The sequence below is a fragment of the Nocardia acididurans genome (assembly GCF_016741815.1).
GTDB classification, from domain to species: domain Bacteria; phylum Actinomycetota; class Actinomycetes; order Mycobacteriales; family Mycobacteriaceae; genus Nocardia; species Nocardia acididurans.
Genome location: NZ_JAERRJ010000025.1, coordinates 1 through 50,037 on the forward strand (window position 1 = coordinate 1; position 50,037 = coordinate 50,037).

The 50,037-nt window shown below is 67.5% G+C and carries 50 protein-coding genes; 20 read left to right on the forward strand and 30 right to left on the reverse strand.

Features of this window, described 5'->3' with window-relative positions:
• Positions 1–437 (forward strand): hypothetical protein (locus JK358_RS37605; protein ID WP_201958327.1); only part of this gene is annotated, 437 nt, incomplete at its 5' end.
• Between the two features lie 263 nt (positions 438–700).
• Here the strand turns inward: JK358_RS37605 and JK358_RS37610 are convergent.
• From JK358_RS37610 to JK358_RS37630, 5 genes are all read right to left on the reverse strand, one after another.
• Positions 701–976, reverse strand: a complete 276-nt coding sequence (locus JK358_RS37610) for a hypothetical protein (protein ID WP_201958329.1) — start codon at positions 974–976, stop codon at positions 701–703.
• A 172-nt stretch (positions 977–1,148) separates the two neighbouring features.
• The gene (locus tag JK358_RS37615) at positions 1,149–1,733 is read right to left on the reverse strand and encodes a DUF2867 domain-containing protein (protein ID WP_201958331.1); all 585 of its coding nucleotides are present in this window, start codon (positions 1,731–1,733) and stop codon (positions 1,149–1,151) included.
• Positions 1,734–2,356: 623 nt separating this feature from the next.
• A complete protein-coding gene (locus JK358_RS37620) occupies positions 2,357–2,827 on the reverse strand; it encodes a nitroreductase/quinone reductase family protein (RefSeq protein ID WP_201958339.1) in 471 nt (156 codons plus the stop codon).
• 24 nt (positions 2,828–2,851) lie between these two features.
• On the reverse strand, positions 2,852–3,835 hold the full coding sequence (locus JK358_RS37625; protein ID WP_201958341.1) for an aldo/keto reductase: 984 nt from the start codon (positions 3,833–3,835) through the stop codon (positions 2,852–2,854).
• A gap of 82 nt (positions 3,836–3,917) precedes the next feature.
• Complete coding sequence (locus tag JK358_RS37630) at positions 3,918–4,574, reverse strand: TetR/AcrR family transcriptional regulator (protein WP_201958343.1); 657 nt, start codon at positions 4,572–4,574, stop codon at positions 3,918–3,920.
• Between the two features lie 79 nt (positions 4,575–4,653).
• Between JK358_RS37630 and JK358_RS37635 the strand changes: the two genes are divergently transcribed.
• Complete coding sequence (locus tag JK358_RS37635; RefSeq protein ID WP_201958345.1) at positions 4,654–5,466, forward strand: hypothetical protein; 813 nt, start codon at positions 4,654–4,656, stop codon at positions 5,464–5,466.
• 1 nt (position 5,467) lies between these two features.
• Here the strand turns inward: JK358_RS37635 and JK358_RS37640 are convergent, their stop codons facing one another.
• From JK358_RS37640 to JK358_RS37670, 7 genes are all read right to left on the reverse strand, one after another.
• The gene (locus tag JK358_RS37640) at positions 5,468–5,671 is read right to left on the reverse strand and encodes a DUF397 domain-containing protein (protein ID WP_201958347.1); all 204 of its coding nucleotides are present in this window, start codon (positions 5,669–5,671) and stop codon (positions 5,468–5,470) included.
• Positions 5,668–6,552 carry a helix-turn-helix domain-containing protein gene (locus JK358_RS37645; protein ID WP_201958348.1) on the reverse strand — a complete coding sequence of 295 codons (885 nt, stop codon included), beginning with the start codon at positions 6,550–6,552 and terminating at the stop codon, positions 5,668–5,670. Before JK358_RS37645 ends, JK358_RS37640 begins: the two co-directional genes overlap by 4 nt.
• Before the next feature lie 678 nt (positions 6,553–7,230).
• Entirely contained in the window at positions 7,231–10,566 is a 3,336-nt protein-coding gene (locus JK358_RS37650) for a DUF4132 domain-containing protein (protein WP_201958350.1), read from the reverse strand.
• 387 nt (positions 10,567–10,953) lie between these two features.
• Positions 10,954–12,168, reverse strand: a complete 1,215-nt coding sequence (gene speD / locus JK358_RS37655) for an adenosylmethionine decarboxylase (RefSeq protein ID WP_201958352.1) — start codon at positions 12,166–12,168, stop codon at positions 10,954–10,956.
• 8 nt (positions 12,169–12,176) lie between these two features.
• Positions 12,177–13,277, reverse strand: coding sequence for a type III PLP-dependent enzyme (locus JK358_RS37660; protein WP_201958354.1), 1,101 nt, complete (start codon positions 13,275–13,277; stop codon positions 12,177–12,179).
• Positions 13,278–13,460: 183 nt separating this feature from the next.
• Entirely contained in the window at positions 13,461–15,971 is a 2,511-nt protein-coding gene (locus JK358_RS37665) for a DEAD/DEAH box helicase (protein ID WP_201958355.1), read from the reverse strand.
• Positions 15,972–15,998: 27 nt separating this feature from the next.
• Positions 15,999–16,952: a proteasome assembly chaperone family protein gene (locus tag JK358_RS37670; protein ID WP_201958356.1), complete on the reverse strand. Its 954-nt coding sequence runs from the start codon at positions 16,950–16,952 to the stop codon at positions 15,999–16,001.
• Positions 16,953–17,249: 297 nt separating this feature from the next.
• On the opposite strand from JK358_RS37670, the gene JK358_RS37675 reads away from it, so the two are divergent.
• Complete coding sequence (locus tag JK358_RS37675; protein ID WP_201958357.1) at positions 17,250–17,921, forward strand: DUF5642 family protein; 672 nt, start codon at positions 17,250–17,252, stop codon at positions 17,919–17,921.
• A gap of 22 nt (positions 17,922–17,943) precedes the next feature.
• On the opposite strand, the gene JK358_RS37680 is transcribed toward JK358_RS37675, so the two are convergent.
• A complete protein-coding gene (locus JK358_RS37680; protein ID WP_201958358.1) occupies positions 17,944–18,474 on the reverse strand; it encodes a hypothetical protein in 531 nt (176 codons plus the stop codon).
• A gap of 323 nt (positions 18,475–18,797) precedes the next feature.
• On the opposite strand from JK358_RS37680, the gene JK358_RS37685 reads away from it, so the two are divergent.
• Positions 18,798–19,181: a hypothetical protein gene (locus JK358_RS37685; RefSeq protein ID WP_201958359.1), complete on the forward strand. Its 384-nt coding sequence runs from the start codon at positions 18,798–18,800 to the stop codon at positions 19,179–19,181.
• A gap of 9 nt (positions 19,182–19,190) precedes the next feature.
• On the opposite strand, the gene JK358_RS37690 is transcribed toward JK358_RS37685, so the two are convergent.
• Positions 19,191–20,132 carry a helix-turn-helix transcriptional regulator gene (locus tag JK358_RS37690; RefSeq protein ID WP_201958367.1) on the reverse strand — a complete coding sequence of 314 codons (942 nt, stop codon included), beginning with the start codon at positions 20,130–20,132 and terminating at the stop codon, positions 19,191–19,193.
• A gap of 91 nt (positions 20,133–20,223) precedes the next feature.
• Here JK358_RS37690 and JK358_RS37695 point away from each other — a divergent pair, with 91 nt between their 5' ends.
• Positions 20,224–20,649, forward strand: a complete 426-nt coding sequence (locus JK358_RS37695; protein ID WP_201958373.1) for a VOC family protein — start codon at positions 20,224–20,226, stop codon at positions 20,647–20,649.
• A 57-nt stretch (positions 20,650–20,706) separates the two neighbouring features.
• Here the strand turns inward: JK358_RS37695 and JK358_RS37700 are convergent, their stop codons facing one another.
• Entirely contained in the window at positions 20,707–21,129 is a 423-nt protein-coding gene (locus JK358_RS37700) for a hypothetical protein (protein WP_201958375.1), read from the reverse strand.
• Between the two features lie 264 nt (positions 21,130–21,393).
• Between JK358_RS37700 and JK358_RS37705 the strand changes: the two genes are divergently transcribed.
• Positions 21,394–22,509, forward strand: a complete 1,116-nt coding sequence (locus JK358_RS37705; protein WP_201958378.1) for a DUF4192 domain-containing protein — start codon at positions 21,394–21,396, stop codon at positions 22,507–22,509.
• A 116-nt stretch (positions 22,510–22,625) separates the two neighbouring features.
• Here JK358_RS37705 and galE read toward each other — a convergent pair whose 3' ends face one another.
• Together galE and JK358_RS37715 are read right to left on the reverse strand one after the other, a co-directional pair.
• The gene (gene galE, locus JK358_RS37710) at positions 22,626–23,606 is read right to left on the reverse strand and encodes a UDP-glucose 4-epimerase GalE (RefSeq protein ID WP_201958386.1); all 981 of its coding nucleotides are present in this window, start codon (positions 23,604–23,606) and stop codon (positions 22,626–22,628) included.
• A gap of 3 nt (positions 23,607–23,609) precedes the next feature.
• Complete coding sequence (locus tag JK358_RS37715; protein WP_201958388.1) at positions 23,610–24,296, reverse strand: iron-dependent transcriptional repressor DtxR; 687 nt, start codon at positions 24,294–24,296, stop codon at positions 23,610–23,612.
• A gap of 276 nt (positions 24,297–24,572) precedes the next feature.
• Between JK358_RS37715 and JK358_RS37720 the strand changes: the two genes are divergently transcribed.
• Positions 24,573–25,811, forward strand: coding sequence for an acetoin utilization protein AcuC (locus JK358_RS37720; RefSeq protein ID WP_201958390.1), 1,239 nt, complete (start codon positions 24,573–24,575; stop codon positions 25,809–25,811).
• A gap of 154 nt (positions 25,812–25,965) precedes the next feature.
• The gene (locus JK358_RS37725) at positions 25,966–28,644 is read left to right on the forward strand and encodes a bifunctional acetate--CoA ligase family protein/GNAT family N-acetyltransferase (RefSeq protein ID WP_372440809.1); all 2,679 of its coding nucleotides are present in this window, start codon (positions 25,966–25,968) and stop codon (positions 28,642–28,644) included.
• Positions 28,645–28,648: 4 nt separating this feature from the next.
• On the opposite strand, the gene JK358_RS37730 is transcribed toward JK358_RS37725, so the two are convergent.
• Positions 28,649–28,999 (reverse strand): hypothetical protein, encoded by a 351-nt coding sequence (locus JK358_RS37730; protein WP_201958392.1) that lies wholly within the window; start codon positions 28,997–28,999, stop codon positions 28,649–28,651.
• A gap of 119 nt (positions 29,000–29,118) precedes the next feature.
• Between JK358_RS37730 and JK358_RS37735 the strand changes: the two genes are divergently transcribed.
• Positions 29,119–30,273, forward strand: coding sequence for a hypothetical protein (locus JK358_RS37735; RefSeq protein WP_201958394.1), 1,155 nt, complete (start codon positions 29,119–29,121; stop codon positions 30,271–30,273).
• A 99-nt stretch (positions 30,274–30,372) separates the two neighbouring features.
• The gene (gene ppc / locus JK358_RS37740; RefSeq protein ID WP_201958396.1) at positions 30,373–33,135 is read left to right on the forward strand and encodes a phosphoenolpyruvate carboxylase; all 2,763 of its coding nucleotides are present in this window, start codon (positions 30,373–30,375) and stop codon (positions 33,133–33,135) included.
• Positions 33,136–33,188: 53 nt separating this feature from the next.
• On the opposite strand, the gene JK358_RS37745 is transcribed toward ppc, so the two are convergent.
• From JK358_RS37745 to JK358_RS37760, 4 genes are all read right to left on the reverse strand, one after another.
• Entirely contained in the window at positions 33,189–33,632 is a 444-nt protein-coding gene (locus JK358_RS37745) for an SRPBCC family protein (RefSeq protein WP_201958398.1), read from the reverse strand.
• A 26-nt stretch (positions 33,633–33,658) separates the two neighbouring features.
• The gene (locus JK358_RS37750; protein WP_201958400.1) at positions 33,659–34,018 is read right to left on the reverse strand and encodes an ArsR/SmtB family transcription factor; all 360 of its coding nucleotides are present in this window, start codon (positions 34,016–34,018) and stop codon (positions 33,659–33,661) included.
• Entirely contained in the window at positions 34,015–34,476 is a 462-nt protein-coding gene (locus JK358_RS37755; RefSeq protein WP_201958407.1) for an SRPBCC domain-containing protein, read from the reverse strand. The genes JK358_RS37750 and JK358_RS37755 overlap by 4 nt, the downstream gene beginning before the upstream one ends.
• Before the next feature lie 168 nt (positions 34,477–34,644).
• Positions 34,645–35,148, reverse strand: coding sequence for an NAD(P)H-binding protein (locus JK358_RS37760; RefSeq protein WP_201958416.1), 504 nt, complete (start codon positions 35,146–35,148; stop codon positions 34,645–34,647).
• Between the two features lie 86 nt (positions 35,149–35,234).
• Here JK358_RS37760 and JK358_RS40560 point away from each other — a divergent pair, with 86 nt between their 5' ends.
• Entirely contained in the window at positions 35,235–36,224 is a 990-nt protein-coding gene (locus tag JK358_RS40560) for a helix-turn-helix domain-containing protein (protein ID WP_201958418.1), read from the forward strand.
• On the opposite strand, the gene JK358_RS40565 is transcribed toward JK358_RS40560, so the two are convergent.
• Complete coding sequence (locus JK358_RS40565; RefSeq protein WP_307817922.1) at positions 36,208–37,050, reverse strand: AraC family transcriptional regulator; 843 nt, start codon at positions 37,048–37,050, stop codon at positions 36,208–36,210. The two genes, JK358_RS40560 and JK358_RS40565, sit on opposite strands and share 17 nt — an antisense overlap.
• A 104-nt stretch (positions 37,051–37,154) precedes the next feature.
• Here JK358_RS40565 and JK358_RS37775 point away from each other — a divergent pair, with 104 nt between their 5' ends.
• Entirely contained in the window at positions 37,155–38,132 is a 978-nt protein-coding gene (locus JK358_RS37775) for an alpha/beta fold hydrolase (RefSeq protein WP_201958422.1), read from the forward strand.
• Here JK358_RS37775 and JK358_RS37780 read toward each other — a convergent pair.
• Positions 38,129–38,539 (reverse strand): hypothetical protein, encoded by a 411-nt coding sequence (locus tag JK358_RS37780; protein ID WP_201958424.1) that lies wholly within the window; start codon positions 38,537–38,539, stop codon positions 38,129–38,131. The two genes, JK358_RS37775 and JK358_RS37780, sit on opposite strands and share 4 nt — an antisense overlap.
• 135 nt (positions 38,540–38,674) lie before the next feature.
• On the opposite strand from JK358_RS37780, the gene JK358_RS37785 reads away from it, so the two are divergent.
• Complete coding sequence (locus tag JK358_RS37785) at positions 38,675–39,247, forward strand: mycothiol transferase (RefSeq protein ID WP_201958426.1); 573 nt, start codon at positions 38,675–38,677, stop codon at positions 39,245–39,247.
• A 165-nt stretch (positions 39,248–39,412) separates the two neighbouring features.
• On the opposite strand, the gene JK358_RS37790 is transcribed toward JK358_RS37785, so the two are convergent.
• Together JK358_RS37790 and JK358_RS37795 are read right to left on the reverse strand one after the other, a co-directional pair.
• Positions 39,413–40,381 (reverse strand): sigma-70 family RNA polymerase sigma factor, encoded by a 969-nt coding sequence (locus tag JK358_RS37790; protein WP_201958428.1) that lies wholly within the window; start codon positions 40,379–40,381, stop codon positions 39,413–39,415.
• A gap of 449 nt (positions 40,382–40,830) precedes the next feature.
• On the reverse strand, positions 40,831–42,348 hold the full coding sequence (locus tag JK358_RS37795) for a DUF7782 domain-containing protein (RefSeq protein WP_201958430.1): 1,518 nt from the start codon (positions 42,346–42,348) through the stop codon (positions 40,831–40,833).
• A gap of 396 nt (positions 42,349–42,744) precedes the next feature.
• Between JK358_RS37795 and JK358_RS37800 the strand changes: the two genes are divergently transcribed.
• From JK358_RS37800 to JK358_RS37820, 5 genes are all read left to right on the forward strand, one after another.
• Complete coding sequence (locus tag JK358_RS37800; RefSeq protein WP_307817923.1) at positions 42,745–43,125, forward strand: ATP synthase subunit I; 381 nt, start codon at positions 42,745–42,747, stop codon at positions 43,123–43,125.
• An 86-nt stretch (positions 43,126–43,211) separates the two neighbouring features.
• The gene (gene atpB / locus JK358_RS37805) at positions 43,212–43,907 is read left to right on the forward strand and encodes a F0F1 ATP synthase subunit A (protein ID WP_372440810.1); all 696 of its coding nucleotides are present in this window, start codon (positions 43,212–43,214) and stop codon (positions 43,905–43,907) included.
• A gap of 46 nt (positions 43,908–43,953) precedes the next feature.
• Complete coding sequence (locus JK358_RS37810; protein WP_181580628.1) at positions 43,954–44,202, forward strand: F0F1 ATP synthase subunit C; 249 nt, start codon at positions 43,954–43,956, stop codon at positions 44,200–44,202.
• A 5-nt stretch (positions 44,203–44,207) separates the two neighbouring features.
• Positions 44,208–44,714 (forward strand): F0F1 ATP synthase subunit B, encoded by a 507-nt coding sequence (locus JK358_RS37815; protein WP_201958434.1) that lies wholly within the window; start codon positions 44,208–44,210, stop codon positions 44,712–44,714.
• Complete coding sequence (locus JK358_RS37820; RefSeq protein WP_201958437.1) at positions 44,711–45,289, forward strand: F0F1 ATP synthase subunit B family protein; 579 nt, start codon at positions 44,711–44,713, stop codon at positions 45,287–45,289. Before JK358_RS37815 ends, JK358_RS37820 begins: the two co-directional genes overlap by 4 nt.
• Before the next feature lie 7 nt (positions 45,290–45,296).
• Here the strand turns inward: JK358_RS37820 and JK358_RS37825 are convergent, their stop codons facing one another.
• Both JK358_RS37825 and JK358_RS37830 read right to left on the reverse strand, forming a co-directional pair.
• Positions 45,297–46,031, reverse strand: coding sequence for a VOC family protein (locus tag JK358_RS37825; RefSeq protein ID WP_201958439.1), 735 nt, complete (start codon positions 46,029–46,031; stop codon positions 45,297–45,299).
• 34 nt (positions 46,032–46,065) lie between these two features.
• Complete coding sequence (locus JK358_RS37830; protein ID WP_201958441.1) at positions 46,066–47,031, reverse strand: GlxA family transcriptional regulator; 966 nt, start codon at positions 47,029–47,031, stop codon at positions 46,066–46,068.
• Positions 47,032–47,268: 237 nt separating this feature from the next.
• Here JK358_RS37830 and JK358_RS37835 point away from each other — a divergent pair, with 237 nt between their 5' ends.
• The gene (locus JK358_RS37835; protein ID WP_201958464.1) at positions 47,269–48,576 is read left to right on the forward strand and encodes an MFS transporter; all 1,308 of its coding nucleotides are present in this window, start codon (positions 47,269–47,271) and stop codon (positions 48,574–48,576) included.
• On the opposite strand, the gene JK358_RS37840 is transcribed toward JK358_RS37835, so the two are convergent.
• The gene (locus tag JK358_RS37840) at positions 48,547–48,984 is read right to left on the reverse strand and encodes a DUF3099 domain-containing protein (RefSeq protein ID WP_201958443.1); all 438 of its coding nucleotides are present in this window, start codon (positions 48,982–48,984) and stop codon (positions 48,547–48,549) included. The genes JK358_RS37835 and JK358_RS37840 overlap by 30 nt on opposite strands.
• 61 nt (positions 48,985–49,045) lie before the next feature.
• Here JK358_RS37840 and JK358_RS37845 point away from each other — a divergent pair, with 61 nt between their 5' ends.
• Positions 49,046–49,279 carry a DUF3039 domain-containing protein gene (locus tag JK358_RS37845; protein WP_201958445.1) on the forward strand — a complete coding sequence of 78 codons (234 nt, stop codon included), beginning with the start codon at positions 49,046–49,048 and terminating at the stop codon, positions 49,277–49,279.
• Between the two features lie 36 nt (positions 49,280–49,315).
• On the opposite strand, the gene JK358_RS37850 is transcribed toward JK358_RS37845, so the two are convergent.
• On the reverse strand, positions 49,316–50,037 hold a 722-nt coding region (locus JK358_RS37850; protein ID WP_232852574.1), incomplete at its 5' end, for a site-specific integrase.

Genomic DNA, 50,037 nt, shown 5'->3' on the forward strand with positions numbered 1-50,037 from the left:
GGTTCGACGAGGTGGAGATCGTCACCGAATCAGCCCCATACCCGATGCCTTGTATCAGCTGCGGCTCACTGACGGAATCCACACTTACCGAGGCACTGGTCGGCGAAGATCGCCGGTGGGATATCGATGGGCAGTGCTCGATGTGTGGCGCGGTCTGGGCGGACTGCGGCTATCCGCAACCACTCCCGGGCTTTCGTGATGCCATCTTGGCCGCGAACAGAACTACTGTCCTCGAACTCGAATCGGTCGATGTGGCGGTAGCCACGCTGATGCGAGCACTGCGCCTGACTGGGCCCCTGTCGCTGGCGCAGGCCAAAGTCTTGGCCGAGCAGCTACACACGGCCGGCCTCGAAGGCACGCGTGTCGAGATAGAGATCATCATGCGCCAGCTCCGCCTAATGGGCGTGCCAGCGCGACTTCAACCTGATCGGCCGTAGCTGCCTGAGCCCGCGAGTGACGTCGCGTTGGACTCGCCAGATCAGTGCGTTCGGTCGAGGGCCGGGGCCGTCCCGAACCGAGCGTCCAGCGGCTAGAAGCGGACACATGGTGGGTACTTGTCGATGCCGCAGGGCTATGGCTTCGCGACGACTTGATAGGGGTCTTCGTAGATGATCATGCCGGGGTTGCCGGAGCATAGGCAGGTCCAGCCGATGCCGTGGTGATCGAGAATCTCGAGGTAGCCAGCGACCCGCATGATCATCTACATGGCGGACGCTTTGAACCAGGCTACTGCGCCCGGATGAAGACCGAGGTCGTAGACGGTCGGGTCGATAGTCGCGGGATCCTGGAGATTGCCTTGATACCAGGCATTTTCGCGCTGGCGGAACTGTTCTCGAGTAGCGGTCAGAATCCCGGAACGGGACAGTCCGTTGACCAGCGCGAAGATTCCAGGATAGCGGCCATGGCGGTTCGGTGCCGCCGACTGGAACCGAAGATAGGTTTGGTTGCCGGGGGCGGTCGTCGATGTCGGGGCCACCCGACGACCAGAGCAGCACAGAGTCGATCCCGCAACCTCTGCGCACGGAACTCAGGCAGTATGGTGCATTCGGTCGGCCCCAGATCGGTTCGGTCTGTTGGATCTTCGCCTGCCCGCGTCGGCCGGTTCGGCCAGCACGAACAGCGGCAGATGCGTGCGTTTCCCTTGGCTGTTACCGATCGGCCTCGTGCCATTCGCGCCCAATCATTCGGATCATCGACGGCCACACGATCAGACGGCGGAACGGCGCGATCACAGTCAGGTAGGCCACTCCCAGTGCACCGTTGGGTTTGACCAACACCGCCATCTGGCCGCGGCAGACTCCTGTCCCTTCATCGGGCACCCAGCCAACGTGCAGCACTGCGTGCACAGTCCGATTCGCGCTCTCCAACGCCCATTCGTCGCGCGTCAGGTACACCGAAGTGAACGGAATCGAGCGCAGGCCCGGGCCGGAGGGAGCATCACGCAGATCCGCCGGCAGCCTGTCGCGCAACGTCGGCACCCCGGTGCCGACGTCGAAATCGGGACGATCCCAGCCGAACAGCCTTCCGAGTTTCCACCGCAGCGCGAACAGCGCGCGGACCACCGGTGAACGGTGCGCCCCGGAGCCTTCCGCGAGCAGCCGCACCAAGCGGGGAAAGTCGCCGATGTCACCGGGTGTCGGCAACGCCCATACGTCGGCGAGCCGGAAGTCACCCGTGATCTCATGAATCCGCCATGGCCGGGCCGAATGCGCGGCCTTCGGTAGCCTCACCATGAGGTTGTCGACTCTCTACCGCCCGGGGTACTGATGACCATTCCCACCATTCACCGAGTGTCGCAGTTCGCGGACCGTTGAGACCCTCACGGCCCATCGGCGGGTCGCTCAGGCGTACCACGGGATCTCGGCCAATCGGGCTCAGGACACGGCGGCGCGGCCCGGGACCTTGAGTAACCGGTCGCAGGCACGGTCGGGCGACGGCGGTTGCCCGGTCCGTTTGCGCATCCGAGCCATGTAAAACCAAAACAGCCCAACGGAATTCGGTGCGAACCACTTCGCGCACAGGAGACAACTCGAGCATCGATGGCAAACGGTCGACGAGCCGGTCGAACGCGCTCAACTCGGCATTATGGGAAGGGCGACTGCGGTCGCCGTGATCGACCTGCGTCGAGAATTTGGAAGATGTTGACCGAGAACCCCTGTCGCCGGCCGTCTTGCCACCGGCAATCTGATGTCTGCGGAGATCGCTCCGCCGGCATCGGCCCCTGTCCGGCTTTCCCGGTCCGCCGGGCTTCGCCGGAATATCCCACCAGGATCCGGCCGTCCAGCCACGCCTCGTCAGGTAGAGGTTGAATCTCGAGTTCGATGGTGCCCATTTCAACTGGACGCGGTGTGAGTTGTCAGGTGGGGGTTGGTTCGAGGACTACTACGGCGGTTTCGGTGGAGCGGCGGGCGGCGTAGGCGTCCAGGTCGTGGTCGATTTCGCGCCAGCGGGACCAGAGGCGTTCTCGTTCTGGGCCTTGAGCGGCGTGGGCGTGGACTGTGCGGCGTTCGCCTTTGAGGTCGACGGTGGCGTCGGGGGTGGATTGGAGGTTCAGCCACCAGGCTGGTTCGCCGTTGGACCAGCCGTTCATGGCGAGGGTGACGAGGTTCGGGCCGTCTTCGAAGTAGCCGAGCATGACGCTGCGGGGGTGGCCGGTTCGGCGGCCGGTGACGGTGAGTTGCATTGTCCCCCAGTGGGTGTCGTCCTTGGGGGGCCAGAGGCCTAGTCGGGATCCGGTGGCACGGTAGACGGCTCGGTGGGTGTACCAGGCCAGCCGGATGAACCAGCGGGGTGGGAGGAAGGGGCGACGGCCGGGGGTGCTCGGCATTCGGGACCTCTTGGGGTGGTGCGGTTATTTGCCTGCGGCGCGGGCCAGTTCTTCGGGGTAGCGGGCTCCTGCGATGGCGTCGCGCGGAGCGGCGGCTTCGATGCGGGCCAGATCGTCTGCGGTGAGGGTGATGCCGGCGGCCGCGACGTTCTGTTCCAGGTAGGTGCGGCGCTTGGTGCCGGGGATCGGGACGACATCGGCGCCGCGGCTCAGTACCCACGCTAGCGCGAGTTGTCCTGGGGTGACGTCTTTTTCGGCTGCCAGATCTCGGAGTGCGGTGACTATCGCGAGGTTGGTGTCGATATTGCCGTCCGCGAAACGGGGGAGGCGGCGGCGCATGTCGTCGGCGGGCAGGTCGTCGGTGGAGGTGATGGAGCCGGTGAGGAAGCCGCGGCCCAGGGGGGAGAAGGGGACGATTCCGATGCCCAGTTCCCTTGCGGTGGGGACGATTTCGGCTTCGATGTCGCGGGTCCACAGCGACCATTCGCTCTGCAGTGCGGTGATCGGGTGGACGGCGTGCGCTCGTCGGATGGTGTCGGCCGAGGCTTCCGAGATTCCGAGGTGGCGCACCTTGCCCGCGGCTACCAGCTCCGACAGCGCGCCCCAGGTCTCCTCGATCGGAACGGTCGGATCGACCCGATGCTGGTAGTACAGGTCGATGTGATCGATGCCCAGTCGTGTCAGTGACTGTTCGGCGCACTGCTTCACATATGCCGCGTCTCCGCGTGCGCCCATGGATCCGTCCGCGCCCCAGACGATCCCGAATTTGGTGGCCACGATCGCCCGGTCGCGGCGATCGGCGATCGCGCGTCCCAGTAGTCGCTCATTCGTCTCCGGGCCGTACACGTTCGCCGTATCCAGCAGTGTCACACCGAGATCCAGTGCCCGATGGATGGTGGCGATCGACTCGTTGTCATCGTTGCGCACCCCGTAGGCCTGGCTCATGCCCATGAGTCCCAGTCCCTCCGCGCCGACGGTCAGCTCGCCGAGCTTCCTGGTCGCGATCATGCGGTTCCTCCTTCGTGACGACTGGATCGATCGTGAGCCGTGCTCACGTCCACCGACGCTAAGACCTGGAGTGCGCTCCAAGTCAAGCGGGCGCTCCGAGGGAGGCGGCCAGGTCGGTCAGCTCGTCGCGGTAGAGGGCGGCGGGGTCGGCGATCTGGGGGGCCAGGATGCCGTCCAGTTCGAGGGTTACCAGGCCGTGCATGCGACCCCAAATGCGCAGGGCCAGTGCGAGAGTGGCGGGTTGGAGATCGGGGAAGCGGGTGCGGGCCAGGGCCGCGAAGGACTGGTTCATCTCCGACCAGTCGTAGGGGTGGATGGTCTGGGGGAGGCGGGCCTGGGTCGCCAGGGAGACCAGGCCGAGGCAGAGGTCGTAATCGGCGGTGTCGGCGTGCTGGGCCGCGGCGCTGAAGACGAGGCGGAATTCGTGAGGGTGGGCCAAGGCCCAGTCGCGGTAGGCCAGGCCGTGGGCGATCAGCTGGGCGGCGGGGGTGTCGGCGGTGGCGCGGGCCGCCTCGAGGGTGTGGGCGAGGTCGGCGCGCAGGTCGGCGGCCAGGGTGGCGAGGAGGGCTTCGCGGGTGGGGAAGTAGGTGTAGGCGCTGCCCGAGGCCATGCCGAGTTCGCGGGCGACGGCCCGCAGGGAGACCGCGTCCACGCCGTCTTCGACCAGGTGTTTCAGGGCGACGGTCTTGATCTCTGCGGTGGTTTCGGCGCGGCGGCGCTCGCGGCGGGTAGCGGGCATGTGAGCAGCATACAGTGCACGGAAATTGATCAGTGGTTGAAAAATGAGCAGTGCTCAATTATGGTCGAGAAGTCATTGCTTGAACGAACGAGTTGATCGAGAGGTCGTCATGGACATCCGTGGATACGAAGTCGGGCCGATTCCGGCCGAAGCCGCTTTCACCTCGGACTTCGCCGTCGCCGACGGGGTCGAGATGAGCGAACTGGTGAACCTGCAGGAGATCGAGCGACGGGTGATGGATGCCAGGCCCGGCATGCTCATGAAGTACATGCCCGCCCGCTACGACGCCGTCACCGGCGCGATCCTCACCGGCGGGCGCTACCTGTTCGACACGTGGGACAACGTCGAGGAGTACCGGCGCTTCACGGCCGAGGAACTGGAATTCGAACCCGGCGTCACATTCTGGAGCCGCCCGTTCTTCCTCGGCGTGGACCGCCACATCTGGCGGGTCGCGGGTGCGGAGAACTTCACCCCGATCGCCGAACATGCCGTGGATCGATTCGAGCGGTTCACCTACGAAGGGGACGATCCGCGTGCGCTCCTGGAGGCCGTGTGGCCCGATATCCGCACTGCCGCAGTGGAATCCGGCCTCGATGCGGCCTGGCTGCTGTATCAGCCCGAAGAGCGGCAGATCGGCATCCACCTCGTCGCGGGGCGCGGCGCTGACACCGATCCGGTGGCCGATGCCGATGCGGCACTGCGGCACCTCGCCGCGATCCCGTCGCTCGCCGCACATCTTCCCCCGGAACTGAAGGCGCACAAGGTATTCGATCGCACCGCCATGATCGTCTCGCAGTGGCTGCCCAAGTCCCGCCTGGCCGGTGGCGCACCTACCGCCAACCCCATGACCCCGCCCCTGCCCGCCTGGACCGTCGAACCGCAGCCGGTCTAGCTCACCGCAGGTCGAACCTGCCGGCCCGCACCCCGGCGGTGAATCGGTCCCACGCCTCGGGGTGCAGGAACAGCGCGGGACCCGTCGGGTCCTTGCTGTCCCGCACGCCGACCGCGTCGGTGAGGAAAGCGACTTCGACGCACTCCTTCGACCCGCCGGAACGACTGCTCTTGAACCAATGTGCCTGCGCCAGATCCGCTTTCACGCTGAATACTCCTTCGCCGTCTGTCGTAGCAGAATCCTCGAATCCGCTTCGTCGAGTGCCGCCCGCCGGATTCGGTCGTATGCGGCTGCGTAGCAATCGACAACGCGAACCTTCTCCGAGTACATGTCGCCCGTGAACCCTTCGGCGTAGACCACGGTCGGTTCCACAGATCTGCCGTGGTTGTCGTGGCCGAAATCCAAGATCACGAATGGGCCGGTCTGCTCACCCGTAGGCATCCCCGCCGCGAATGGCAGCACGAGAATCGCGATATTCGGACGAGTGCTGGTGTCGGCCAGATGGCGCATCTGGGCTGCCATGATCGTCGGTCCTCCGATCGATCGACGCAGCACACTTTCGCTCAGCACCACGTGCAGTGCTGTCGGCCTGGTATTGCGGGTGATCAAAACCTGTCGCCGCATTCGAACCTGTACTCGCCCAGCGATTTCCGACTCTCTGGCATCGGGGTGGGCGGTGTGGATGAGGCGGCGCGCGTAGTCGGCGGTCTGCAGCAGGCCGGGGACCAGATCGGGCTGGTAGGTGGTGAGAACTCGGGCGCTGGACTCCAAACCCATGTAGACGCTGAAGTTCTCCGGTATCAGATCCCCGAACTCGTGCCACCACGATTTGACCGCTGCCTGCTGCGCCAGCCCCACCATGGCTTCGGTCATCCCGTTGTCGAAGTCGTAGATCCGGCACAGTTCGCGCACGTCGACCACGCGCACGCGGTCGGACTGTCCGCGTTCGAATCGCTGCAGCGTGCTCTTACCCCACTGCATCAGGTCGGCAGCCTCGACAATGGTTAGCCCCAGGGCTTCTCGGCCCTCGCGGAGGTACCGGCCGAGCTGGCGGCGCGGGAAGGTGCTGTCGGCTGCATCCGTCATGGCCTCGTCCTGACGTCCGGTCGAGCACGTGTGTTGGGAAAAGTGTGAGCCCAAAGTGGGAACCTCACACGGACTTCGGCTCAGATTTTTGGGATCCCAGAATTAGCGCCCACCTGAGTTCTGGGCGGGTGTGTGCTTGTCCTGTGCCGGTAATAGGTCGCCGGGACGCATCGAAGTCAATTCGCATCTGCCAGGAGGCGGTCATGCCTTGGGATATGTGGGCTCTGCTCTCGATCATCGGATTGTGTGTCGGCGTTATCGCGTGGTCCTGCTGGGGATTTCGCCGGGAACGGCGGGCGCGCAGAGGTGGGTCTCTACGGCTGGTTCTCACGGGCGGTGGCTACCTCGAAGTTCCCGGCAGTGGGCGGCCCGGTGGCTGCCACCGGGCTCATCGTCGTGACTGGCGGGAGTGGGCAACGGTTTTCGGTCGCTCCGGGGTGCGCGCGTGAACGCGGCCGAGGTGGCCGTGCTGGCGGCGTTGCATCCGGACCGCGTGCTGACCGCCGCGCAGGTGCAAGGTGCTGCCGCTCTGACCGGGTGGCGGACTCGGAATGCCTTGGCTCAACTGGAGTCTCGCGGCCTCATCCTGCCCAGCGCGCCCCGGGGACGTTGGCGGATCAGTCCCCGGGGCCGGGTGGCGCTGTTGACGAAAGGGCGGCGGTTCGCGTGAGGGCGGGCTCAGGCGGTCAATATCGTCAGGTCTCGGAGTAGTTCGGAGGCGGTGATCGGGTCCAGGTCGCCGAATACCGGGGTGCGCTCCGCAGAAGTGCGCGCGACGAGATGGACGGAGATCGGCTGCTTTTCGGAGCGGTCCGTTCTGCTGCTGATCAGGCCGCCGTCGTGGAGGCGGATGAGCACTGTGCCGCAGTCGACGTCGTGGGAGAGTTCGCTCCAGATGTCTTCCATGTAGTCGCCGCGCCGCCAGCCGCGTTGTGCGAGGTTCAGGAGTCTGCCCGCGGGGGCCTGCCGGTCCTGGAAGCGGGGGAGGGTGGTGGCTGTGCGTTCTTCCGGTGTGAGGGAATGGATGTCGCGGTGGAGCTGGGGGAAGGGTTGGAGGATCTCGTAGTCGGCGAAGAGTTCGCTCCAGAGGGGGAGATCCTGGCCCAGGTGCAGGGGGTGGGCTATGCCGAGGGTGGCGGTCGCGGGCACGGTGATCGTCTCGTCGGTGGCGTCGGCGTAGGTGCGGTCCTCGGCCATGCGGAAGGAACCGGTGACCGCGCCGTCGCTGTCGAAGGTTGCCCAGACCAGGCGGCGGGTCACCTGCCAGAGCAGCGGATGCTCGACGAACAGGCGGTGGTGGTCGGTGACCGACCAGCGGCGTTGCGCTGCCAGGGCGCGTTCGAAGCGGCGGATATGGCCTGCGGCAGCGGATTTCACCTCCTTCTTCAGGGTGGTGAAGGATTTGTAGGCGGCGGGCGCGAGGTCGGGGTCGTCGGTCGCCGTCGGTTTGGGGAGGGTTTTGCGAATGGTGGTGGGTTGCCAGCCGTCTTCGCCGGTGCGCACCGCGTCGAAGAGGATCGGGGTCAGGTGCTCGTCGAAGCTGACGACGAAACCCCTTGGACCGTAGTCGAGTTCGAGTGTTCCGTGGGCGTCGAGGCCGAAATCGGGGACCAGGCGGTCGGCGAGTTCCTCCGGAGTCAGCTCCAGGCCGGCCGCCAGTTCCGCGATCTTTTCCTGAGCGCTGGTGCGGATGCCCTTGAACTTCACCCGCTCGGAGATCCGGTGCAGCTGCATGAGCGCGATATCGGTGCCGATGACGAGCAGAGCGTCCAGGCCCGCCACCGCACGGGCGTGGCTCGACTCACCGGGCCAGCGGCGAATCCACGGACCCAATCGGCGGGCGGTCTCGTCGTCTCCGAACAGGCCGAGCGCGTGCAGGATCCAGCCGTCCTTGGACGGATAGTCGGCCAGCCGCCAGCTCTCGAACAGGCCCCAGGCGAACTCCGCCCGCGACTTCGGATCGAGTGCTTCCGACACGGCGGCCACACCGGCGTAGTCGCCGTGCGGGCCGCACAGCGCCAGCATGACGCACACATCGCGGACCGCCGAAACCGGCAGGGCCGCACCGCTGTCACGCAGGGCGAGCGGCGGAAGTGCGTGCGGGTCCAGCCATTTCGGCAAGGCGGGGATGCGCGCGGGCAGCCGCAGCAGCGGGTCGGTATCCAGCGCGACGCCGATCGCCTCGGCGACCTGATCGCCGAATCGCGCTGCGGCGCTGTCGATCGCGGCACGATGGCCGCGGTCGGCAAGCGCGCGCAGGGCCGATTCGGCCAGCAGGCGATGCTTTCCTGGTTTGCTCAGCGCCGCCGCGATCAGCTCCGGCAGCGCGGTGGCCAGGTGCCGGTCGAACCAGGTCAGCGCGTGTTCGCGGGCCTTCTTGCTGTCGAGCCAGCGCATCATGAGGGCGGTGACGGCGGTGCCGGTGACCGGCGCGAGAATCTGCCCGTGACTGCCCGCCCTGGACTGCACCATGGCCAGCACATACGGGAGGGCCTCGTCACCGAACCTGGCGAGGACGCGCGGCAGGATGTCGTCGCCGTCCCACAGCGGACCGGAGCCGGTCGTCGCCAGCAGCGGGCGCATCAATTCCTCCGGGGCGTGGACGAACAGATACGGCAGGGCATACGAATCCTGCGTGGTGGCCCCCGCGAGGGAGGCCGACCAGTCGGCTCGCAGCGAATCCCAGAGCGGGACGTACTGCTGCGCGCACTCCTCCCGCTCGCCCGGAGCCCAGTCCAGGCTGTTCGGCCGGGGTGCGACCAGATCGGGCAGGACGAGCGGCTTGATCCGGGTACGGGGGCGCTCCCACGGTGGAATCCGCAGGACCTCAGGCAATTCCGTGCGGTCGGCGATGCGCGACGGTCCCGCGAGCAGGTCGGCGACCGCCGCTGCCTCGGGTGCGGTCGGGGGCACCGCGCGGGCTGCCAGCCGCAGCAGGGCCAGCCCGAGGGCGGACTGCTTCGCGACCGGCGGCAGCAGTCGCAGCGCACGGCGGGGGTAGCGCCGCACGGTCCGGTCGATCACCGGTGGAACACGGGGGCGATCGATGCGGGCGAGCAGTGCGGAAAACGCGTAGTCGGAAGGCAATTGGGCCAGCGCGTAGGTCAGCGCGGACACCTCGGCGCTCTCCAGATCGGGCTGGTCGATCAGGCGATCGACCAGGGGAGCGCAACCCGCGCCGAATCGAGCCAGCGCGGTGTAGAGCGCCGGCCAGCCGTCGAAATCGGCGAGCGGATCCTCCTGCAGCGCTTCGACGATGCGCGTCAGCTCGGCCGATGTGCCGGCCGAGGCGAGCAGCAGGGCCGCGGAACGATCGAACCGCGCGTTGGGGATCGGATGCCGGGTGTCCTCGGCGACCCACTCGCGTTCGGTGGGAGCCAGGAAGGACGTCGCGATGCGAATCCGTGTGTCGGTGGCCTGGTTTCGGAGCTCACCGAGCCGCGCCACCACCTGGCGGTACTCGGCGTCGGAGGCGTGGGCCAGCAGGTGGCGCACCCGCACGATATTGATGTGCAGTGAATGGATCCGGTGCCACGGCTTGTACACCGACCTGAGGTAGGGCGCGACGAGTGCGGCCGCCCCCGAGCCCATCCGCAGGTCGAGCTCGTGCACCACCGCCTCGGCCGCGAAGCCGAGACCCCGCGTGCTCACCCAGGCGTCCACGGTCCGCCCGGAACCGCCGTAGTGGGATCGGCTGATGAGTCCGTCGACGACATACGCCAGGACGGCGGCTCCCAGCGGGGAGCAGGTTTCGGGATCGGTCATCGCCGCCTTCGCGGCAGCGGCGATCTCACTCGACCCGGAACCGGCGATTCCGTCGAACAGCTGGGTCAGCGAAACATGATGCCGGAGAACGATATCGGCAAGCGCCGACGCCGCGGAACCGTCGAGCGTGATCGGTTGCTGTGGGCTGAGACCGCGAACCGGGAAGCCGCGCTCCCACCATGCGGCGGGTGCTTCCCAGCTGTCCTCATCCCAATCGGCAACGGCCGGAACGGCATCGGTGTCGTGCATGATCCCCCGAATCGTGGAGCGCTGTCGGGGCGACTCTAACGGTCCGGCCCGACAATCGATTCGGGAGAGGCCGTTACGGGTGGGCGGGACGGCTGACCGGTGTGGCGGGGCGGCGAGTGGTCTCACCGAGTACGGACAGAACAGTCCAGGGGTGATGGAAGTTCGCGAAGAATGCCATGGTGACACCTCTTTCCGGCGGGTCGTGCGGTCATGAACCGTCCATAGTGGACTCGGATTCATGCCACGTCAAGGAAAATCTCGAATCGCCGTGGCGCGGGTCATAATTGACGCTGTATGTGACCTGGTGCGCAATTTCTGGTGTCGGGCAATGAAAAACGCAGTGCCCCACACGAATTCGTGCGGGGCACTGCGCTCGGAACAGATCGGCTAGACGCTCACGCCCACACGCAGGGCGTGCGGCTCGATCGCGCCGCGGACCAGGGCCCGCTCGTCGATGGTCTCGGCCTTGTAGGGCAGGGTCGAGAGGGTGGCGGTCATCTTCGCGACCGGATCCTCGATCGCCTTCGGGGTGCCGAAGATGAAGGTCCACTCGTGCTCGTCGGAGACGTAGGGCACGACGGTCTCGAACAGGTTGTGGAAGCGGGTCCACGAACGCTTGAGGGTTTCGTTGCGCCACATGGTCTGACAGCCGGCCTGCGCCGCCAGCACGCCGCCCTCGGCGAGCAGCGCCTTGCAGCGGTTGAGGAAATCATCCTCGTACAGGCGGTTGTGCTGGGCATCCTCGACACGCTCATCGGGCAGGTCGATGCAGATGAGGTCGTAGCGGACACCCGCGGCCTCGGCCTTGGCGAGGAAATCCCAGCCGTCGGCGTAGTGCATCTTGATCGGGCCGGTCTGCGCGACCGCCTCGGCCAGATCCGCCTGCGAGTAGCCGTAGGGGAGGTGCTCGGCGCACAGCTCCACCTCGAGCTGGTCGATGTCGACATGGTCGACGAGCGACGCGCCCGCGGCCACCGACATCTGCGAGGCGACACCCTCACCGGAACCGATGATGAGGACCTTGTCGAGCTTGCTCGCCAGCGCGTACCCCGGGACCAGCATGGCCTCGTGGTAGGTGAGCTGCGAGAACTCGGTCGACTGCCGATCGTCGTCGGAGAACAGGGAGATGCCCTGCTCGGTCTTGGCGATCACCATGTGCTGGAACGGGGTGTTCGTATCCACGATCACCTCGGACATGTTCCACACGCGGGTCATACCCTCGCCGACGGGCTCATGGATCCGGCGGGCGCTGTGGCCGCGCTGGATGACCTCCATGTTGACCGACTTCGGCGACAGCTCCTCCTTGAGCAGCTCCACTGCCTTGGTGGCACCGGAACCGATGCTGCCGCACGTGAATACGTCGACGAAGATGTCACCCGACTCCGGATAGGTGTGGATGGAGGCATGCGACTCCGCCAGGAGGGCCAGGATGGTGACACCCTGCGGCTCGAATTGCTTGCGCACGACATCGCAAATGGTCACCCCCGCGGCGACCAGCGATTTTCGAAGCGCGGTTTCGAGCCGTTCGAGGTCGTCACAGAGGGCTGCGTCGACACCACCGAACTCGGCCAGCACATGCCAGCCGGTGAATTCTGCCGTCATAAGCGAACTCACTCTCGCTCAGCGCCACTGACATGCACAGTCAGAGGCGGAAAACCGTTGAAGGACACCGACGAATAGCTCGCCGTATAAGCGCCGGTTTCGAGGATTCGAACTGAATCACCGGCTCGCAACGTGGTCGGAAGAAGGACCCGCGTGCGTTGATAGAGTACATCGTCGCCATCGCAGGTCGGACCAGCGATCACGACCTCATCCATCGGATCCGCGTCGCGGTCGGTCTGGAATCGGTATGCGATGTACTCGTTCTCGGTTTCGGCCATGCCGTTGTAGCGACCGATATCGAGGTATACCCAGCGCCGCCCGTCCGGCGCGGTGCGAACATTCACCACCTCGGCGTGGATCACGCCGGTGTTGCCCACCAGGGCACGACCGGGTTCCACCACCAGGTGAGTGTGTTCCGGGAGCAGGGTGGCGGCCGCGTGCGCGATCACCGTACCCAGCTCGTCGATGCCAGGAGCCGCGTCGGCGTACGAAATCGGAAGTCCCCCACCGATATTCACCGCCGTCACCGGAATGTCCTTGACCGCAAGGGCTTCGGTGATGGCCGCGGCCTGCTCGATGCCGATCTTCCATGCGATCGGATCCAGCTGCTGCGAACCCACATGGAAGTAGGGGCCGACCACCTTCAGGCCCAGATCATTGGCGCGCACCAGCAGATGCACGGCCTCACCGGGCGCGCAACCGAACTTGGTGCCGAACGGCGTCTGCGACGCCGGCGCCGAAGCCAGGAACCGGCACTCCACCTCGGAACCCGGCGCATGCTCGGCGATGCGTTCCAGATCGTCCTCGGTGTCGAAGGCGTAGCGTCGCACGCCCGCCGCATAGGCGGTGGCGATCTGCGAGGCCTTCTTGATGGGGTTCCCGTAACACATGACGGCCGGGTCGACGCCCTGCGCGATGCAGAGCTCGATCTCGCCGATACTGGCGACGTCGAACTCGGCGCCCTCGTCATTCAGCAGCCGGATGATCTCCGGCACGGGACTCGCCTTGACGGCGAAGCGAATTCGCGCGGTGGGTAGCGCGGCATGCAGTGCGCGGTAGTTCGCGCGGACCCGGTTCAGGTCGATGACCAGACAGGGCGACTCGGGCACGTTTCGATCGGTCAATCTAAGGGAACTCTTCTCGTTCGGGCGCGAAGGCGGCGACAGGCAACAGTGCGCGAGAATACACGCGTTTGCCTACGAAAAACGAACCGGCGCCCGAACGAACTTTTCACCCTACTACCCGGTCAGCTGCGCGAACCGGGCATAGGGGGCTTACCGAGTGTGACCGGTTCAACCCGCGGACACGGTGACCTCGTCGAATACCACCTCACCGGCGGCATCGGACTCGGCCAGATCCACGGTGGCCTCGATGGCCCAGCCGTGGTCGCCATTGGGGTCGTCGAGCACCTGACGCACATGCCAGAACTCGGGGCGCTGCTCGATCTGGAACAGCTTCGGGCCGCGCGCGTTCGGGCCGGTGCCGATCTCTTCGTACTCGTCGAAGTAGGGGCCCAGCTCGGCCTCCCAGTCCAGTTCGTCGCCGAGTTCCTCGAGCGCCTCCCAGCGCCCGAAGGCGGCCAGCTCGAGGCGGCGGAACATGGCATTGCGCACCAGGACTCGGAAGGACCGCTCGTTGGCCGTGATGGGCCGGACCGTCTCCGCGCCGAAAGCCACCTGCTCGGTATCGGTTTCCGCGCCCGGATTGGTGAGCTGCTCCCATTCGTCCAGCAGGCTCGAATCGACCTGGCGGATGAGCTCGCCCAGCCACTCGGTGATGTCGTCGAGCTCCTCGGTGCGCGCCTGCTCGGGCACGGTACGACGCAGCGCGCGGTAGGCGTCGGCCAGGTAGCGCAGCACCACGCCCTCCGAGCGCGCCAGCTCGTACTGGGACACCAGTTCGGCGAAGGTGAGCGAGCGCTCCACCATCTCGCGCACCACCGATTTGGGCGAGGGCTCGAACTCCGACACCCAGGGGTGACCGCCCTTGTAGGTCTCGAAGGCGGGCAGGATGAGTTCCTCGGCCAGGGGTTTGGGCCAGGTGACCTCCTCGAGGAGTTCCATGCGCTCCTCGTATTCGATGCCGTCGGCCTTCATCAGCGCGACCGCCTCACCGCGCGCCTTGTGCTGCTGCGCCATGAGCAGCTGGCGCGGATCCTCGAGGGTCGCCTCGATGATGGAGATGACATCGAGGGTGTAGGTCGGCGACTCCTTGTCCAGCAGCTCCAGCGCGGCCAGCGCGAAGGGGGACAGCGGCTGGTCGAGTGCGAAATCGCGCTGCAGGTCCACCATGAGCCGCGCGTGGCGGCCGTACTGATCGGGTTCGTCGAGCTGCTGCACCACACCCGCGTCGCGCAGCGCGCGGTACAGGCGGATCGCCTTCAGAATGTGGCGGCGCTGCGCCGCGCGGGGCTCGTGGTTCTCCTCCAGCAGATGCCGCATGGCGTAGAAGCAGTTGCCCTTGCGCGCAATCACATTCAGCAGCATGGAGTTGGTGACAGTGAACCGCGACACCATCGGCTCGGGCGAGGCCGCCACCAGCCGGTCGAAGGTCTCCTCCGACCAGGACACGAACCCCTCGGGCGGCTTGCGCTTCTGAACCTTCTTGAGCTTCTTCGGATCGTCCCCGGCCTTGGCGATCAGCCGCGCGTTCTCCACCTCGTGCTCGGGGGCCTGCACCACCACCGTGCCCATGGTGTCGAACCCGGCCCGCCCGGCCCGCCCCGAAATCTGATGGAACTCACGGGCATTGAGCCGCCGCGTGCGCACCCCGTCGTATTTGGTGAGCCCGGTCAGCATGACCGTGCGAATCGGCACATTGATGCCGACGCCGAGAGTGTCCGTGCCGCAGACGACTTTGAGCAGCCCGTCCTGCGCCAGCTTCTCCACCAGCCGCCGGTACTTGGGCAGCATGCCCGCGTGATGCACCCCGATCCCGTGCCGGATGAACCGCGACAGCGTCTTGCCGAACCCGGTCGCGAACCGGAATTCGCCCAGCGCCTCGGCAATGGCGTCCTTCTCGGCCTTGGACGCGAAGTTCACGCTCATCAACGCCTGCGCGCGCTCCATGGCGGCGGCCTGCGTGAAGTGCACGACGTACACCGGCGCGAGGCTGGTGGTCACCAGGTCTTCGAGCGTCTCGGTGATCGGCGTCCGCACATACGAGAAGCTCAGCGGCACCGGCCGTTCCGCTCCCGACACGGTCGCCGTGGACCGCCCGGTCCGGCGGGTGAGGTCCTCCGCGAAGAAGTCGACCTCACCCAAAGTGGCCGACATCAGCAGGAATTGCGCATTCGGCAACTCGATCAGCGGCACCTGCCAGGCCCACCCGCGATCCGGATCCGCGTAGTAGTGGAACTCGTCCATGATGACCTGGCCGACATTCGCCGCATCGCCCTCCCGCAGCGCGAGATTCGCCAGAATCTCCGCGGTGGCACAGATGATCGGCGCTTCGGGATTGACGGCCGCGTCTCCGGTCACCATCCCGACCCGATCCGCCCCGAACACCTCGCACAGCGCGAAGAACTTCTCGCTCACCAGCGCCTTGATCGGCGCGGTGTAGTAACTCCGCTGCCCCTTGTTGAGCGCCGCGAAATGCGCGCCCAGCGCCACCATCGACTTACCCGATCCGGTGGGCGTAGCCAGAATGACATTCGCCCCGGTCACCAGCTCGAGCAGCGCCTCCTCCTGCGCTGGATACAGCGTCAACCCCTGTCCGAGCGCCCACTCCGCGAAAGTCTCATACAACCAGTCCGGATCGACATCGGAGACGGCCTGATCGGGAATGAGTTCGGAAAGCTGCACGCCGGACAACGTTACCGCTAGGCGCCCCTAGTGCAGATCTCCGCCGTCCGCGCCGTCGCCGTCGGCGAATCCCGCCTGCTCGGCCAGGAACTTCTCGAACTCCGCTCCGAGTTCGTCGCCGGTGGGGAGTTCGTTCTCGCTTGCCAGGAGGCTGGCTTTGCGTTCCTCGGCGGTGATGAAGGAGTCGTACTGGCGCTCGAGGGCCTGGACTACGGTTTCCACCTCGGAGTTTCCGGAGATGTGCTCGTTGACCTGTTCGCGGACCCGGGCGGCCTGTTCGGTGAGGGCCTTGAGGGGGAGTTCGAGGCCGGCGTTCTCGGCGACGTTCTCGAGGAGGGTTTGCGCGGCCTCGGGGTAGGCGGTCTGGGTGAGGTAGTGGGGCACGTGGACCGAGAAGCCGACGGACTCGTGACCGTGCTGTGCCATGCGGTATTCCAGCAGGGACGAGGCGCTGCCGGGGACCTGGAGTTCGCCGGGCCAGCCCTGATGGTCACCGATGAGGTCACGGTTGCTGGCGTGAGCGGTCACACCGAGGGGACGGGTGTGCGGGGTGGCCATGGGGATGGCCGAGAGGCCGATGGTGCGGCGCACGCCCAGCTGTTCGGACAGCAGCCGCACCGCGGTGACGAACTTCTCCCACCGCAGGTCCGGTTCCAGTCCGGACAGCAGCAGGAACGGGGTGCCCGCCGTGTCCTTGACCGCCCAGAGATTCAGTTCGGGCTCGGAGTAGTCCGAGAAGTGATCCGTTTTGAAGGTCATCAGCGGGCGACGGGAGCGGTAGTCGAGCAGCTCGTCCATATCGAACGAGGCGACGAGCTCCGATTCCAGGCTCTCCCGCAGATGCGTGGTGGCCAGGCGGACAGCGTGCCCGGCGTCGGTGAAGCCTTCCAGACCGTGCACCAGAACCGGACCCGAGCCGTCGGCCGACGACAACTGCGGAGCCGGGAACTCCAACTCGTACATGCGCGACTCGTAGTCCATCGCGTACTCCTTCCTGCGTGACCCTCCGCGCTGCGGCGGCGGTGCCGGTGGGCACTACCGGTGCGGCGAACCCTGCGCTGCCGCGGGTCCTTCATCGCGGCGGCGCGGTCGGGGACCTTCCACATTGTCCCTCATGCGGCGGCACGTCGTGCACCGCCCGCACCCCGGCTGCAACCACGCTACGCCGGGACGCATTCCCGGGATCGGGGCACTGCGGCGTGGCAATCCGTGTGAACAGCAGAAATTCGGCATAGTGGACCGGTGATTTCGCCGGATTCCGCTGTCAGGCTGTGCCGTATGCCCGTCCGCGTCATAGGGGTGGCGGTGCTCGGCTGCGTCCTCGCCGCCTGCGGCAATTCGGTGTCGGGGCAACCCGTCGCGGCACGCGGACCGGTCACCACCGCGAAACCGGACAGCGGGCTGGCGAAGCTGCTGCCCAACGCGTCCGCGTTCCCGTCCAACTATCCGGCGATCACCCTGCCCGCCGATGCGGCCGGACAGGCCGCGCACGATCTCGACGGCGTCCTGCCGGGCTCACTGGTCGAACCCAGCGCCTGCACCCCGCCCACACCGGGGGCCGGACCCGCCATCTCCGTCGGCACCGATGACGAAACCCGTTCGACCCTCACCGTCGAACTGGTGCGCACCGATCAACCGCTGTCGACCCTGCGAGATCAGTTGCAGCGCTGCGGCACCATGCAGGTCAGCCACGGCGGGACCACCGCCACCGTCACCACCGAACTCGATCCGCCGCCACCGCTGGACGCCGACGACACCCTGGCGCTGCGGCGCACCGTGAAATCCGAATCAGGCGCGGGCGGAACCACTCGCCGCATGCAGAGCCTCCTCGGCCAGATCGGGGATGTGCGAATCAACGTGACCTACATGACCTTCGGCGACGGCAAGGCCGATGCCGAATCCCTCGACTCCCTGTTCACCACCACGGTGAGCAAGGTCCGCAAGGGATAGCACCGCTCTCGCGGCCGGGGCCTCAGCAACCGGAGCCGCTCGCGGAACCACTACCCGCCGAACCACTTCCGGCCGATCCGCTGCCGAACGAGCCGCTCGCCGAACCGCTGCCCGCCGAACCCGAACCCGCGGAACCGGATCCGGCCGAACCGCTCGGCACCAGCGAGCAGTAGTCGGCGCGGCCGACATTGTGGACGACCGACACCATGGACACGCCCTGACGGACGCCGACGGTGTAGGTGCCCTCGGCGGTCGGCCACCACTCGTGCGAGGCGGACACCAGGCCATTGGTGACGGTGGGGTAGGCGGTGCCGATGACCGCGCCGTTGACCAGGAACTCCACCAACTCGAGCTTGCCGGTCCCGGACAGGCCGGTAGTGATGGAACAGCCTGCCGCGATACCGCATTCGGTGCCGGGAGTGCGGCCGAGGACGCTGACCCCGTCCACTCCCGCCGCGGCCGGTCCGGCCGTCAGCACCGATCCGGCGAAGGCGGTGAAGGCCACAGCGACCGCCGCCCCGAACAGTTTTCGCGTCACGGATGTAGTTTTCATCGAATCATTCCTTCCGGCGCCGAGGGGTTGGCGCCGGGCGGACTGTAACAGTGCACAGTCGCGCTTTTTGTTGAAATGAAAAGTGCTGCAACATGATTCGGTTACCGTATGAATTCGCAGCAGTTCCGGGAGGAGAGGCACGATTCGCACACGAAAGACATTTCTCGGGGTCGCGTGGTGTGCGATGCTCGCCAGCTCCACCGCCTGCTCCTTGCCGGCCACCGACTACAGCGCCGAAGCCGAGAAGCTCCGCACGCAGATCTCGGCCATGCCGGGCGTGCAGAGCGTCGAGGTGTCCCACGCCCGAATACGTGCGGTGGAACGTGCTACTGCCGCTCGCCGCCGACCGGGAAACCGAGATTCGCCGGCAGCTGTCCGAAATCCCTTGGGTCGCGACATCCATCGGTATCGAAGGCGGCCATATCAGCGCGCTGTCGGTGCGGAACCCGGATCCGGTGGCCATCGACCCCGACGATGCGTATACCGAATTGGCCGACACCGTGCGAATAGTGGGTCCGACCATCGGCCACCCCCTGCGCCTGAATTGGAAATGGCTCGTCGAATACACCGACGGCAAACGCAACGAGGGCTCGGTCCACGCCGCCGGCTGCGATTACTCCATTCCCGACGGCAACAGTGACGCGCTCAGCGCCGCCGCTCTCGACGTCCAGACCAGGCTGCGCGTGCAGTTCGAGACCTGCGGGTGAGTTCACGTCTCAGGCGCGGTACCGCTCGACGAGTTCCGTGCCCAGCCGGGCGAGCTCGCGGCGAACCGAATCCGGTTCGGTCACTTCGATGGACGCACCCCATCCGGCCAGCTGCTGAGCGATCATGAGCGGCGTCGGGGCGGTGATGCTCACCCGGATACGGCCATCGCCCGCCGGGCCGTCCACGACGCAGTGGCGTCCCTGCTGGTGCCGCAGCACCGGGAGCAGACGCTCGGGGACGAGCACGGTGGCCGCGAGGGTGGACCGATGGCGCTCGACCTCCTCCACCACCTCCGACCAGGCCGTCGACAGGTCGAAATCCGCGGGGCGCTGCGCTGGTTCGTCGGTGACCTCCACCTCCGCCATGCGGTCCACTCGAAAAGTGCGCTGTCCGTTCGCGGTTCCGGCCACCAGGTACCAGATGCCGTCCTTGTCCACCATGCCCCACGGATCGACCACCCGCTCGGTGCGACTGCCCGCGCGGGCGTAGCCGAACCGAATCCTGCGGCGGCGCACGATCGCTCGCTGCAGCACCGTCACCGGTTCCGGCGGTTCCTCGTCGCGTTCGCCCCAGCGCGCACTGTCGACCACCACCGCGCCGGCCGCCGCCTCCGCCTCGAGCCGGAAGGGTTGCGGCAGGGCGCGCAACAGTTTTCGCAGTGCGGACTTGGTGGCGGGCTCGGCAGTGGCGACCGGGCCGAGCAGCAGGAACAGCGCCTGCGCCTCGCTGGCGGTGAGCCCGCTCAGGTCCGTGCGCGCGCCGCCGACCAGCGCCCAGCCGCCGCCTCGTCCGGCCTGCGGATAGACCGGAATTCCGGCCGCGGACAAGGCTTCCAGGTCGCGGCGCGCGGTCGCCACCGACACCTCGAGTTCCGCCGCGACCTCGGCCGCGGTCACCTTGCCCCGGGTCTGCATGAACAGCAGCGTGGCCACCAATCGATCCGCTCGCACATTCGGAGATTCTGCCCGGAAAAGTGCTCATTCGGTGAGCACTTTGACCGAGATGATGGATACATCCCACCGAACGATGAAGGAGATCGAGATGCTGCGAGGCATGGCGACCGTGTGCTACTACGCCGACGACCTGGAAGCCGCCAAGGACTGGTACACCGAATTGCTCGGCATCCCACCGTATTTCCACGTGCCGGGCGGATACTACGAATTCCGCATCGGCGACTATCAGGCCGAACTCGGCATCATCAACCGCAGATTCGCCCCCACCCACCCCGACCAGCCGGGCGGTCAGCAGGTGAACTGGCACGTCGACGATATCGCCGCCACCCTGCGCCGCCTGGTCGACCTCGGCGCGAAGGAACTCGAGCCGATCACCGAACGCGGCACCGGCTCCGGGTTCGTCACCGCCTCGGTGGTCGACCCGTTCGGCAATGTGCTGGGCATCATGTACAACCCGCACTACGTCGAAATTCTCGAAAAGGTCCGCCCCGCCGCCACACTCGGCACCGCATAACCCCCCGATCCTCCAGCGCAGGAGCCGGCCTCTGCCCCGCCCGGCTCCTGAAGGGGACTAGCCCGCCGAACCGGTGGGCAGCAGACCGCCCGCCGAACCCGTGGCCGGATTCGGGTTCTGCAGGGTGTGCTCGATCGTGCCCATGTAGTTGCCCTGGCGGGCGGTGATGGTGTACCTGCCGTAGGCATTGGGCACCCAGGTGACCTCGGCGGTCGTGGCGTCGTCCCAGGTCTCGGCCCACGGGACGGAGTAGCCGATGACCGTGCCGTTCACCGCGACGGCGACCTGCTCGTAGCGGTTCGCGCCGGTGAGGCGGACCCGGATGTAGCAGGGCTTGCCGACCGTGCACTGCTCGGTGTCGGAGACGTTGTCGACGCGCAGGCGGTCGACTTCGGCGGCGGCCGAGGGGGCGAGCAGGGCGGGTACGGCGACCACGGCCATGGCGGCCACAGTGAGGCCGGTGAGCTTCGTGCTCTTCATCGCACGCTGTACTTCCTTTCCAGCACCCGGTGTGGGCGCCGAGCCGGACTGTAACAACGTCGTGCCGATCGGTCGGGCGAAATGAAATAAGTTCATTTCGAAGTTGTGTTCGCCGGAGACGGTAGCAGCGGGCACCGACAGGATTGCGCCCCAAGGGATTCCGCCACGCCGAAGTCATGCACAGGTTGGTGTCCTCCACAGGCGATCGGAAAAGCCCAGGTCGGCGTCTCGGGATGGTCGGAGGTCCGGCGCAGCCTCGACGGCATGACAACACCCAGCGAACCACCGCCGACCGAACTGCACCTGCGTGACCCGGGCGATTTCATCGCGGCCGTACCCGCCATGCTCGGCTTCCCGCCGATCCGATCCCTGGTGGTGACCGTGCTGCGACCCGAACCCGAGACGCCCGGCAGCGCCGCCGTGGACATGGTGGCGCGCCTCGATCTGGAGAACTCCGGGCGGGCGGCCACCGCCGAACTGGTCGAACGGGCGGCGGGAATCTGCCTGCGGCACAAGGCCGTCGCGGTGCTCGCCCTCATCATCGACGACCGCGCCACCCGGCCGACCACCCGCCACCACGGTGTGCGCTCACGCAAACATCGCGATCTCGCCGCCGCGCTGGAACATCGGCTGGACGTCGACGATGTGCCCCTGGCCGGGGCCTGGGCCGTGCGCGAAATCGGCCCGGACCTGGAGTGGTGGAGTGTGAGCGGGCCGAAACGCTTCGGCGTGCAGACCGATCCGGCGGCCTCGATGATCACGCTGCGGCATGTGCTGGAGGGGCATCCGCTGCGCGGCTCGCGCGCCGAGCTCACCGAATTGGTCGAGATGGACGAAACCGCCAGTGCGGCCGTGGCACTGGCGCTCGACGCCGCGGTGACCGCCGCGGCCGACCGGCTGGCTCGCGCGGTGCAGCGGGGCGATCCGGAGGGTTACACCCTGGGTGAACTCCGGAAAGTGCTGTGGCATCTGTCCAATGTCGGCAACGAGGTCCGGCTCGCTCCCGAGGAACTCGCGGAAACAGCCGTGGCCCTGCGGGATTCGAGAGTCCGCGACGTCATGTTCGCGCTCGCGCCCGGCCCGCACGCCGAGGCGGCCGAAGCCCTGTGGCTCCAGCTCACCCGCGCACTGCCCGATCCGGATCGTGCGGAAGCCGCTGCGCTGCTGGGGTATTGCGCCTATGCGCGCGGTGACGGCCCGCTGGCCGGCGTCGCGCTGGAAACCGCGCTGACCTCCGATCCGGAGCATCGGATGGCCGTGCTGCTGGATACGGCCCTGCAGAGTGGGATGCGGCCGGATCGATTGAGCCGCCTCGCCGATACCGGCCGCTCGACCGCCGCGGATCTGGGCGTGGACCTCGAGTCCGAGGTCGCGCGATGATCTCGGAACTCACGCGACCCGCCACTGCCGAGATGAGCGCGGCAGCCCGGCGGCGCACCCGAGAAAGCCGCGCCCACCGGGGTGGACGCGGCATCACGAGGTGCGGGGTGGTGCGCTCAGCGGGCGCTGTGCGCGCGATCGCCGAGCGACCGCAGGAACTCCCAGGCATCGGAGACGATCTCGTCGAGATCGGTGTGCTCGGGCTGCCAGCCGAGTTCGGCGACGGCACGCGCGCTGGAGGCGACCAGAACAGCCGGATCACCGGCGCGGCGCGGCGCGTCGACCGAGGCGATCGGCAGGCCGGTGACCCGCGCGCACGCCGAAATCACCTCGCGCACCGAGAAACCGGTGCCGCTGCCCAGATTGACGATGCGGTGCGCACCCGGCTGCGACTGCGACAGGGCCAGCAGGTGTGCCTGGGCGAGATCGCGAATGTGGATGTAGTCGCGCACGGCGGTGCCGTCCGGCGTCGGATAGTCGGTGCCGAACACCGAGATCGACTCACGATGGCCCAGCGCCGTCTGCAGCACGAGGGGGATGAGATGCGTTTCCACCACCCGGTTCTCACCGAGCCCGGCGTACGCGCCCGCCACATTGAAGTACCGCAGGCTGGTGGCCGCCAGCCCGTGCGCCACCGCGTAGGAGGTGATGGCGTAGTCGATGGAAAGCTTCGACGCCCCATACGGATTCGTCGGCTGCTTCGGCGCTTCCTCGACGATGGGCACCTGCTCCGGCTCGCCGTACACGGCCGCCGTCGAGGAGAACACCAGCCGCGGCGTGCCGGCGTCGCGCATGGCCTCGAGCAGCGCCAGCGTCTTCACCACATTGCCGTGCCAGTACTTCTCCGGCTGCACCACCGATTCGCCCACCAGCGACTGCGCCGCGAAATGCAGCACCCCGTCGAAGGATTCGCTACCGATCAGCTCCACGCCGGCCGTCGCGATATCGCCCTCGACGAACTTCGCCCCGGCCGGAACGCCGTCGGCATTGCCGGTGGTCAGATCATCGACCACCACCACCTCGTGGCCGTCCTCGAGCAGAACCTGCGCGCAGACGCCACCGACGTAGCCCGCGCCTCCGGTAACCAGCAGTTTCAAGTGTCAGACCAACTTCACCTGGACGGCGTGCGCCATCTCGTCGGACAGTTCGAATCCCTCGTGGCCCGGAACCAGGATGACCACCGAACCCGGACGGGTCTCCACGTTCACGCGCGCGTCCGGCACCACGCCGGCCTCCCGCAGCTGGCCGATGATCTCCGGATCGGTCTGGATGTGCTCGGACAGCCGGCGCACCACGACCGCGGCGTTCTGGCCCGCGGGCAGATCCGACAGGCGAACCAGCTTCTCCTCCGAACCGGCGGACGGGGTCACGCCCAGCTCGTCCAGGCCCGGAATCGGGTTGCCGTAGGGGGAGGTGGTGGGGTGGTTGAGCACCTCGACCAGGCGGCGCTCCACCTCCTCGCTCATCACATGCTCCCAGCGGCAGGCCTCGGCGTGCACGTTCTGCCAGTCCAGGCCGATGATGTCGACCAGCAACCGCTCGGCCAGCCGATGCTTGCGCATGACGGAGATCGCCATGGCGCGACCCTTGTCGGTCAGTTCGAGGTGGCGGTCACCGGCGACGGTCAGCAGACCGTCGCGCTCCATACGCGCGACAGTCTGGCTCACAGTGGGCCCACTCTGTTCGAGGCGCTCGGCGATGCGAGCGCGCAAAGGCGTGACGCCCTCCTCCTCGAGGTCGTAAATGGTACGGAGGTACATCTCCGTGGTGTCGACCAGATCCTTCACCTGTTTAACCCCTTCGTCGTGCACGAATTCTACCCATGCGCGGCGGCTGCACCGGGCGCCAGCATATTTCGCGAACGCACCGACAACACCCAGGACGGCCTGCGTGTTCCCTGCGTGTTTCCCGGGTCACAGCCGAAGGTTCCAGGAATGACAGCCGGAGGCCTCAGGGATACCACAGCCGAAGGTCACGGGGATCGCGTAGCAGAGCGTCTCACGAATTACAGCGTTGTGGTGTCACCAGCCTACGAACCCCGCCGAGCCGTTAGCGTGGCAGGTATGCCTGGCCGAACACGCGCGGACGGAACCGTCGTCTGGACCGATCGATTCCTCGACTACACGTGGACGCCGGAGCATCCGATGCGGCCGGTTCGGCTGCAGTTCACGATGGCGTTGGCGCAGGGGCTCGGGCTGCTCGACGGGGTGGAGACGCTGGGGCCCGATGCCGCGCCGGAGTCGGAGCTGCTGCGGGTGCACACCCATGACTACGTCGAGGCCGTCAAACACGCACGCCAGCCTCCCGGGACGCCACCCGTCGCACCGCCGTTCGGACTCGGGTCGGCCGACAATCCGGTCTTTCCGCATATGCACGAGGCGGCCTCGATCATCGTGGGCGGGACGCTGGCGGCGGCGCGCGAGATCGCGGCGGGGCGGACGCGACGGGCGGTGAGCATCGGCGGCGGAATGCATCACGCCATGCCGGATTCGGCGGCCGGGTTCTGCGTGTACAACGATGCGGCCGTGGCTATTTCGTGGCTGCTCGACAATGGTTTCGATCGCATCGCCTATCTCGATGTGGACGTGCATCACGGGGACGGCGTGCAGCGCATGTTCTACGGCGATCCGCGGGTGCTGACGGTGTCGATCCACCAGCATCCGGCGACGCTGTGGCCCAATACCGGGTGGCCCGAGGAAACCGGGATGGGCAAGGGGGAGGGGACGGCGATCAATCTCCCGATCATGCCGGGCACTCGGGATGCGCTGTGGCTACGCGGTTTCCATGCCGTGGTGCCCGGGGCGCTGGCGGCCTTCCGGCCGCAGATCGTGATCAGTCAGTGCGGGGTCGACACGCATCGTGAGGATCCGCTGGCCGATCTGGAATTGAGTGTGGACGGGCAGCGGGCGGCGTTTCTCGCCATGCGTGATCTGGCCGACCGCTATGCGGAGGGGCGCTGGCTGGCCATCGGCGGCGGGGGATACGGGCTCGTCCGGGTGGTGCCGCGCGCGTGGACGCACCTGCTGGCCGCCGCCCTCGACCGCGATATCGACCCGGCCACCCCCACGCCGGCCGCATGGCGGGAGCAGGTGGCGGCCTACGCGCCGACCGTCGCCCCGCCGGGCACCATGGGAGACGGTGGCGACACCGCCTTCGACGCCTGGGATGGCCCCGGCGGCGGTCGCGACACCGGTGACGAGCGCGCCGACCGCGCTCGCCGCGCCCTCGATGTATCCGTATTGGCAACACGCCGAGCGACTTTCGGGCTGCTCGGCCTGGATCCGGAGGATCCCCGTGACTGACCCCACCGAGCCCGCGGCACAGCAGGGCAATGGATCGGATCCCGGAGGGACGAACCCGCCCACAACCCCCGCCGCGCCCGCGACCCCCGCTGCCGGAACGCCCGCGTCCGCCGGAGCCCCGGAGTTCGCCGGAACCGCTGCGGACGCACCGCTGTTGCCGCCCGACACACCCGGAACGCCCGCGGTGCCGCCGCCTCCGCCGGAGCACTGGTTCGCCGATGTGCTGGCCTCCGACGGCGGTGTGGTGCGGCTGCGGCCCATCACGCCCGAGGACGCGGCGGGTATGGAGCGTTTCCACGCGGCACTGTCGGACCGCACCCGATACCTGCGTTACTTCGGGCCGTATCCGCGCATGACGCCCAAAGACCTGTACCGCACAACCCATGTCGACTATCACGACCGGGTCGGTCTGGTCATCGAGCTCAGCGACGACATCATCGGGGTCGGCCGGTACGAGTTCCTGTCCGATCGGCAGGGGCCGCGTGCCGCCGAGGTGGCGTTCGTGGTCGCCGACGGGCATCAGGGCCGAGGGCTGGGTTCGATTCTGCTGGAACATCTCGCGGGTGCGGCGGCCGAGAACGGTATCGAAACCTTCGTCGCCGAGGTGCTGGCCGAGAACAACGCCATGGTGCAGGTGTTCCGCGACGCCGGATACCAGGTGCAGCGCAGTCGCGACGGGTCGGTGCTGCACCTCGAGTTCGCGATCGACCCGACCGAAGCCCTACTATCCGTGCGGGATTCGCGCGAGCGCGCGTCCGAGGCCCGCAGCGTGGGAAATCTGCTGACGCCGAAATCCGTGGCCGTCATCGGCGCGACGCCCTCGACCTCCCGGGTGGGCGGCGCGGTGCTGGCCAACCTGCTGTCGAGCGGATTCCAGGGGCCGGTGTTCCCGGTCAACCGCAATCGCAGCGCGGTGCGCGGGGTGCGCGCCTACGCGACCGTGCGCGATATCCCCGACGAGGTCGATCTGGCCGTCGTCGCCGTGCCCGCCACCGAGATCGGCTCCGTGCTCGACGACTGTATGGCCAAGGGCGTCAAGGGTTTGGTGGTGCTCACGGCCGGGTTCTCCGAAACCGGGCCGCGCGGCCACGCCGCCGAACGGGAACTGGTCGACGCCGCCCGCGCCCACGGTATGCGGGTGGTGGGCCCGAGCGCGCTCGGTATCGCCAACACCGATCCGGCCGTCGCCCTCAACGCCACCCTCGCGCCGGTACTGCCCGGCCGCGGGCGCATCGGATTCTTCTGCCAATCCGGACCTCTGGGCGCGGCCATCCTCGGCGAGGCGGCGGCCAGGCAGCTCGGCCTGTCCACCTTCGTCTCGGCCGGTAACCGCGCCGACGTCTCCGGCAACGACCTGCTGCAGTACTGGGACGGCGACGCCGACACCGACGTGGTGCTGCTCTACCTGGAGACCTTCGGCAATCCGCGCAAGTTCTCCCGAATCGCCCGCCGGGTGGCGCGCACGAAACCCATTGTGGCCGTGAACAGTGGCCGCAATGCCATGCGCATGGAGGGCGAGGCCGACCTGGATCGCTCACTGGTGCGCAATCTGTTCGCGCAGGCCGGCATCATCCAGGTCGACTCCATCACCGAGCTGTTCGACTGCGCCATGCTGCTGGCCTATCAGCCGCTGCCGTCCGGGCGCAGGCTGGCGGTCATCGGCAACAGTGCGGCGCTGAGCTGGCTGGCCGTGGACGCGGCGCGCGGCGAGGGGCTCGAGGTCACCGAACCCATCGACCTCGGTCCGCAGGCGGGTCCGGCCGACTACCTGACGGCGGTGGCCGCGGCGGTCACCGACCCCGAGGTGGACGCCGTCATCGTCATCTACTCGCCGCCGGTGTCGATCGCGGTGGCCTCCTTCGCCGAGGCCATTCGCGCCGGCGCCCAATCCGACCCGGACACACCGGTTCTCACCACGTTCGTCGCCGACCAAGGCATGCCCAACCTGCTGGCCACGCGTGGTCCGGGCGGCATTCTGGAACGCGGCTCCATCCCCGCCTTCGGTGATCCGGAACGTGCCGCCCGCGCCCTGGCACGAGTGCGCCGCTACGCCGACTGGCGCACCCGCCCCATCTCCCCGGTCGCCCGCCCCGACGGCGTCGACACCGCCCGCGCCCGGGAACTGGTCGCCGAGTGGATGACCGACGACCCCGCCCACTGGCTCACCGACCTCCAGGCCGCGGAACTACTGGGCTGCTACGGAATTCGCGTGGTGGAATTCCGCGAGGTCCACGACGCCGACGCCGCTGTCGACGCCGCGGAGCACCTCGGCTACCCGGTCGCGGCCAAGGCCACCGGCGAAATCTGGCGCAACCGCCCCGACCTCACCGGGGTCCGCCTGGACCTGTGGCGTCCCGACGCCGTCCGCCGAGCCTTCACCGACCTGTCGGAAATCTCCGGCAATCCGGTCCACATCCAGCGCATGGCCACCAAGGGCGTCGGCTGCATGTTCCGTGTCCAAGACGACCCCTCGTTCGGCTCGGTCATCAGCTTCGGTCTCTCCGGCACCATCATCGACCTCCTCGGCGACCGCGTCTACCGCGCCCTGCCCCTGACCGAGGACGAATCCGCCGAACTCATCGACGCCCCCCGAGCCGCCCCCCTCCTCTCGGGCACCGTCCGTGGCCGAGACATCGGCAAACCCGTCGACCGCACCGCCCTGGCCGAAGTAGCCCAGCGCATCTCGGCCCTCTGCGACGACCTCCCCGAAGTCCGCGAACTGCTCTGCGAACCGGTCCTGGCCTCCCCGGACGGCGCCGCCGTCCTCTACGGCCGCGTCCGAATCGGCCCCGAACCCAGCCGCTTCGACATCGGCCCCCGCCGCATGGCCTGAACCATCAGCCGAAACACCGTGCCTCCCAGGAGATTCGCAGGCCGACGACCGGCGTCGGGAGATCGCCGGTCCTGCCGGGCTCGACGCAGCCGACGGTGCCATTGGTGTCCAGCAGATAGACGACGTCATCGTGGCGGCTGTTGTAGACCGACCCGGTCCGCGCGCTCATCCACTGCCAGCCGCTCGTAACGTCCTGCCACGCCCCCGTTTTCACGCCGCCGCCGTTGTAGGTGCACACATACGGCCATGGGCAGTCGCCCCGTGCGGCCTGTGCGGGGGCGGCGAGCGGTGTCAGCGCGCCGGCCACTGCCAGCGCGGCGGTGGCGATGCCCAGTCGTGTGCGGATCGTGCTCATGCTCGTACTCCGTTCTCTCGCAAGTAATGCCGATCAAGAGTCACGCGGCCCGCGCTGGTAACCGGATATTCTGGACAACTTTGGACGGAATTCGTCACAATGCGACCAGGGAGGATCCCATGGCCGATCCACTGGACGAATTGCGCGTTCTCAAAACGCAACTGCGCGAACTTCGCTGGACCACACAGGTCGATTCGCTCGAGGTGATCGCGCGGGAATCCGCCAAGGGGCCCGGCGCGCGGGGCGGCGTCAGCAAGGCCACCATCGGCAATATCACCAACCCCGACAACTCGACCATGCCCCGGTGGGAGACATTCGAGATCTTCATCGACACCTGCCTGCGACTCATCGAACGCGCCGGCGCCGAGCCGCCCTCCGACGGTGGGGACCGCCGCGTCTGGCGGCAGCGTTACCTCCAGATCCGAGATGCGCTGGGCGACAGCGGCGACAACGACGAATCGGCCACACCCGTTGCCACCGAGCCGAATCCGGCCGCCGAAGGCGGCGACCCCGCACAGCGACCGGGTCGGCCCACGCATCGGCGAGTATGGCTCACTGCGGCCGCTGCGCTGGTAATCGTGGTTGCTGTCGTCCTGTGGCAGGTGACCAGAGACGAGTCCGGATCCGGTGCTCCCCAGCCGGAGTCCGGATCCTCGTTCTGCTCGAATCGCGGTGGCCGGGTGGTCTTCGAAGACACCTTCACAGATGTGAGCTCGGGCTGGCCGCACCGAAGCGGCCAAGCCGAGTACGCGTCCGGCGCATACCGTTTGACCGCGGTGTCCGGCACCCACGTCTACGGGGCTCGGGCGCCCGTCCCGGCATTGCCGAGCTCCTGTGTGGAAGCGCTGGTCCGGATGGAATCAGGGCTCGGGGGCATCGGGCTGTGGTGCAGGGGCGAATCTGCGGATACGGATCCTCGCTACAGCTTGGGCGTGGACAGTTCGGGGCTGTGGGGAATCTCGATCGAGCAGCCGGTTGATCCGAGGCTGGTCGTGCTGGCCGCACAGGACGAACTGCCCGGCCGGAACATCGAGGACAAGAAGCTGCTGGATGAGCGGATCTGGATCGGCGGTTCATGCCGTGACCAGCCCGAAGGCGTCGAATTGATCGTGAGCGTCGACGGCCATCACCTGCGGTATTTCGATATGGTCCCGAGGCTGCCCGTCGGGAACGTGGGTGTGCTGGCGTGGTCGTGGCTGGTGGACCCCGGCGCCAGTTCCACGTTCCTGATCGAGGAAATCCGAGTCTGGGAGCTGCCGACCACCCCGTTCTGAGGGGAACGCGGCGCGGGCCGGGGGCGATATCGGCGTGCGCGTACGGGTGGAGGAAGGGTAGGTGAGCGCGTTGTGCCGGGTGGGGGCAGAATTGCTTCCATGCGGGAAGATCAGATCGGAGCTGCTACCGCGCCGTTGCGCGACGATATCCGGTTTCTGGGCGGCATCCTCGGGGACACCATTCGCGATCATGAAGGGGCCGATGTCTTCGACCTCATCGAGCGGGTGCGAATCGAGGCGTTCAAGGTGCGGCGGTCGGAGGTGGATCGCAGTGCCGTGGCCGACATGCTGCGTGAGGTGGACATTCGGACCGCGATTCCGGTGATCCGGGCGTTCAGTCACTTCCTGCTGCTGGCCAATCTGGCGGAGGATCTGCAGCGCGATCGGCGTCGGGCCGTGCACGTGGCGGCGGGGGAGGCGCCGCAGGATTCCAGTCTGGCGGCCACCTACCGGAAGCTGGACGCGGTGGGACCGGATGGGGATGTGGTGGCGACGCTGCTGGGCGATGCGCTGGTGTCGCCGGTCATCACCGCCCATCCGACCGAGACGCGGCGGCGCACGATTTTCGACGTGCAGGCGCGCATCACCGAACTGATGCGGCGGCGACAGCGCTACGACGAGACCGAACCCGAATTCGCGCAGATCGAGACCGATATCCGGCGGCAGGTGCTGGCGCTGTGGCGGGCCGCGCTGATTCGCTTGGCGCGCTTGCGCATTCAGGACGAGATCGAAGTGGGGCTGCGGTATTACGATCTGACGCTCTTCGATGTGATCCCGCGCATCAACGATCAGGTGCGGGCGGCGCTGCGGGCGCGCTGGCCCGGACACGAACTGCTGGCGCGGCCGATCCTGCGGCCCGGCTCCTGGATCGGCGGCGACCGGGACGGGAATCCGTTCGTCACCGCCGAGGTGGTGCACCGGGCCACCCATCGCGCCGGGTCGCTCGCCTTCGAACGGTATTCGAAAACGCTTGTGGAGCTGGAGAAATCGCTGGCCCAGTCGGCGCGGCTGGTGCCGGTGACGCCAGAACTGGCGGCCCTGGCCGACGCCGGATTCGACGATTCACCGCAGCGCGCGGATGAGCCGTACCGGCGGGCCATTCGCGGCATCCGTGCCCGGCTGACCGCCTCGGCGCGCCGGTCGCTGGGCGAAATCCCGTCCGACGGAATCGATGTCGGCGCGCAACCCTATGCGGGGCCGGACGAATTGCTGGCGGATCTGAAGGTGGTCGATGCCTCCATGCGCGCCTCCGGCGACGGTCTGCTCGCCGACGATCAGCTCGCCGCCCTGCGCGGCGCGGTGGAGACCTTCGGATTCCATCTCCAGGGCCTGGACATGCGCCAGAACTCGGAGATGCACGAGCAGGTGGTAGCTGAGCTGTTCGCCTGGGCCGGAGTGCATTCCGATTACGCGTCGCTCGACGAAGACCAGCGGGTGGAACTGCTGGCGGCCGAATTGACCACCCGCCGTCCGCTCGTCGGGCCGAATGCGAAGCTCAGTGAGCTTGCCACCAAAGAGCTCGGCGTGGTGCGCTCGGCCAAGGCCGCACTCGATGATCTGGGGCCCGACACCGTGCCCAACTACATCATCAGCATGTGTACCTCGGTCAGCGATATGCTCGAAGCCGCACTGCTGGTGAAGGAGGCGGGCATTCTCGACCCGGGCGACGCCGACACGGCTCCGTCCAGCCCGGTCGGCGTGGTGCCGCTCTTCGAAACCATCGAGGACCTCCGTCACGGAGCCGAAATCCTGTCCGCCGCACTGGAAGTCCCCGCCTACCACCGGCTGGTGGCGGCGCGCGGCATGCAGCAGGAGGTCATGCTCGGCTACTCCGACTCCAACAAGGACGGCGGGTATCTGGCCGCCAACTGGGCGCTCTACCGCGCCGAACTGGACCTCGTGGAGGTGGCCGACAAGACCGGAATCCGGTTGCGGCTCTTCCACGGTCGCGGCGGGACCGTCGGTCGCGGCGGCGGCCGCAGCTACGACGCCATCCTGGCCCAGCCCGCCGGAGCGGTGCACGGCTCGCTGCGGCTGACCGAGCAGGGTGAGGTGATCTCCACCAAGTACGCCGACCCGGGCACCGCCTACCGCAATCTGGAAGCGCTCGTCGCGGGCACCCTGGAATCCACGCTGCTGGACGTGGAGGGCCTCGGCGAGGACGCCGAACCCGCCTACGAGGTGCTCGACGAACTGGCCGAGCTCGCGCGGCAGGCGTATTCGCGACTGGTCCACGAAACCCCGGGATTCGTGGACTATTTCCGTGCCTCCACACCCATCGCCGAGGTCGCCGACCTCAATCTGGGCAGCCGCCCGGCCTCGCGCAAGCCCACCAACTCCGTCTCGGATCTGCGGGCCATCCCGTGGGTGATGGCCTGGAGCCAGTCCCGGGTCATGCTGCCCGGCTGGTACGGCACCGGCACCGCCTTCGAACAGTGGATCGGCGACGACCCGCAGCGCCTGGCCACGCTCTCGGATCTGTATCGGCGCTGGCCGTTCTTCCAGACGGTCATGTCCAATCTGGCGCAGGTGATGGCCAAGGCGGATATGGATATCGCCGCCGCCTACGCGGGCCTGGTCGAGGACGAGACCTTGCGGGCCACCGTATTCGGCATGATCTGCGACGAGTTCTCCCGGACCACGCGCATGTACGCGGCCATCACCGGCACCGAGGAACTGCTCGCCGACAACAAGGCGCTCGCGGAGTCCATTCACAACCGGTTCCCGTACCTGGAACCCATCAACCAGCTCCAGGTGGAGCTGCTGCGCCGCCGCCGGGCCGGGGACGACTCCGAATTGGTGGAGCGCGGCATCCTGCTCACCATGAACGGTCTGGCCACGGCCCTGCGGAACTCGGGCTAGCCCGGAACGCGCGGCACGCCCCCGCCAGATGCCGGGGGCGTGCGGGCCGGTGGTCAGTCCCAGTCGTCGATTCGGACGTCGTTCGGGTGTGCGGCGCCCTTCCCTGTTTCCACCAGCGCTTTCATACTCATCAGGTAGCTGCCCCACTTGGTGCTGCAGTGGTGCATGAACTCGACCGGCTCGCGCCAGCCCTCGTGCCGGAACAGCACGATGGTGTAGTCGTCCTTCTGGGTGAGCCGGAAGTCGACATAGGTGCCGATCCACTCCTCGGGGCCGTCGACGACCTGCCAGCGCACTCCCTTCTCCGGCTCCAGTTCCCTGACCTTCATATCGAATCCACCTGCGGCGAAGCGGAATTGGAGTATCCCGTCGATCTCGTCGCCGGTGCCGGTGGAGTCGGCGGTCCACCATCCGGTCAGTCCGTCGAGGGTGGTGAGGGCCGAATAGACCTTTCCCGGATCGGATTCGATGCCGACGCGATGCAGTATGTCCACCATGGTCTTGCCTTTCTTCTTGTGCCCGATCACTTTTCGGGCCGGGGTGTCTGCTGGGTGCGGCTGCGCTGAATGGACTCCGCCAGCCGTTTGATGCGCTGGAGCCGGGCGTCCCAGGCCGAGCCCACCGCGGCGAGCTGGGCGACGGCGCGGGCGAGCTGGGCCTCATCCACGAGATACCTCTTCTCGCGTCCGGCCGGGGTGGCGTGCACCAGTCCGACGCGGTCCAGCACGCCGAGATGTTTCGCGATGGCCTGCCTGGTCACGGGCAGGTGCGTGCTGAGGCTGGTGGCGGTGCCGCCGCCCTCGGCCAGCAGCAGGTCGAGCATGCGACGCCGGGTCGGGTCGCCCACTGCCGACCAGAGATCGTCGTCGACAGCGGTGTTCATCGCGTGGCGACCAGCCGTGCGACATAGTCGCCGAGGCGCGGGATGAAGGTGTCCCAGCCGGAGACGTGATCGTTGTAGACCTCCTCCAGTTTCGCGGCCTCCCAGCCCATTTCGCGAAACCCGGTCTCCACGAGCCGGATGGTGGTGCCCTCGCCCGCTGGAACGAGATCGATGGTGACGAGCATCGAGGCGTCGTCGTCGGATACCGCCCCGCCGGCGTAGCACCAGCGGAAGGAGAAGCGGCGCGGCGGATCCACCTCCACCACCGACATGGCGACGACGTCGACCCGGTCGCCCCAGACGAATTCGCCTGTCGCGCCGGGCCTTACGGTGAACGAGGCGTCGTCGGTCCACCACTCGGAGATGTGCTCGGGCTTGCTCACCACTTCGAAGACCACCTCGGGTGCGGCGTCGACGTAGATCTCCCGCTCGATGCTGCCGAATTCGGTACCGGTCATGATGTCCTCCATGTGCAACGTTTGGTTGCACTTCACGCTAGCCCACCTCCGCGTGATGCGCAACCGATGGTTGCATGTAGCCCTGATGGCCCGTTGGCGGTCCCGGGCCATCCTGGGCGGCGGCCAAGCGGCAATGCTCGACCGCCCGGTCGCCGCGTGCGGCGCCGACTAAGACTGTTGGGCGAACAGCGCGAGGTGATCGCGCACCCAGTCGGCGTAGGTGCGGGCCGGGCGGCCGAGCACCTGCCGTACATCCCCGGTGACCACGGCATTGCGGCCCGCCCGCACATACGCCTGCCCGGCGAGCGAGCCGTCGGCGAACTCCGCTGACATTCCGGCGGCGAGCATGTGCTCGCGCGCGAGATCCTCCGGGACGTCGAAGACCTCCAGGGGGCGGCCCAGCGCGGCGGCGAGCGCGGCGGCCACCAGCGCCTGATCCAGCTCGATGAACTCCGGCCCGAGCAGCCCGACCAGGAACGCCGCCTCCGCACCCGCGAAAGCCGCCGCCATGGACGCGGTATCCGTGTAGTCGCCCCGCACCACCTCGACCCCCGCGGGCATTCGAGCCCGTTCCGGATCCCGCGTCACCGCCCGCACGGGCACCCCGCGCGCCGCCAACAGCCGAACCACTTCACTCCCGATGGTGCCCGTGGCACCCGTGATCACGATCATGCTCATCACGATGTCGCGGCGAACCCTGTCCGCTATAGGAAAAACCGGCACAGTCCGCCGACACCGCAACACCTAGAGTCGATCATGTGACCGCCACGCCGATCTCAATGCGCCACGCCGTAGCAGACCCGGAACGGCCAGGCATCGGCTCACGCGGCCCGGCCGCCGCGCGGGGCGCAGGGCGTCCGGGCCGTCGGCCGCGCGTGGTCGCCGCCGAGGGGGTGTCACCGGATCGCTCGGATACCGAGGCGCGCGGCCCGGGGCTGCAGCACGGTCGCCTGCCCGCCCTGCTCGTGGAGCGCCTCGAACAGGCGGTGACGCCCTCGGCGGCTTTGCGGCCGTGGTTCACCGAGATCGGTTACATTCCCACTGCTTCCGCACTTGCCGCACCCGTCGCGCATGTGCCCGAGGCGGTGACCACACTGGTGCTGCGCACCGAGCAGTCCGGCCGGCGTGACGCGCTGGTCCTGGGGCCTCGGACACGGGCGGCGTACGCGCGCACCGAGGCTCCGGCAGGCTGTGTGCGGCTGCGATTGGCCCCCGGAGCCGCGCTACCGCTACTCGGAGTCACAGCCGGTGCGCTCACCGATCGGATACTGCGCCTGTCCGACATGCCCGGTGTGGCAGGCGGATTCGCGGACCGGTTGGCCGAACTCGATCCCGCCGAGCTGGTGTCGTTCCTGGAATCGCGGCTGCCGCGGCGGATCGGCGACGACGGTATGCGGGACGACCATCAGCGGCTCCTGACCGCCGCGACGGCCGCGATGGCGAAAGGCACTGCCTCCGTGGGTGATCTGGCCACCGAACTGGCCGTCAGCGAACGTCAGCTGCGCAACCTGTTCACCGCGGGCATCGGCGTCTCACCCAAGCACTATGCCCGCATCGCCCGGGTCCGCCAGGTCCTCGCCGCCGCAGGCAATACTCCCTGGTCCGATATCGCCACCACCACAGGCTATTTCGATCAATCCCACATGACCGCCGACTTCCGATCGCTCATGGGCGTCACACCGCAGCGCTTCTCCAGGGGTGAACTGCCCGCGCCCGCGGAGTGTCAGGCGGTCACCGCACTCCGGTGACCATTCGGGTCGGCCAGGCCGTGTCATCGGCCGCCAGCCAGGGTTCCGCGGCCGCGGCGGCGGGAGTCGCGCCGGTGAAAGCGCGGATATCGCGATGCAGATGCGCCTGGTCGGCGTAGCCGGTGACGGCCGCAACCCGCGCGGGCGGGTGGCCGTCGGCGAGCCGATGGATGGCGTGATCGAAACGCACCAGCATCGCGGCGCGTTTCGGCGACAGGCCGATCTGCCGTCCGAAGCGTGACCACAGCTGCTGGCGGCTGCGCCCGGTGCGCTCGGCGAGGTCCGTGATCCGAGCCAGGCCGTGGCTGGCCATGATCTGCTGCCAGACCCACGCCACCTCCGGTTCGATCGAGCGCCGCGCCCGGAGTCGCTGGGACAGCGCGGAATCGATCAGGTCGAAGCGGTCCTGCCAGGTGTGCGCGTCGTGCAGCCGCTCACGGAGCCGACCGGCGTCGCGAGCCCACAGATCTTCCAGCGCAATGACATTCCCGCCCAGCTCGGCCAGCGGGACGCCGAGCACCTCGCGCGCGGCGAGCGGGGACAACCGGACCTGCACCGCCTCGAGGAGGTCGGCGCGTACCCGTAACTCTCGAAAGCCCAGCCCCACAACGAGACTGCCCGACCGGCTGCCGCCGCCCGCCTCGGAGACGGTCAGCGGCCGCTCCCCGAAGTCGACCACGATCGTCACGGCCGGATGCGGGATGGCGCGCAATTCCGACAGGCCGTCGCCGCGAATCCGGAACCCGGCCATGGCGATCGCGCCCGGCGCACTCGGCCGCGCGGGCCGCGCGATCTCCCACCCGGCGGTGGGGTTCGGTGTTCGCACCCTTCGATTATGCGCACCCGGCGGTGGCACGGACATTTATTCAAGACCGCCCATGCCGCTGCAAGAGAGGGTGGGGGCCAGGTCGATCGGCTGAAGGAGAAGCCATGAGCGAGAAGACCATTCCCTCGAACCCCGACACCGGACCGAGGCCCCGCCGTCCCGCACGCGGGAAGCACCGGCTCCGGCGGATCGCGCTGGCAGTCGTGACCCTGCTGCTCGTCCTCGCGGCCGGCAATGCCGTGCTGGTCTCGCGGGAGACAGTCGGGGCGACAGGGGCGCGGATCGTACGCCTCGCCGGCGGCGACATCCATCTCGAAAGCAGCGGTGTACCAGGCGAATCCGCGGTCGTCCTGCTCCACGGCCTGGCCGGCTCGACGGACTGGTGGGATCCGGTCCTGCCCGCACTGCGGGACTTCTACGTGATACGGGTGGACCTGCTCGGGCACGGCGGATCAGCCAAACCCGCCACCGGATACGGCACGGCCGAGCAGGCTCGCCGGGTCGGCGCGGTGCTCGATCACCTCGGCATCCGGCGAGCGACGGTGATCGGGCATTCCACCGGCGGCCTGATCGCCACGTCGCTGGCCGAGCAGCGCCGGGACCTGGTCACGGCGATCACGCTGATCGACACCGGACCGCGAGCGGACGCCTTCGCGGGCGACAGCGCGGTCGCGCGCCTGCTGACGACACCCGTTGCCGGGCAACTGCTCTGGCGGTTGCGCACCGACAGCACGCTGCGCCGCGGGCTGAGCACCGCCTTCGCCCGCGACATACCGATACCCGATCCGATACTGGCCGATATCCGGGGCATGACCTATCGCAGCCTGACCGCGACCTCCGACGCCTCCACGGCGTTCCTGCGCGAACGCCCCGCCCCGGACCGCCTCGCCGAACTCGGCCTGCCCACCCTGGTGATCTTCGGCGCCGACGACGAACGCTGGCCGGTGTCCTCGGCCGAGGATTACCGGCGGATCCCGGGGGTACGCATCGAAATCCTCGCCACCGGCCATACGCCCATGCTCGAGGACCCCGACAGCACCGGAAAGCTGTTGCGGGCGTTCGTCACCGCACCGGGCCGCTAGCCCAGCGAGACCACCTTGTTCTGGCCGGAGACGACATTGTCGGCACCGTCCACCAGCGCCACCCGCACCTGCACCGTCTGACCGGCCGACAGCGGCGAACTCGCGCCGCCCGCGCCCTCGAGCATGATGACGGCGGTGCGGTTGGTGCCGTCGCAGACGATGGCGTGCTGTGCGCCGGTGGCCGACGGGCTCTCGGCGTCGGGAGCGCCCACCATCACCTTGATGGCGGTCGCGCCGGCCGAGGCGTCACAGCTGTAGTCGACTCCGACATTGGTCGGGCCGATACCGGTGACGTCGATGGCGTTCGCGGCGAACGCGGGGGCGGCGGCCACGACCAGGGCCGAACCCACCGCCGCGACGGCGGCCGCGGTGAGCGTAAGACGTTGGTACTGCCGGATTGTCACCACGGATCTTCGTCCTCCTGGGTAGTGGATGCAGATCTCGGAACACAATCGGAACGGCGCGGCACAGGGCACCGCACATCCATACTGTCCTATCGCCGTCGACCGGCCGTCGGCGGGCCGGGCTCGTACGCTGTCCACATGGCCGACGACGACTGCCCGTGGGAACCACCGCTCGCCGGAACCGAGACTGAACACCTGGTCGGCGCACTCGAGCGGCTGCGCACCACCTTCCGCTGGAAGGCCGACGACCTGGACGCCACCGGGTTGCGAGCGCGCGTCGGGGCCTCCGCGCTGACCCTCGGCGGCCTGCTCAAACATCTGGCCCGTGTCGAGGACGAATGCTTCGGCCCCAAATTCAGCGGCAGCCCGCTCGGCCCGCCCTGGAATACCGCGGACTGGGACGCCGACCCCGACTGGGATTTCAGCTCGGCGGCCGCGGACACACCCGCCCAGCTCTACGGGCTCTGGGATACGACGATCGAACGATCCAGGGCCACACTGGATTCGGCTCTGGCCGACGGCGGCCTGGATCAGCTCGTCCACCTCGCCTGGCCCGACGGCAGCCGGGTCAGCCTGCGCCGCCTGGTCTGCGATCTCATCGAGGAGTACGGCCGCCACACCGGCCACGCCGATCTGCTGCGCGAGGCGGTGGACGGCCGGGTCGGTGAAGACCCGCCACCGGGCTGGAGCCCGCGCTCGCCCTCCGCCTGATCCGAGTGGGGGAGAACAGCGGAACGCCGGTCGGCTCACACTTCCCGGAGGGGGACGTACGGAAAGTGGAACCAACCGGCGTGCATCAGGCCGGCGCCTCGAAGACGGCCCGACGAGGGTGACCGGCCGACCCGGGATGAGGGACCGGGCGGCCGGACGTGTGAATCAGCTCGCGTAGGCGCGCAGGCGGTCGGCGCGCTCGCCCTTGCGGAGCTTGGACATGACCTCGCGCTCGATCTGGCGGACGCGCTCGCGGGAGAGACCGAAGAGCTTGCCGATCTGGTCGAGGGTGCGCGGCTGGCCGTCGTCGAGGCCGTAGCGCAGGCGGATGACCTGCTGTTCGCGCTCGTCGAGGGTGGCCAGCACGACGCGGACGTCGCGGTGCAGCAGTCCGGCGATGACCGCGGACTCGGCCGAGGTGGCCTCGGAGTCCTCGATGAAATCGCCGAGCGGGGCCTCTTCGTCATTGCCGACCGGCATATCCAGCGATACCGGGTCGCGGCTGTGGTCGAGCAGATCGGCGATCTTCTCCACCGGAATGCCGGACTCGCGGGCCAGTTCCGCGTCGGTGGCCTCGCGGCCGAGCTGCTGATGCAGTTCGCGCTTGATGCGGGCCAGCTTGTTCACCTGTTCGACCAGGTGGACGGGCAGGCGGATGGTGCGGGACTGGTCGGCCATGCCGCGGGTGATGGCCTGACGGATCCACCAGGTGGCGTACGTCGAGAACTTGAAGCCCTTGGTGTAGTCGAACTTCTCCATCGCGCGGATGAGCCCGAGGTTGCCCTCCTGGATGAGATCCAGCAGCGGCATGCCGCGTCCGGTGTAGCGCTTGGCCAGCGAGACCACGAGGCGGAGATTGGCTTCCAGCAGATGCTGGCGGGCCGCCTGACCTTCGCGGACCAGGATCGCGAGATCCTTCTTCTTGGCCGCGGACAGACGTTTGCTCGTCTCCAGCAGGTGCTGCGCGTAGAGGCCCGCCTCGATGCGCTTGGCCAGCTCGACCTCGTCGGCGGCCGTGAGCAGCGCCGTCTTGCCGATCCCGTTCAGGTACACGCGTACCAGGTCGGCGGCGGGGCTCTGGGCGTCGAGGTCCTGTTCGCTGGTGCGCACGTCAGTGGTGGCGGGGCTTGTCATGACTTGCCTCCTGTCGGTGGTGTCTCGCTCCGTTCAACGGACCCGACATCAGGAAAGTTCCCCGGCATGGCCGTCATAAACCGGTTCTGAGCTGCGGTTTTTACGGTGCACGTCTGAGAAGTTCCTGAGAAGGGCGCGTTGTCGGGAACGCGTGCCGTGCGGTGGTGGTCGTCGGTTTCCGGTCGGTAGCCATCGCTGATCTCGAACTGTGGAGTGCGGCAATGAAATACATGTCAATGGGCCCTGCCCGGCCGTCGTCCTTCACGTGCCCGATGCAACGATGCGCAGGTCATCGGCATTCCCCACACGCGAGCGATGCAATCTCGTGTTGTGATACAGATCACCCGGTCGGAGCATGGAAAAGGCCGCCGGGCAGGATGCTCGGCGGCCTCTGGGAGTGGACTCGGGTTTCCGGGGCAGGGGGTTCCCCGATCCGGCGGGCGGAAACGTTATGCGGGAGTGATCAGTCCGTGCCGGACCAGCCCGGCCACGACGGTCAGGGCGGCGGCCTCGAATTCAGGGGTGGCGGCGTCACCGGTCTCACCGAAGGCGAGGAGTTCGACGAGTTCGCGCAGCGGCAGGCCGTCCGGGCGCATACCGGCGAGCAGGGCGGCGATGGAATCGTCCACCTCGTGCTGCCAGCGCGGGCCGTCACCGCGGTGCAGCCGGGCCACGCGCTGCTCCCAGCCGTCCGGGCCCGGCAGGTAGACGCGTTCGAGTGCGGTGGCCGGGTGCACGGTGTAGCGGGCCGACAGGGCGATGTCGTTGTCCGCGGCCACGGCGCGCAGCCAGGCCGAACGCTCGAAGTAGCGGGTGGCCTCGTCGCCCAGCGGATCGTCGAAACCGTGGGTGAGGTCCTCGGCGAGCAGTTCGGTGGGACCGTCGATATCGCGGAGATAGACGAATCCGAACCCGATGCCCTCGACCTCGGCGGCGTCGAAGGCGTCCAGCCAGCGTTCGGCCCGCGCCTGCGCCTCGGGCTCGCGCGGATCCAATCCGGCGTCGCGCAGCCAGGTTCCGACATAGAGGGCGGGATCGGCGATATCGCGCTGCACGATCCAGGCGTCCACGCCGTGGTCGGGCAGCCAGCTCGCGACGCGGGTGCGCCAGTCCTGTCCTTCTATATGCACCCAGGAGGCGAGCATGGCGGCGGTGCCGCCCGGATTCAAAAGACCGGGCGCGCGCGAGATCACGAGTTCACTCGCGCCGTCCAGGGCCAGGCCGGAGTCGCGGTAGGTGTGCTCGACGCGGGCCGGGCCCACCACGAACGGGGGATTGGCGACGATCCGATCGAAACGGCGACCCGCCACCGGCTCGAACCAGGAGCCTTGCAGCAGTTCGATATCCAGCCCGTTGAGCGCGGCCGTGGCCTCGGCCAGCCAGAGTGCGCGGGCGTTGAGATCGGTGCCGGTGATCGTGCTGCCGTAGGAGGCGGCGTGCACCGCCTGGACGCCGCAGCCGGTGCCGAGATCCAGGACGGTGCCGGTCTTTTCGGTCGGGGTGGCGCGCAGCAGGGACAGGGAGGCCTGGCCGACGCCGAGCACGTGGTCGGTGTCGAGGGCGCGGCGTCGCATGGAGTCGTCGAGATCGGAGAGCACCCAGCGGGTGCCGTGGCCGAGATCGAGCGGCCGCAGGTCGAGGGCGGCGCGGACCTCGTCGCCGTCGCGCTCGAGCAGGCCGGCCGCGACCGCGCGGTCCAGGTCCAGCGGGGCCAGGGCCGCGGCCACCTCGCGGGCGGGCATCGGATCGCCGAGAAGTAGCAGGCGGATCAGGGTGCCGAGGTCACCGGCGTCGCGGGCGGCGCGGCGCACCGGTACCGGTTCGGAGCGGCCGAGGGCGGCGTGGGCCTCGTCGCCCAGGGCGTCGAGCAGGGTGTCGGCGTCGTATCCGACACGGGTGAGCGCCGCCCGTAGGTCGGGGGCGAGGTCGGCGAGCAGGGACGAGGCGGTCGTCTGGTTCGTCGGCATGACAGAGAACTCTGCCACCGCAACCTCACCGCATCCCGACGCGGCCCCCCGGTTGGCCGGGGGGAGCCGGGCGTGGCCGCCGGGGGACCGGCGACCAATTAGCAAAGAACCGACCATTTCGTATATGTGGAGACATATATTTCGCATGCCTGGAATCGGCGACGATTCTCGATAGTACCTGTAAGTAAGTGCAACGACTTGGTAAGGTGAAGGTAAATAGTTGTGCGGCAGTGACATCCGGAGAATGTCGCTGAAACATCGCCGAATCTGTTTCCCTCCCTTTCAAGATCAAAAATTCGAAGATCAGAATTGTTGCCCCACAAGAAGGTTGGTCTGTGTATGCTCCGATCAACTAAGGCCCACTACGAGGTGGACGACGGCAAGGCGGTGTCGTAGGTGGACGTCAACAAGCGGTTGATGCGTCGCACGGGCGCAATTGCGGCCGTGCTCGGTGCATTGGCTTTGATGGCTACGGGTTCGCTGGATCGGTTGTTGCTGGGTGTTTTCATGTGCGCCGGACTGGGATTGGGCTGGTTGAACGCGCAAGTCACCTGGCTGTCCATTGTTCGAATAACCGATGCGGAAACTCCGAGTAAGCAGAAGCTCGCCATGTCCGCGGCGGCGCGACTGGTCCTCATCACCGCGCTCGCCATCCTCGTCGCCATCTTCACCCGGCCCAACGGGATCGGAATCTTCTTCGGGCTGGCCGTCTTCCAGATCGTGCTGGTACTCCACACCGTTGTGCCCGAGCTGAAAGGGCTTCGACAGCAATCATGAGCTATTCCGTGGTACCGATCGCCCACGCGGGCGATCCCGTCGGCCTGCTCGCCGCCGAAGAGTCCAAAATCCATGTCGGCGAATACATGCAGGCCCACCTGTGGGGCATGACCTTCAATGTCGACACCATCGTCTCCACGGCGGTGGCGGCGATCATCGTGCTCGCGCTGGCCTTCTACCTGCGCGTGAAGATCACCTCCGGCGTGCCCAACGGCGTGCAGTTGTTCTTCGAGGCCGTCACGGTACAGATGCGCAATCAGGTCGAGAGCGCCATCGGCATGAAGGTCGCGCCCTTCGCCCTGCCGCTCGCGGTGACACTGTTCGTCTATATCCTGCTGTCCAATTGGCTGTCGGTACTGCCGGTGCAGTACGGTGCCGGTGAATTGGTGAAACCGCCCGCGTCGGATGTCAACTTCGTCTTCGCGCTGGCACTGTTCGTCTTCGTCTTCTACCAACTCGCCGGTGTGTGGCGACGCGGCGCGGGCGGCCACGCCAAGCAATTGCTCAAAGGCCATACCGGCTGGGGCCCGATGATCTTCATCAATGTCATCGAGGAAGTAGCCAAACCGATTTCACTGTCGTTGCGATTGTTCGGCAACATGTTCGCCGGCACGGTGATGATCTCGGTGATCACCCTGTTCCCCTTCTGGATCAGCTGGGGGCCGAATGCGGTGTGGAAGCTGTTCGACATGTTCGTCGGGCTCATCCAGGCCTTCATCTTCTCCCTGCTGACCATTCTGTACTTCAGCCAGTCGATGTCGGTGGAACACGAAAAGCACTGACGGCAGGCTCGATCCGTTTCGAATCGTCTCGATAAGGAAGTGAACAATGGAAACTGCGACCATCGTCCAAGGCGCGCTGATCGGTGGCGGCCTGATCATGGCGGGTGGCGCCATCGGCGCCGGCATCGGTGACGGTCTCGCCGGTGCGGCCCTGATCAACGGCGTGGCCCGCCAGCCCGAGGCCGAAGGCAAGCTGCGCGTCAACTTCTTCCTGACCGTCGGTCTGGTCGAGGCGGCCTACTTCATCAACCTGGCGTTCATGGCTCTGTTCGTCTTCGCCACCCCCGGTAAGTAATCGATATGCCGCCCGGAACAGATGTGGTCGCGCAGGAGAATTTCCTCATTCCCAATGCGACCTTCTTCGTCGAGTTGGCGATCTTCATGATCGTGCTCGGAGTCATCTGGTTCTTCGTCGTTCCTCCGATCCGAAAGGTATTGGAGGAACGCGAGAAGCGGGTCAACGAGACCACGGCGACCGCCAAGGAGGCCGCGGAGATCTTCGCCGAGGCCGAGGCCCGCTACAACACCGCGCTGGAGCAAGCCCGCACGGAAGCGGCCGAGATCCGCAACCAGGCACGCGCCGAGGGCCGCGCGATTCTCGACGAACTGCGCGGCGAAGCCCAGCAGGAAGCCGATCAGATCGTCGCCGAGACGACAGCGCACCTGCGCGCCGACGCCGACCAGGTCGCCGCCGAACTACGTGAATCCGTCGAACCGCTCGCTCACGATCTCGCCGGACGCATGCTCGGCAAGAACGGCCGTACCCGGACAAGCGCCGGCCATCAGAGAGGACAGGGCTCGTCGTGATTCGTACCAACGGCCTGCTCGCCGCCGAGGGCATCTACAACATCACCTGGGACTGGCCCATCTTCTTCAGCCAGCTCTTCGGTTTCGGTGTCATCGTGTGGTTCTTCTGGAAGTACATTCTCCCCCCGGTGAAGAAGGCCATGACCAAGGCACAGGGCACCGTCCAGAAGCAGCTGGAGGACAACGAACGAGCCGCCGACCGGCTCTTCGCCGCCAAGCAGAAGTACGACGACTCCGTCAAGGAGGCGCAGGCCGAACTGGAGCGGATGCGCGAGGAGGCCCGCGCCGACGCCGAGCACATCATCGAGCAGATGCGCCTCGCCGCGGCCGAAGAGGTGGAGCGGGTGCGCAAGGCGGGACGCGCACAGATCATGCAGTTCCGCCGGCAGCTCATCGCCGACCTGGAAGCCGATCTGTCGGCCGCCATGCTGGCCCTCGCCGAGGAGAAGATGCGCGAACAGGCCAGCTCCCCGCAGGCGCGGTCGGAGAGCATCGAGAAGTTCCTCGACGATCTCGAGGCGCTGGCCAACTCCACGACGGCCGCGCGGCCGGAGCCGCGGACCGGTTGGAACTGAACAGAATTCAGGCCGGAACCCGGCCGGTCAGGCAGTACGGCTGACCGGCCGGGTCCGTCATGACGATCCAGTTGCGCTCCCGTTCGATGAGATGCGCGCCCAGCTTCTCGTGCCAGGTGGCGGTGGCCTCCCTGTCGGTGCAGGCCACGTCGATATGCGCCGACGTCGGCCGGTTCTCGCCGAGTCGCTGCAGCAGCAGTCGCAGCGGAAGCGCCGGACTCGCTGTCAACCGGGAGAATTCCGGCAGGCTGCCCGGCTCCCAGTGCCATCCGGTCAGTTCGGTCCAGAAGCGGACCTCGTCGTCGTAGGCGTCATTGCCGATATCCAGGCACACCTGGTCGAGCCGGGACTGATCACCGGCGGGACCTGTTACCCGCGACGGTAATTGGCGATCCTCGCCGTTCCGGCCCGCGGGAGTGTGGCAGAAGATCATGCCGTGCGGGGACTTCAGCACCATATAGTCCGGATTCTCCAGCACGAGCGTCGCACCGAGTTCGACCGCCCGCTCGGTCGCGGCGGCCACATCATCGACATCCAGATCCAGATGCACGCGCGGATCACTCGCCACCGCCTGCATTTTCACGCTCGGCGCACCGGAATCCGGTAGCAGCGTGACGAATTCGGAATTCGTGCCGCGCGCGGGGGACAGGCGGGTGCCGGTGACGGTCGTCCAGAACCGCGCCGATTCGTCGAAATGCGCTGCGGGACGGTCGAGGAAGGCCCAGAGCCATCGAACTGTCATGCTGCTGCTCCCATCAGGTGCCGATCGTACGACGCTAGGCGCGCCGAAATGTCTTGCGGTAGGCCAGTGGTGACACTCCGACCTCGGAGCGCATGTGGTGCCGCAGGGATGCGGCCGTCCCCATGCCCGCCTTGCGCGCCACCTCGTCCACGCCCAGATCCGTGGCCTCCAGCAGATGACGGGCCTGGCGCACCCGCTGTTGCAATACCCAGGCGCCGGGAGCCATACCGGTTTCCGCCTTGAAGCGGCGGGTGAAGGTGCGCACGCTCATACACGCGTGTGCGGCAAGGGAATTCAGATCCAGGTCGGCATCGAGGTGATGTAGCGCCCACAGCCGGGTCGGTGCGGTGCCCTCGACGCCGGGCTCGGGCACCTGACGGTCGATGAACTGCGATTGCCCGCCCTCGCGCCACGGCGGCACCACGCAATAGCGGGCCGAACGGTTGGCGGCGGCGCTGCCGTGATCGGTGCGGATCAGATGCAGGCACAGATCGATGCCCGCCGCGAGACCCGCTGCGGTCCAGACATTCTCGTCCTGGACGAACAACAGATTCTCGTCCAACCGGACACGGGGATACAGCGAGCGGAACATATCGGCGAAGGACCAGTGCGTGGTGGCCCGGCGACCGTCCAGGATGCCCGCCGCGGCGAGGACGAACGCGCCCGTGCAGATCGACACGATGCGCGCCTGCGGACGGATGGTGCGCAGCGCCGCGGCGAGATCCGCGGGCAGCACACCCTGCGTGCGCGGGCCGGGGATCCGGGTGCCGGGCACGATCACGGTATCGGCCCGCGCGAGCAGTTCCGGCCCGTGATGCGGAATGAGCGTGAACCCCGTGGTGGCCTCGATCCCGGTGGTGCCCAGGCCACAGATGCGCACGTCGTACAGCGGTTCGCCGGCGGCGTTCGCGGCCGACCCGAGCACCATCGACGGAATCGTGAGATCGAAGCCCACCACCGGTTCGACCGCGAGCACTGCCACCAGATGCGGTGTGGTCATCCCGGATCCTCCCTGTCCCGCAACACCTGCGACGTCGACGACCGGACCATATCGGTTCCCCGCCGCCCTACCGCTACGGCCGGATGACTGTTGGCCAGATATTGACGCATTGTGGCATTCAGGCCACTCGATCGCCAGCCCCTGTTCCGCCACGCTCATGCGGTGAGCGAAGTTCGAATCGACCGCGGCGCGGAGAATCCGCCGGGCACAACGGCATCCGCGCAGGACATCGGCGCGATGATCGATCCGGCGGACGGCGTGCCCGAGGGGTCGACTCGTCTGCGGCGTGGCCCGCATCCCGCCTGGATCGTGGCGGGCGTGGGGTTCATCGCGCTGCTCGGGGCCGCCGGGTTCCGGTCGGTGCCCGGCGTGCTCATGGAGCCGTTGCACGAGGAGTTCGGGTGGTCGCACGGCACCATCGGTGCGGCGGTGTCGGTGAATGTGCTGCTGTACGGGCTGATTTCGCCGTTCGCGGCGGCGCTGATGGATCGCTTCGGGATCCGGCGGGTGGTGGCGTCGGCGCTGGTGCTGATCGCGGCGGGCAGCGGGCTCACCGTGTTCATGACGCAGGCGTGGCAGCTCATGGCGACCTGGGGACTGCTGGTCGGGGTGGGTGTCGGATCCATGTCGATGCCGTTCGTGGCGACCATTACCGGACGCTGGTTCGTCGCGCAGCGCGGCCTGGTCACCGGGGTGCTCACGGCGGCGGGGGCGACCGGGCAGTTGATCTTTCTGCCGCTCGTGGCGGGCCTCGCGCACGAGCACGGCTGGCGACTGCCCGCGTTGATCGTGGCGGGCACGGCCCTGGCCGTGGTTCCGTTGGTGCTGCTGTTCATTCGGGACTTTCCGAGCGATATCGGCGTCACGGCCTACGGCGCGGAGCCGGGCAGCGAGGCCGGTGTGCGCACGACTGTCCAGGGTGGGGCCTCGCGGGCGCTGACCGTGCTCGCCTCGGTTGCCCGCAAGCCCGTATTCTGGCTGCTCGCAGGCGGTTTCGCTATTTGTGGTGCGTCCACCAACGGACTCGTCGGCACGCATTTCGTGAGCGCCGCCCACGATCACGGCATGCCCGCCACCACCGCGGCCGGATTGCTCGCGCTGGTCGGCATTTTCGATGTGGCCGGAACCATCGCCTCGGGCTGGCTCACCGACCGCGTCGATTCGCGCTACCTGCTGATCGGCTACTACTCGCTGCGCGGGCTCTCGCTGATGATCCTGCCTACCCTGTTCGCTCCGGATGTGGAGCCGAGTATGTGGGCGTTCATCATCTTCTACGGGCTGGACTGGATCGCCACCGTGCCGCCCACCGTCGCCCTGTGCCGGGAACACTTCGGCGCGGACGGACCGGTCGCCTTCGGCTGGGTGTTCGCGTCACACCAGGTCGGCGCGGCGCTCGCGGCCTTCGGCGCGGGCCTGATTCGCGATATTCAGGGCAGCTACGCGCTGGCATTCTTCATCGCCGGTGGATTGTGCGGGATCGCCGCGGTGCTGTCGGGCAGCATCCGCCGCCGGCCCTCACCCGTCGATGGCCCGGTGCTGACCTGATTCGAGCGCGGTCTGATTCCAGCGACCGTCCCACCGGCTGGGCTCGTCCTTGCTACGCGGCGGACGGTCGTTGGCGATCAGCACCGCGATCCACGGCAGCGGCACCGAGACACCGATGATCAGCAGCGAGATCACCCAGTTGCCCCAGACGCTGTACGCGATGGCCGCCCCGACCAGGCACGGGATCCGGAACGCCATAATCATCGTGTACCGCCGCACCCGATCCCGATGCTGCTGCTCGAGCGAGGTCTGCGCCTCGGTGATCAGCGCCGGATGATCCTTCTCGCCCCGGAAGAACCCCTGTGACGGCCGCGCCGGTTTGGGAATCGACCCCGCAGGACGAAACTCGAATTCGGGGCGAACCTGGTCGCCACCGCTCTCGGCCTGGGAGTCGCCGTCACGCTGCATACTCCCGAGTCTTCCACTACACCGCGTCGGATGCACACGCCCTGGTGGCATCATGGAGGGCGTGAGCACAGACACCCTGGTACGTCCGGACACGACCACGGACGAAACGACCTCCGACGACACCCCCAAGTTCTTCCACTACGTGAAGAAGGAAAAGATCGCCGAGAGCGCCGTCATGGGCACCCACGTCGTGGCCCTGTGCGGCGAAGTCTTCCCGGTGACCCGCTCCCCGAAGCCCGGCTCCCCGGTCTGCCCGGAGTGCAAGCGCGTCTACGAGATGATGAAGAAGGATTGACCGTTTCCGCAGTTCAGCGGGTTGTGAACTGCTGAACTAGGCCCCGGTGTGCCACTTTGGTGCCATTTTGAACGGGTTCAGCAGTTCCAGGACGTCCGCGTTGTCGACCGCCACCATGCGGCGAATGCCCTGGTGAATGTAGTGACGTTGCGCCATCGACTTGTTCCCGTCCAGGTGTCCGAGTTGGGCGCTGGCCCGCTCGTCATCCCCAGTGACCGTGGCGACGTGAGTGGCCACCGTGTCGCGCAGGTCCGAAAGCCGGAACGTGGCGAACTGACTTCCCCTCCGCATCGCGTAGACGGAGATGCGAGCGTTGGACACGCTGACCCATGATCCAGTGGTACTCCGCGGGCCCTGAAGGACAGGCAGATATTCCGACGCGGGGGAGGCGTGCGCCTTCTCCTTCGCCAGTTCGTCCGTCAGCCAATCGGGAAGTATCACCCTGTATTCGTTCCCGCTCTTGCGGTGCGGGTTCCGGTACGGGCCGGTTTCGGACTTGCACCTGATCGTGGCTCCGATGTACAGCACTGACCGAGTTGTCCCGTCGAACTGCTCCTCGGCAATGTCGCACCAACGAAGCGCCAGTCCTTCGCCCGGCCGCATGCCGGTACCCAGCAACAGCAGGTAGAGCGTTCGCAGATACCAGGCCTCGCCGCGTCCATCCCTCAGCCATGTGTCGATGCGCTCCAGCACGCCTCGTTGCTCTTCGGGACTGAGCGGTCGAGGCGTCGCGTCATCCATGCTCGGTCGAGGTACAT

Coding starts and splice junctions, on each gene's coding strand:
- JK358_RS37620 (WP_201958339.1), bottom strand. CDS start 2,827: ATGCCGAGCACCCCCGGCCGTCGCCCCTTCCTCCCACCCCGCTGGTTC.
- JK358_RS37680 (WP_201958358.1), bottom strand. CDS start 18,474: ATGAAAACTACATCCGTGACGCGAAAACTGTTCGGGGCGGCGGTCGCT.
- JK358_RS37755 (WP_201958407.1), bottom strand. CDS start 34,476: ATGACCGGTACCGAATTCGGCAGCATCGAGCGGGAGATCTACGTCGAC.
- JK358_RS37735 (WP_201958394.1), top strand. CDS start 29,119: ATGGCCGATCCACTGGACGAATTGCGCGTTCTCAAAACGCAACTGCGC.
- JK358_RS37760 (WP_201958416.1), bottom strand. CDS start 35,148: ATGATCGTGATCACGGGTGCCACGGGCACCATCGGGAGTGAAGTGGTT.
- JK358_RS37650 (WP_201958350.1), bottom strand. CDS start 10,566: ATGCACGACACCGATGCCGTTCCGGCCGTTGCCGATTGGGATGAGGAC.
- ppc (WP_201958396.1), top strand. CDS start 30,373: ATGCGGGAAGATCAGATCGGAGCTGCTACCGCGCCGTTGCGCGACGAT.
- JK358_RS37625 (WP_201958341.1), bottom strand. CDS start 3,835: ATGATCGCGACCAGGAAGCTCGGCGAGCTGACCGTCGGCGCGGAGGGA.
- JK358_RS37775 (WP_201958422.1), top strand. CDS start 37,155: ATGAGCGAGAAGACCATTCCCTCGAACCCCGACACCGGACCGAGGCCC.
- JK358_RS37810 (WP_181580628.1), top strand. CDS start 43,954: ATGGAAACTGCGACCATCGTCCAAGGCGCGCTGATCGGTGGCGGCCTG.
- JK358_RS37790 (WP_201958428.1), bottom strand. CDS start 40,381: ATGACAAGCCCCGCCACCACTGACGTGCGCACCAGCGAACAGGACCTC.
- JK358_RS37700 (WP_201958375.1), bottom strand. CDS start 21,129: ATGAAGAGCACGAAGCTCACCGGCCTCACTGTGGCCGCCATGGCCGTG.
- atpB (WP_372440810.1), top strand. CDS start 43,212: ATGCAGGCCCACCTGTGGGGCATGACCTTCAATGTCGACACCATCGTC.
- JK358_RS37730 (WP_201958392.1), bottom strand. CDS start 28,999: ATGAGCACGATCCGCACACGACTGGGCATCGCCACCGCCGCGCTGGCA.
- JK358_RS37630 (WP_201958343.1), bottom strand. CDS start 4,574: ATGCCCGCTACCCGCCGCGAGCGCCGCCGCGCCGAAACCACCGCAGAG.
- JK358_RS37695 (WP_201958373.1), top strand. CDS start 20,224: ATGCTGCGAGGCATGGCGACCGTGTGCTACTACGCCGACGACCTGGAA.
- JK358_RS37615 (WP_201958331.1), bottom strand. CDS start 1,733: ATGGTGAGGCTACCGAAGGCCGCGCATTCGGCCCGGCCATGGCGGATT.
- JK358_RS37705 (WP_201958378.1), top strand. CDS start 21,394: ATGACAACACCCAGCGAACCACCGCCGACCGAACTGCACCTGCGTGAC.
- JK358_RS37825 (WP_201958439.1), bottom strand. CDS start 46,031: ATGACAGTTCGATGGCTCTGGGCCTTCCTCGACCGTCCCGCAGCGCAT.
- speD (WP_201958352.1), bottom strand. CDS start 12,168: ATGACGGCAGAATTCACCGGCTGGCATGTGCTGGCCGAGTTCGGTGGT.
- JK358_RS37840 (WP_201958443.1), bottom strand. CDS start 48,984: ATGCAGCGTGACGGCGACTCCCAGGCCGAGAGCGGTGGCGACCAGGTT.
- JK358_RS37745 (WP_201958398.1), bottom strand. CDS start 33,632: ATGGTGGACATACTGCATCGCGTCGGCATCGAATCCGATCCGGGAAAG.
- JK358_RS37720 (WP_201958390.1), top strand. CDS start 24,573: ATGCCTGGCCGAACACGCGCGGACGGAACCGTCGTCTGGACCGATCGA.
- JK358_RS37815 (WP_201958434.1), top strand. CDS start 44,208: ATGCCGCCCGGAACAGATGTGGTCGCGCAGGAGAATTTCCTCATTCCC.
- JK358_RS37830 (WP_201958441.1), bottom strand. CDS start 47,031: ATGACCACACCGCATCTGGTGGCAGTGCTCGCGGTCGAACCGGTGGTG.
- JK358_RS37795 (WP_201958430.1), bottom strand. CDS start 42,348: ATGCCGACGAACCAGACGACCGCCTCGTCCCTGCTCGCCGACCTCGCC.
- JK358_RS37645 (WP_201958348.1), bottom strand. CDS start 6,552: ATGACGGATGCAGCCGACAGCACCTTCCCGCGCCGCCAGCTCGGCCGG.
- JK358_RS37785 (WP_201958426.1), top strand. CDS start 38,675: ATGGCCGACGACGACTGCCCGTGGGAACCACCGCTCGCCGGAACCGAG.
- JK358_RS37675 (WP_201958357.1), top strand. CDS start 17,250: ATGCCCGTCCGCGTCATAGGGGTGGCGGTGCTCGGCTGCGTCCTCGCC.
- JK358_RS37835 (WP_201958464.1), top strand. CDS start 47,269: ATGATCGATCCGGCGGACGGCGTGCCCGAGGGGTCGACTCGTCTGCGG.
- JK358_RS37670 (WP_201958356.1), bottom strand. CDS start 16,952: ATGGACTACGAGTCGCGCATGTACGAGTTGGAGTTCCCGGCTCCGCAG.
- JK358_RS37750 (WP_201958400.1), bottom strand. CDS start 34,018: ATGAACACCGCTGTCGACGACGATCTCTGGTCGGCAGTGGGCGACCCG.